The organism is Mesorhizobium sp. M00.F.Ca.ET.216.01.1.1, from assembly GCF_004010325.2.
In the GTDB taxonomy this organism is placed as follows: Bacteria; Pseudomonadota; Alphaproteobacteria; order Rhizobiales; family Rhizobiaceae; genus Mesorhizobium.
In genome coordinates this window covers 1-54,015 of the sequence record NZ_SADR02000035.1, presented here as the reverse complement: position 1 = coordinate 54,015, position 54,015 = coordinate 1, and the positions used below count along the sequence as shown (strand labels likewise).

50 protein-coding genes and 5 pseudogenes are annotated in these 54,015 nt (G+C 63.3%); 27 read left to right on the top strand and 28 right to left on the bottom strand.

What is annotated here, in order from left to right; all coding sequences use genetic code 11:
- The first annotated feature begins 181 nt into the window (after nucleotides 1–181).
- Together dapE and EN859_RS31475 are read left to right on the top strand one after the other, a co-directional pair.
- Nucleotides 182–1,381, top strand: coding sequence for a succinyl-diaminopimelate desuccinylase (gene dapE / locus EN859_RS31480; RefSeq protein ID WP_127856499.1), 1,200 nt, complete (start codon nucleotides 182–184; stop codon nucleotides 1,379–1,381).
- A gap of 2 nt (nucleotides 1,382–1,383) precedes the next feature.
- Entirely contained in the window at nucleotides 1,384–1,989 is a 606-nt protein-coding gene (locus EN859_RS31475; RefSeq protein WP_127856498.1) for a transporter, read from the top strand.
- On the opposite strand, the gene truA is transcribed toward EN859_RS31475, so the two are convergent.
- The 6 genes from truA to def form a co-directional block, all read right to left on the bottom strand.
- On the bottom strand, nucleotides 1,986–2,741 hold the full coding sequence (gene truA / locus EN859_RS31470) for a tRNA pseudouridine(38-40) synthase TruA (RefSeq protein ID WP_127856497.1): 756 nt from the start codon (nucleotides 2,739–2,741) through the stop codon (nucleotides 1,986–1,988). The two genes, EN859_RS31475 and truA, sit on opposite strands and share 4 nt — an antisense overlap.
- Nucleotides 2,742–2,764: 23 nt before the next feature.
- A complete protein-coding gene (locus EN859_RS31465) occupies nucleotides 2,765–3,274 on the bottom strand; it encodes an N-acetyltransferase (protein WP_127856496.1) in 510 nt (169 codons plus the stop codon).
- Nucleotides 3,271–4,206, bottom strand: a complete 936-nt coding sequence (fmt, locus tag EN859_RS31460; protein WP_127856495.1) for a methionyl-tRNA formyltransferase — start codon at nucleotides 4,204–4,206, stop codon at nucleotides 3,271–3,273. Before fmt ends, EN859_RS31465 begins: the two co-directional genes overlap by 4 nt.
- A 36-nt stretch (nucleotides 4,207–4,242) precedes the next feature.
- Nucleotides 4,243–4,665 (bottom strand): type II toxin-antitoxin system VapC family toxin, encoded by a 423-nt coding sequence (locus EN859_RS31455; RefSeq protein ID WP_127856494.1) that lies wholly within the window; start codon nucleotides 4,663–4,665, stop codon nucleotides 4,243–4,245.
- An 8-nt stretch (nucleotides 4,666–4,673) separates the two neighbouring features.
- The gene (locus EN859_RS31450; RefSeq protein ID WP_127856493.1) at nucleotides 4,674–4,934 is read right to left on the bottom strand and encodes a plasmid stabilization protein; all 261 of its coding nucleotides are present in this window, start codon (nucleotides 4,932–4,934) and stop codon (nucleotides 4,674–4,676) included.
- A 181-nt stretch (nucleotides 4,935–5,115) separates the two neighbouring features.
- Complete coding sequence (gene def / locus EN859_RS31445) at nucleotides 5,116–5,646, bottom strand: peptide deformylase (RefSeq protein WP_127856492.1); 531 nt, start codon at nucleotides 5,644–5,646, stop codon at nucleotides 5,116–5,118.
- Nucleotides 5,647–5,749: 103 nt separating this feature from the next.
- On the opposite strand from def, the gene EN859_RS31440 reads away from it, so the two are divergent.
- Nucleotides 5,750–7,015, top strand: a complete 1,266-nt coding sequence (locus EN859_RS31440) for a DNA recombination protein RmuC (protein WP_127856491.1) — start codon at nucleotides 5,750–5,752, stop codon at nucleotides 7,013–7,015.
- Between the two features lie 122 nt (nucleotides 7,016–7,137).
- On the opposite strand, the gene EN859_RS31435 is transcribed toward EN859_RS31440, so the two are convergent.
- From EN859_RS31435 to EN859_RS31425, 3 genes are all read right to left on the bottom strand, one after another.
- Nucleotides 7,138–7,542: a GFA family protein gene (locus tag EN859_RS31435; protein WP_127856490.1), complete on the bottom strand. Its 405-nt coding sequence runs from the start codon at nucleotides 7,540–7,542 to the stop codon at nucleotides 7,138–7,140.
- A gap of 61 nt (nucleotides 7,543–7,603) precedes the next feature.
- Nucleotides 7,604–8,569 carry a cation diffusion facilitator family transporter gene (locus tag EN859_RS31430; RefSeq protein WP_127856489.1) on the bottom strand — a complete coding sequence of 322 codons (966 nt, stop codon included), beginning with the start codon at nucleotides 8,567–8,569 and terminating at the stop codon, nucleotides 7,604–7,606.
- 109 nt (nucleotides 8,570–8,678) lie between these two features.
- Nucleotides 8,679–9,488, bottom strand: a complete 810-nt coding sequence (locus tag EN859_RS31425) for a transglutaminase family protein (protein ID WP_127856488.1) — start codon at nucleotides 9,486–9,488, stop codon at nucleotides 8,679–8,681.
- A 208-nt stretch (nucleotides 9,489–9,696) separates the two neighbouring features.
- On the opposite strand from EN859_RS31425, the gene EN859_RS40325 reads away from it, so the two are divergent.
- Both EN859_RS40325 and sugE read left to right on the top strand, forming a co-directional pair.
- Nucleotides 9,697–9,822, top strand: a complete 126-nt coding sequence (locus tag EN859_RS40325) for a hypothetical protein (RefSeq protein ID WP_013528464.1) — start codon at nucleotides 9,697–9,699, stop codon at nucleotides 9,820–9,822.
- A 287-nt stretch (nucleotides 9,823–10,109) separates the two neighbouring features.
- A complete protein-coding gene (gene sugE, locus EN859_RS31415) occupies nucleotides 10,110–10,424 on the top strand; it encodes a quaternary ammonium compound efflux SMR transporter SugE (RefSeq protein ID WP_127856487.1) in 315 nt (104 codons plus the stop codon).
- Between the two features lie 79 nt (nucleotides 10,425–10,503).
- Here the strand turns inward: sugE and EN859_RS31410 are convergent, their stop codons facing one another.
- On the bottom strand, nucleotides 10,504–10,932 hold the full coding sequence (locus EN859_RS31410; protein ID WP_097571857.1) for a DUF6481 family protein: 429 nt from the start codon (nucleotides 10,930–10,932) through the stop codon (nucleotides 10,504–10,506).
- Nucleotides 10,933–11,150: 218 nt separating this feature from the next.
- Here EN859_RS31410 and EN859_RS31405 point away from each other — a divergent pair, with 218 nt between their 5' ends.
- From EN859_RS31405 to EN859_RS31395, 3 genes are all read left to right on the top strand, one after another.
- The gene (locus tag EN859_RS31405) at nucleotides 11,151–12,212 is read left to right on the top strand and encodes an LLM class flavin-dependent oxidoreductase (RefSeq protein ID WP_127856486.1); all 1,062 of its coding nucleotides are present in this window, start codon (nucleotides 11,151–11,153) and stop codon (nucleotides 12,210–12,212) included.
- Nucleotides 12,213–12,418: 206 nt separating this feature from the next.
- Nucleotides 12,419–13,588, top strand: a complete 1,170-nt coding sequence (locus EN859_RS31400) for an AI-2E family transporter (RefSeq protein ID WP_127856485.1) — start codon at nucleotides 12,419–12,421, stop codon at nucleotides 13,586–13,588.
- Between the two features lie 129 nt (nucleotides 13,589–13,717).
- The gene (locus EN859_RS31395) at nucleotides 13,718–14,719 is read left to right on the top strand and encodes an LLM class flavin-dependent oxidoreductase (protein WP_127856484.1); all 1,002 of its coding nucleotides are present in this window, start codon (nucleotides 13,718–13,720) and stop codon (nucleotides 14,717–14,719) included.
- Nucleotides 14,720–14,791: 72 nt separating this feature from the next.
- Here the strand turns inward: EN859_RS31395 and EN859_RS31390 are convergent, their stop codons facing one another.
- Nucleotides 14,792–15,415 carry a L,D-transpeptidase gene (locus EN859_RS31390; RefSeq protein ID WP_127856483.1) on the bottom strand — a complete coding sequence of 208 codons (624 nt, stop codon included), beginning with the start codon at nucleotides 15,413–15,415 and terminating at the stop codon, nucleotides 14,792–14,794.
- A 406-nt stretch (nucleotides 15,416–15,821) separates the two neighbouring features.
- On the opposite strand from EN859_RS31390, the gene EN859_RS31385 reads away from it, so the two are divergent.
- Nucleotides 15,822–16,199, top strand: coding sequence for a hypothetical protein (locus EN859_RS31385; RefSeq protein ID WP_127856482.1), 378 nt, complete (start codon nucleotides 15,822–15,824; stop codon nucleotides 16,197–16,199).
- 64 nt (nucleotides 16,200–16,263) lie between these two features.
- Nucleotides 16,264–17,151, top strand: coding sequence for a DMT family transporter (locus tag EN859_RS31380; RefSeq protein WP_127856481.1), 888 nt, complete (start codon nucleotides 16,264–16,266; stop codon nucleotides 17,149–17,151).
- Nucleotides 17,152–17,195: 44 nt separating this feature from the next.
- Here the strand turns inward: EN859_RS31380 and EN859_RS31375 are convergent, their stop codons facing one another.
- Nucleotides 17,196–18,638, bottom strand: a complete 1,443-nt coding sequence (locus EN859_RS31375) for a LuxR C-terminal-related transcriptional regulator (protein WP_127856480.1) — start codon at nucleotides 18,636–18,638, stop codon at nucleotides 17,196–17,198.
- A gap of 152 nt (nucleotides 18,639–18,790) precedes the next feature.
- A pseudogene (locus tag EN859_RS31370) lies at nucleotides 18,791–19,369 on the bottom strand (substrate-binding domain-containing protein); the annotation flags it as partial.
- Nucleotides 19,370–19,374: 5 nt separating this feature from the next.
- On the opposite strand from EN859_RS31370, the pseudogene EN859_RS31365 reads away from it, so the two are divergent.
- The 7 genes and pseudogenes from EN859_RS31365 to EN859_RS31335 all read left to right on the top strand — a co-directional run.
- Nucleotides 19,375–19,572: pseudogene (locus EN859_RS31365) on the top strand (sugar ABC transporter substrate-binding protein); the annotation flags it as partial.
- Nucleotides 19,573–19,945: 373 nt separating this feature from the next.
- Nucleotides 19,946–21,862: a molecular chaperone DnaK gene (gene dnaK / locus EN859_RS31360; protein WP_127856479.1), complete on the top strand. Its 1,917-nt coding sequence runs from the start codon at nucleotides 19,946–19,948 to the stop codon at nucleotides 21,860–21,862.
- Between the two features lie 211 nt (nucleotides 21,863–22,073).
- A complete protein-coding gene (gene dnaJ / locus EN859_RS31355) occupies nucleotides 22,074–23,204 on the top strand; it encodes a molecular chaperone DnaJ (RefSeq protein ID WP_127856478.1) in 1,131 nt (376 codons plus the stop codon).
- Between the two features lie 119 nt (nucleotides 23,205–23,323).
- Entirely contained in the window at nucleotides 23,324–23,929 is a 606-nt protein-coding gene (pmtA, locus tag EN859_RS31350; RefSeq protein ID WP_127856477.1) for a phospholipid N-methyltransferase PmtA, read from the top strand.
- A gap of 61 nt (nucleotides 23,930–23,990) precedes the next feature.
- Complete coding sequence (locus EN859_RS31345; RefSeq protein WP_127856476.1) at nucleotides 23,991–24,587, top strand: NADPH-dependent FMN reductase; 597 nt, start codon at nucleotides 23,991–23,993, stop codon at nucleotides 24,585–24,587.
- A complete protein-coding gene (pyrF, locus tag EN859_RS31340) occupies nucleotides 24,584–25,288 on the top strand; it encodes an orotidine-5'-phosphate decarboxylase (protein WP_127856475.1) in 705 nt (234 codons plus the stop codon). Before EN859_RS31345 ends, pyrF begins: the two co-directional genes overlap by 4 nt.
- Before the next feature lie 24 nt (nucleotides 25,289–25,312).
- The gene (locus EN859_RS31335; RefSeq protein WP_127856474.1) at nucleotides 25,313–25,603 is read left to right on the top strand and encodes a DUF1330 domain-containing protein; all 291 of its coding nucleotides are present in this window, start codon (nucleotides 25,313–25,315) and stop codon (nucleotides 25,601–25,603) included.
- Nucleotides 25,604–25,703: 100 nt separating this feature from the next.
- On the opposite strand, the gene EN859_RS31330 is transcribed toward EN859_RS31335, so the two are convergent.
- From EN859_RS31330 to EN859_RS31300, 7 genes are all read right to left on the bottom strand, one after another.
- Nucleotides 25,704–26,756 carry a D-alanine:D-lactate ligase-like protein gene (locus EN859_RS31330; RefSeq protein WP_127856473.1) on the bottom strand — a complete coding sequence of 351 codons (1,053 nt, stop codon included), beginning with the start codon at nucleotides 26,754–26,756 and terminating at the stop codon, nucleotides 25,704–25,706.
- Between the two features lie 100 nt (nucleotides 26,757–26,856).
- Complete coding sequence (locus EN859_RS31325) at nucleotides 26,857–27,735, bottom strand: SMP-30/gluconolactonase/LRE family protein (protein WP_127856472.1); 879 nt, start codon at nucleotides 27,733–27,735, stop codon at nucleotides 26,857–26,859.
- Nucleotides 27,735–28,373, bottom strand: coding sequence for a 2-dehydro-3-deoxy-6-phosphogalactonate aldolase (locus EN859_RS31320; RefSeq protein ID WP_127856471.1), 639 nt, complete (start codon nucleotides 28,371–28,373; stop codon nucleotides 27,735–27,737). The genes EN859_RS31325 and EN859_RS31320 overlap by 1 nt, the downstream gene beginning before the upstream one ends.
- Nucleotides 28,370–29,314, bottom strand: a complete 945-nt coding sequence (locus EN859_RS31315; RefSeq protein ID WP_127856470.1) for a 2-dehydro-3-deoxygalactonokinase — start codon at nucleotides 29,312–29,314, stop codon at nucleotides 28,370–28,372. The genes EN859_RS31320 and EN859_RS31315 overlap by 4 nt, the downstream gene beginning before the upstream one ends.
- Nucleotides 29,311–30,078: an SDR family oxidoreductase gene (locus tag EN859_RS31310; protein WP_127856469.1), complete on the bottom strand. Its 768-nt coding sequence runs from the start codon at nucleotides 30,076–30,078 to the stop codon at nucleotides 29,311–29,313. Before EN859_RS31310 ends, EN859_RS31315 begins: the two co-directional genes overlap by 4 nt.
- A gap of 258 nt (nucleotides 30,079–30,336) precedes the next feature.
- Entirely contained in the window at nucleotides 30,337–31,686 is a 1,350-nt protein-coding gene (locus EN859_RS31305) for an EAL domain-containing protein (protein ID WP_127856468.1), read from the bottom strand.
- Nucleotides 31,687–31,786: 100 nt separating this feature from the next.
- Nucleotides 31,787–33,586 carry a GtrA family protein gene (locus tag EN859_RS31300; protein ID WP_127856467.1) on the bottom strand — a complete coding sequence of 600 codons (1,800 nt, stop codon included), beginning with the start codon at nucleotides 33,584–33,586 and terminating at the stop codon, nucleotides 31,787–31,789.
- Between the two features lie 131 nt (nucleotides 33,587–33,717).
- Between EN859_RS31300 and EN859_RS31295 the strand changes: the two genes are divergently transcribed.
- The 8 genes and pseudogenes from EN859_RS31295 to EN859_RS31260 all read left to right on the top strand — a co-directional run.
- Nucleotides 33,718–34,728 (top strand): glycosyltransferase, encoded by a 1,011-nt coding sequence (locus EN859_RS31295; protein WP_127856466.1) that lies wholly within the window; start codon nucleotides 33,718–33,720, stop codon nucleotides 34,726–34,728.
- Between the two features lie 8 nt (nucleotides 34,729–34,736).
- Complete coding sequence (locus EN859_RS31290; protein ID WP_127856465.1) at nucleotides 34,737–35,111, top strand: GtrA family protein; 375 nt, start codon at nucleotides 34,737–34,739, stop codon at nucleotides 35,109–35,111.
- A gap of 103 nt (nucleotides 35,112–35,214) precedes the next feature.
- Complete coding sequence (gshB, locus tag EN859_RS31285; protein ID WP_127856464.1) at nucleotides 35,215–36,156, top strand: glutathione synthase; 942 nt, start codon at nucleotides 35,215–35,217, stop codon at nucleotides 36,154–36,156.
- A 156-nt stretch (nucleotides 36,157–36,312) separates the two neighbouring features.
- Nucleotides 36,313–36,951 (top strand): annotated as a pseudogene (locus tag EN859_RS31280) (magnesium chelatase domain-containing protein); the annotation flags it as partial.
- Between the two features lie 342 nt (nucleotides 36,952–37,293).
- Complete coding sequence (locus EN859_RS31275) at nucleotides 37,294–39,048, top strand: adenylate/guanylate cyclase domain-containing protein (RefSeq protein WP_127856463.1); 1,755 nt, start codon at nucleotides 37,294–37,296, stop codon at nucleotides 39,046–39,048.
- Nucleotides 39,049–39,416: 368 nt separating this feature from the next.
- Nucleotides 39,417–41,168, top strand: coding sequence for an adenylate/guanylate cyclase domain-containing protein (locus EN859_RS31270; protein WP_127856462.1), 1,752 nt, complete (start codon nucleotides 39,417–39,419; stop codon nucleotides 41,166–41,168).
- Between the two features lie 49 nt (nucleotides 41,169–41,217).
- Nucleotides 41,218–41,745 (top strand): cytochrome c, encoded by a 528-nt coding sequence (locus tag EN859_RS31265; RefSeq protein ID WP_127856461.1) that lies wholly within the window; start codon nucleotides 41,218–41,220, stop codon nucleotides 41,743–41,745.
- Between the two features lie 268 nt (nucleotides 41,746–42,013).
- A pseudogene (locus EN859_RS31260) lies at nucleotides 42,014–42,663 on the top strand (ATP-binding protein); the annotation flags it as partial.
- A 234-nt stretch (nucleotides 42,664–42,897) separates the two neighbouring features.
- On the opposite strand, the gene EN859_RS31255 reads toward EN859_RS31260, so the two are convergent.
- The 8 genes from EN859_RS31255 to lepA form a co-directional block, all read right to left on the bottom strand.
- Nucleotides 42,898–45,072 (bottom strand): malate synthase G, encoded by a 2,175-nt coding sequence (locus tag EN859_RS31255; RefSeq protein WP_127856460.1) that lies wholly within the window; start codon nucleotides 45,070–45,072, stop codon nucleotides 42,898–42,900.
- 365 nt (nucleotides 45,073–45,437) lie between these two features.
- On the bottom strand, nucleotides 45,438–47,480 hold the full coding sequence (locus EN859_RS31250) for a hydantoinase/oxoprolinase family protein (RefSeq protein ID WP_127856459.1): 2,043 nt from the start codon (nucleotides 47,478–47,480) through the stop codon (nucleotides 45,438–45,440).
- 85 nt (nucleotides 47,481–47,565) lie between these two features.
- Nucleotides 47,566–47,868, bottom strand: a complete 303-nt coding sequence (locus EN859_RS31245) for a cupredoxin family copper-binding protein (RefSeq protein WP_127856458.1) — start codon at nucleotides 47,866–47,868, stop codon at nucleotides 47,566–47,568.
- A gap of 147 nt (nucleotides 47,869–48,015) precedes the next feature.
- Nucleotides 48,016–48,642: a CDGSH iron-sulfur domain-containing protein gene (locus EN859_RS31240; RefSeq protein ID WP_127856457.1), complete on the bottom strand. Its 627-nt coding sequence runs from the start codon at nucleotides 48,640–48,642 to the stop codon at nucleotides 48,016–48,018.
- 113 nt (nucleotides 48,643–48,755) lie between these two features.
- Nucleotides 48,756–49,127 (bottom strand): hypothetical protein, encoded by a 372-nt coding sequence (locus EN859_RS31235; protein WP_127856456.1) that lies wholly within the window; start codon nucleotides 49,125–49,127, stop codon nucleotides 48,756–48,758.
- A gap of 247 nt (nucleotides 49,128–49,374) precedes the next feature.
- The gene (locus EN859_RS31230) at nucleotides 49,375–49,722 is read right to left on the bottom strand and encodes a hypothetical protein (RefSeq protein WP_127856455.1); all 348 of its coding nucleotides are present in this window, start codon (nucleotides 49,720–49,722) and stop codon (nucleotides 49,375–49,377) included.
- Between the two features lie 31 nt (nucleotides 49,723–49,753).
- Nucleotides 49,754–50,263: a hypothetical protein gene (locus EN859_RS31225; protein ID WP_127856454.1), complete on the bottom strand. Its 510-nt coding sequence runs from the start codon at nucleotides 50,261–50,263 to the stop codon at nucleotides 49,754–49,756.
- Between the two features lie 281 nt (nucleotides 50,264–50,544).
- Complete coding sequence (lepA, locus tag EN859_RS31220) at nucleotides 50,545–52,350, bottom strand: translation elongation factor 4 (RefSeq protein ID WP_127856453.1); 1,806 nt, start codon at nucleotides 52,348–52,350, stop codon at nucleotides 50,545–50,547.
- A gap of 324 nt (nucleotides 52,351–52,674) precedes the next feature.
- Between lepA and EN859_RS31215 the strand changes: the two genes are divergently transcribed.
- Both EN859_RS31215 and EN859_RS39785 read left to right on the top strand, forming a co-directional pair.
- Nucleotides 52,675–53,736, top strand: coding sequence for a TadE/TadG family type IV pilus assembly protein (locus tag EN859_RS31215; RefSeq protein WP_127856452.1), 1,062 nt, complete (start codon nucleotides 52,675–52,677; stop codon nucleotides 53,734–53,736).
- Between the two features lie 152 nt (nucleotides 53,737–53,888).
- Nucleotides 53,889–54,015, top strand: a pseudogene (locus tag EN859_RS39785) (IS630 family transposase); the annotation flags it as partial.

The window sequence follows — 54,015 nt, the reverse complement described above, 5'->3', positions numbered from 1 at the left end:
TTCAGGCGTGGCTTCTCAAATCCTTCGAGGGCGGCAATGGTCATGACAGGGCTCCGAATCATGGAAGCCCCATGGAATCAGATCAACCGCAATCCCTAAAGCGCGTTAACCCGAGTTCGAAGCCCTGGGGTCTTCATGTCTGGCCGTGACAGGTCTCCTGCTTTCGACTATCGCTTTGCCCATGAGTCTGCCGACCGACCCCGCCAGAAACCTCGCCGCCCTGATCCGCTGCGCCTCCGTAACGCCCGCAGAAGGCGGTGCGCTTAGCGCGCTGGAGAAGATGCTGAGGCCGCTAGGCTTTTCTGTCGAGCGGCCGGTGTTTTCGGAAGACGGCACGCCGGATATCGAAAATCTCTACGCGCGGCGCTCCGGCAACGGTCCGCATCTGATGTTCGCCGGTCATACCGATGTGGTGCCGGTCGGCGACCAAGTGTCCTGGACGCACCCGCCCTTTGCCGCCGAGATCGCCAATGGCGAGATGTTCGGCCGCGGCGCCGTCGACATGAAGGGCGGCATCGCCTGTTTTATCGCGGCTGTGGCGCGTCATGTCGGGCAAAAGGGCGGCCCGAAGGGTTCGATCTCGCTGCTGATCACCGGCGACGAAGAGGGGCCGGCCATCAACGGCACGACAAAGCTGCTCGAATGGGCGGCTGCCAAGGGCGAGAAATGGGACGCCTCGATCGTCGGCGAACCGACCAACCCGGACGCGCTCGGCGACATGATCAAGATCGGCCGGCGCGGCTCGTTGTCCGGTGACGTGATCGTCAACGGCCGCCAGGGCCACGCCGCCTATCCACAGCTCGCCGACAATCCGGTACGCGGATTGATGACGCTGGTCGACGCCTTGCTGCATCCGGTCTTCGACAGGGGGACAAAGGATTTCCAGCCGACCAATCTGGAGGTGACGTCGATCGATGTCGGCAATCCGGCCACCAATGTCATTCCGGCGAAGGCGACAGCCACCTTCAACATCCGCTTCAACGACACATGGACCGCCGAGACCATCCAGGCGGAAATCCACAACCGCCTCGACCAGGCGGCCAAGCGCAGGAAATACCGGACCGGCAAGAAGACGCCGGTCGACTACGAGCTCGTCTGGCGCGACCGGCCGAGCCACGTCTTCCTCACCCGCGACGACCGGCTGGTCGACACGCTGAGCGGTTCGGTCAAGGCGGTGATCGGCAGGAAACCGGAGCTCTCCACCTCCGGCGGCACCTCCGACGCCCGCTTCATCAAGGACTACTGTCCGGTGGTCGAGTTCGGACTGGTCGGCAAGACCATGCACATGGTCGATGAGCGCGTAGCGGTTGCCGACCTCGAGACGCTGACGCAGATATACCAGCGCTTCATCGATGACTGGTTCGGGCAAGGCGTATCGTAATCATGCTTTCGGCAGACGAAACCTATGCTTCGCTGGCTGGCGCCTGGCGGCTGATGCTCGGCAAGGCCGACGGGTTGCGCCTGCTCGACCTCTCGGCGGACGGTTTCTGGAATTCCTTCTTCGCCATCGTCGTCGCGGCGCCGGCCCTGATCGTCGGCTGGGTCGGCATCGCCAACGAGATTGGCGACCCGAGCGCATTCGCGGGACGTTTCAGCATGCTGCTCCGACTGGCTGCCGTCGACATCGGCTCCTGGGTGTTGCCGCTTGTCGGCCTCGCCCTGGTCGCGCCGCGCGCCGGCATCGGCGGCCGCTTCGTCCACTATGTCGTCGCCAGCAACTGGGCGTCGGCGATCGTCGCCTGGATGATGCTGCCGTCTGCGCTGATCAGGCTCTTTCTGCCGTCCACCAACGAGTTCGCCAACGTGGTGTCGCTTGTCCTTTTTGCCCTGTCGATGGTGCTGACCTGGCGGATGACCAACGCCGTCATCGGTAGGGGTGCAGCGGTCGGCACCGCTGTCTTCGCCGGTATGTTCGTGGCATCGCTGGCTGTCCTGTTCAGCCTACAGGCACTGCTCGGCATCAGCGTGCCGGGCGACGTCGGGACTTAGAACTCTTCTGGATAGTCGACACCTACCAGAAAAAGCCCATCGGGCGGCGCCACCTGGCCACAGGCGGCGCGGTCGCGCGCGGCGAGCGCAGCCCTCAGGTCAGCAACGGTCCAGCCGCCCTCGCCGACACGCTTCAGCGAACCGACCATCGAGCGTACCTGATTGTGCAGGAACGAGCGTGCCGAGGCTCTCACCTCGATCACGTCGCCGACCCGGCTGACATCCAGCCGATCGAGTGTCCGGACCGGATTATCGGCCTGGCACTGGGTCGAGCGGAAGGTGGTGAAATCATGCCGCCCAAGCAGCACTTTTGCGGCCTCGTGCATGGCAGAGGCGTCAAGGCGCTTCGGCACCCACCAGATCTTGCCCTTGTCGAGCGCCGCAGGGGCTCGCCGGTTGACGATACGGTAGAGATAGTGGCGGCCGGTCGCCGAGAAACGCGCGTCGAACCCGTCCGGAACGACGGTCGCCCCCAGGATGGCGATGCGCGCCTTGGCCGCTTGCAGATGGGCGTTGACGGCGTCGCGCACCTTGTCATCAGGCCACGCCTTGATGAGATCGACATGTGCCACCTGGCCAGTCGCGTGGACGCCGGCATCGGTGCGGCCGGCGCCGCGCAGCGAAACCCGTTCGCCGCAAAATTTCTCGATCGCCTCTTCGATGGCCTGCTGCACCGAAGGCTGGTTGGCCTGGCGCTGCCAGCCGGCATAGAGGCTGCCGTCATATTCGATGTCGAGGCGAAAACGCGGCATCTCCGGTGATTGCTTGACCTCGCCTAAGCGGCGAGCGCGGAGCCGAAAGCCGAAGCGTAGACCAGCTTGCCGGTCTCGGGCGCCTCGCCCCAGGCCAGTGCCTGCAACGCTTCGCCCTGGTATTCGCTTTCGAATTTTTCGGCGCGCGCGCGGCTGTAGCCGAAACGGCCATAATAGGCGGGGTCGCCAAGCACCACGGCCAGCACCTCGCCGGCCTCCTTCAGGCGGATATGCGCCTCGCGGATCAGCGCGCCGCCAATGCCTGTGCCATGGAAAGACGGCTCGACCGCCAGAGGGGCCAGCGCCACCGCGGGGAAGCTCTTGCCGCCGTTTTGCACGAAGAGCCGCGAAAACAGGATGTGGCCGACCACCTGCCCGTCCTCGTCGGCCACCAGTTCGACGACGGCATCGCCGCCGGTGACCAGCGCGTCGACCAGTCCGGCCTCCGTCTGCTGGCCGAATGCGTGCTCCTCGACGAGGCGGATCGCCTCGCGATCCCGCGGCGTCGCCGCACGTATCGACATCATGCTCATGAGAGTTTCATTCCTTTTTCGAGCTTGGCTCCACGCAAAAACTCCTGCGCGGCGGCGGGCATTCCGCCCGCCCGTTGAACTTCGACCAGCCTGATCGCACCTGACCCGCAGGCGACCGTCAGCCGGTCATCGAGAATTCCTCCCGGAACGCCGGCGCCATCAGAAAGCGTCGAGCGAAGCAGTTTCAGCCGTTCCGTGCGGCCGCCAATTTCGGGCTCGCACCAGGCGCCGGGAAACGGCGACAGGCCGCGAATATGATTGTGGACTTCGACAGCTGGCCGCGTCCAGTCCACGCGCGTCTCCGATTTATCGATCTTTTTGGCGTAGGTCACCCCCGACGCCGCCTGGGTGGTAAATGTCAGGGTGTTTCTCTCCAGCCGCGCCAGCGCCTCAATCATCAGCGTCGCGCAGACTTCCATCAGACGATCGCGCAGCTCGCCGGCCGTCATATCGGGTCCAATGGCGCATTTTTCAACCATTGCCACCGGACCGGTGTCCAGGCCTTCCTCCATGCGCATCACCACCATACCTGTCTCGGTGTCGCCCGCAATGATGGCGCGCTGGATGGGTGCGGCGCCGCGCCAGCGCGGCAACAGCGATGCATGGCCGTTCAGGCAGCCGAGCCTTGTCGCCTCCAGAATAGGCTTGGGCAGAAGCAATCCATAGGCGACGACGACGGCGACATCGGCCCGCAAGGTGCGAAAGGCTTCCTGCTCGGCCTCGCTTCTCAGCGACACCGGCGTCCGCGCCTCGATGCCCAACCGCTCCGCCTCGCGCTGCACCGGCGAGGGCGTCAGTTCCAGCCCGCGCCGGCCAGCGGCGCGCGGCGGCTGCGTGTAGACGGCGGCCAGTTCATGCCCGGCCTCGGCGATCGCCCGCAACGTCGGCACGGAGAATTCCGGCGTACCCATGAAGATGACGCGAAGCGGCATTTTTCTTCCGCGATCCTGTTCTCAGCCTGAGTCAGATCAGGCACCCGCTTCAAACGGGTTTACCAGCTTCAGGTCAAGCCCGTCGAAGTCGCGAACATTGCGGGTTGCAAGCGTGGCGTCGTGGGCCAGGCAAATCGCGGCAATCATGGCGTCTTTGGTTTCGATAGGTTTGCCAGCTAGCCGCCTCGTAGCAGTAATGCGGCCGTACTGTTCCGCAGGGACATCGCCAAAAACCAGGATTCGACCAGAAAATTCGCCCCTGATCCTAAAAATGCTTTGGAGGAGACCGTCTCGGCGCGCGGCCTCCTGGACAAGGTATGCCCCGAAATAAAGCTCCGCAAAAACAATAGTGGAAAGAAAAAGAGTCGCCGGCTCTTGTGCGTTCAACCAGTTGAGAACTTTTTGGCTTCGTTGCCGCGAAAAAACGTCTGATATGACATTGGTGTCCAATACTATCATTCAGAGCATCACCGGAAATCAGGTGGCCTACGATCAGGCTCTTTTCGTGATCTCGCGATTTCCTGGATTTCGTCGTCAGTGAAATTACTATTTCCGACAAGCGAGTAAAGGCGATCCCCCGCCTTTTCAGTGCTAGCGTGTTGAATTGAAAACCCTTTTTGTATCAAAACGACCGCCTCCTCGGAAAGGCTGCGCTTGTTCAGCCGCGCGCTTTCCTCAAGACGTCGTTTCAATTCCGAATCGATCCCGCGAATCAGCATGTCGCCCATAAGTGGATACCTCCTTTTGATATCAATGATATCACGCCAGAATCCCCATTCAACATGAGATTCGCCATCCCAAATTGCTGAAGCTTTATCGTTCTTTTGGCGTTTTCGCCTGAGTCCCGAGCATTCGCCTTGGAATTAGGCGCAAAAGGCATCGAACTCGGTCGAGAATCGAATGACGCCCCTATCCCACCGTCTTGCCCGGCGCTTTGTCCCTGGCGAGCTTCTTGAACTTCTTCACCACCATGTCGCGCTTCAGCTTGGAGATGTGGTCGATGAACAACACCCCATTGAGGTGGTCGATCTCGTGCTGCAAACAGGTGGCCATCAGGCCTTCGGCTTCGATCTCTTGCAGCTTGCCGTCGCGATCGAGATACTTCACCCGCACGGCCGCCGGGCGCTCGACTTCGGCATAGTAATCCGGGATCGACAGGCAGCCTTCCTCATAGACCGAGCGCTGATCGGCGCTATCGAGTATCTCCGGATTGATGAAGACATGCGGCGCCGGCGCCTCGTCTTCCTTGGCAAGGTCGATCACCAGCATGCGCAGCGGCTCGCCGACCTGGATCGCCGCCAGGCCGATGCCCGGCGCGTCATACATGGTTGCCAGCATGTCGTCCGCCAGTTTGCGCAAGTCAGCGTCGACGCGCTCGACCGGCCTTGAAAGCTGGCGGAGGACGGGATCGGGAAGGATGATGAGCGGCTTGATCGACATCAGTCTCACCTAAGACCTCGCACGAAAAGCGTCAACCTGGGCGCTTGAAGACTGTTCCCGTTTTGATCTGTGCCGGCGGCCCGAATCATCTATGCTGGCCGGCATGAATGAGCTGACCTCGATCCTTTCCGAACCGGTCGCCCGGCTCGGCGCCACCACGATGACGCTCGGCCACGCCCTGGCTTTCGGCTCGATGCTGTTTCTTGGCCTGTTCGTGGCGCTCATCGTCGCGCTGTGGCGGTCAGCCAGGGCGCGCACGATTGCAGCTGCTGAAGCGGCCGACCATGCCCGCGACGCCGAGGCGCGGATGGCCGGCATCCTGCAAAGCCAGGCCGAAATGCAGGGCCGCATGGGCGCCATCGCCGAAGTGTTCGGCGCCCGGCAGGCCGAACTCACGCAGTCGATCGGCCAGCGCCTCGACGCGATGACCGGCCGCCTCGGCCAGACCATGACCGAGCAGACGAAATCGACACATGAGAGCCTTGCCAAACTGCAGGAGCGGCTTGCGGTCATCGACACGGCGCAAGGCAACATCCAGTCGCTCGCCGGCCAGGTCGTGCAACTGCAGGCCATCCTCTCCAACAAGCAGACGCGCGGCGCCTTCGGCCAATCGCGCATGGAGGCGATCGTTGCCGACGGCCTGCCGCACGGCACCTACGAATTCCAGGCGACCCTGTCGAATGGCAGCCGGCCCGACTGCCTGGTGAAGATGCCGAACGGCGCGCCCTCGCTTGCTATCGACGCAAAGTTTCCGCTGGAGGCCTGGAATGCCATTCGTGCCGCCGACGGCGCCGAATTGCAGAAGGCAGCCGCGCAGGCGTTTCGCCGCGACATCGAGATGCATGTCCGCGATATCGCCGAAAAATACCTGATCCAGGGCGAGACCCAGGACACCGCCTTCATGTTCGTGCCGTCGGAATCGGTGTTTGCCGAGATCCATGAGAATTTCGAGGCGATCGTCCACAAGGCGCACCGCGCCCGCATCGTCATCGTCTCACCGTCGCTGCTGATGCTGTCGATCCAGGTCATCCAGGCGATCCTCAAGGACGCCCGCATGCGCGAGCAGGCGCATCTGATCCAGGGCGAGGTCGTCCGGCTGACGGAGGATGTCTCGCGCCTCGACGAGCGGGTGCGCAAGCTGCAGACGCATTTCGGCCAGTCCGCCAAGGACATCGACGATATCCTGGTGTCGACGTCGAAGGTGACCAAACGCGGCCAGAAGATCGAGGCGCTGGAGTTTGGCGTGCAGCCTGGCGAAAGTGACGCCGATACTTCACACGGTGCCGTCGCAAAAGTCGAAACGGGCGCACGTGTCGCCGATTCGAAAACCGGGCAGCTGCGGCTGAGGGTCGTAGAAGGCGACGACTGAGCGCCACGCCGGATCCGGCGATAGAGCGGCAGGCTCTCAAGCCGAATCGTGGCGCCGCTCAATCTTTTTGTTTTGAGCCTCGGATCTTCCCAAAATCGGTTCCCACTTTTGGGTCCGAAGCTCTATTGCTCCTCCACAATCGTCGTACCTTCGAATTCCGGCAGCCAGTGCAGCGCCGAGCGGTGCCATATCTGCTTTCTCGGAACCAACTCTTCGCGCTGTCGCGCCGTGCCAACCCTGATGCCGTAGATTTTCGGCCCCTCGCCGACCGACGTGGCATAGAGATGAGACCCGCAATTGTCACAGAAGGCCTGGGCACGCTTGGCGCCGCTCGATCCGGTCTTGATGTAGATCTTGGGCGTACCCTTGGTGATCCGGTAGTGGTCCTCAGACGCCGGCACTGTCACCCGAAACGCTGTTCCGGTGAGTTTTTGGCAATCCGTGCAGTGGCAGATCGAGGTCTTTTCCGGATCGACCTCCGCTTCGTAAGTGATGGCGCCGCAATGGCACCCGCCGTCGATTTTCATCTTTGCTCCTCCAAGAGGTTTTCCGCGTGATGATATCTGGCTGCCGATTGCACATCCATCCTCAAACCGGTTCTTCTCCGGCTGCCGCTGCCATGGCCTTGCTTCGCCGTTCCCAGGTTCCCTCCGTCTGCGGTTTGATGAACAGCCGTGTGATCTCGGGCATCTCCTCCTTCAGCCGCGCCTCGATACGCTCGACGCAGGCCTCGATCTCCGGCGCCGATAGATGATCTTCGAACTCGATGCTCAAGGCGGCGACAATCTCGTGCGGACCCATATGCAGCGTCAATGCGCCGTTCACCCGCTGCACCGCCTGGTCCTGCTGGGCAATAGTCAGCACTTTCTTCTGCACCTCGGGCGAGGCTGGTTCGCCCAAAAGCAAGCTCTTGCTTTCGCGCGCCAGGAAGATCGCGGTCGCGCCCAGGATGAGCCCGATGCCGATAGAGGCGGCGCCGTCAAGCTCCGGAACACCCAGCAGTTCCGCCGCCAATATGCCGGCGAAGGCCACCATCAGGCCGAGAAGCGCTGCGCTGTCCTCGAACAGCACGGTGTAGACGCTCGGATCCTTGCTGAGCCGCACCGCCTCGATCCAGCCGAGGCTGCCTTTTTCGAAATGGAATTCCCTGAGCGCCACCAACCACGAACTGCCTTCGAACAGGAAGGAAAGCCCAAGCACGACGTAATTCACCCTGACATTGGCGATCGGCTCAGGCGCCATGATATGCACAACGCCTTCGTAGAAGGATATGCCGGCCCCTAGGGCAAAGACGAGAAGCGCGACGATAAAGCTCCAGAAATACAACTCGCGGCCGTGGCCGAGCGGATGCGTACGGTCAGGCGGGCGGGTGGCGCGGTGCATGCCGTAGAGCAACAAGCCGCCATTGCCGGTGTCGACCAGCGAGTGCACACCCTCGGACAGCATCGCCGAACTGCCGGTGAAGAAAGCGGCAGCGAACTTTGTCAGCGCGATCGCGAGATTGCCGGCGAGCGCCGCGTAAATGACCTTTTTCGACCTGCCATGCGCCGCCATGGTGTGCTGACCTGTCCGATGCCGGGAGCTTACCGGCCAACCTGCCGAAGCTCCACAAGCATTCACAACGTGTGAGCTGTCCGGTCGTTCAAGCGTGCGAGGCAGGAACTTACTCGATGACCTCGTCCGTCCACACCCTGAACCCGGCCAGCACGCCCGGTCCGAAAATATGGGTCAGCGGTACGTCGGCAGCATCGCGGCCGGAGGCTATCAGGATCCGGCCGATACGCGGGGCGTTGTTGCGCGGGTCGAAGGCGTGCCAGCGGCCACCGAGATAGACCTCCATCCAGGCGGCGAAATCCATGTCTGCCCACGGTTTCGGCAGGCCAATGTCGCTGATGTAGCCGGTGCAGTAGCGGGTCGGGATGTTCAACGCGCGGCAGAAGGCAACGGCAAGATGCGCAAAATCGCGGCAGACACCGCTTTGCTCGCGATAAGCCTCGGCCGCTGTGCGCGTCGGTCGCGCATTGCCGTAGTTGAAGACGATGTGGTTGTGAACGAAATCGCAGACCGCCTGCACTCGTGGAATGCCAGGCGCAGTGTTGCCAAACAATCGCCATGCCTCGTTCGCCAGCACGTCGCTCTCGCAATAGCGGCTGGGCAGCAGGAACAGCAGCGTATCCGAAGGCAGGTCGCGCACCTCGTGCTGCCAGGCCATGAGGTCGGCCATCTCGAAGCTGCCGGGGTCGCGGATCACCGCATCCGTGCCGAAGGTGAAGCGTCCAGGTGGGGCGACCAAGCGGTTGCACCAATTGCCGAAGCTGTCGCGATAGCTTTCGACCGGCACCGGTGGGTTGGAGGTCAGGAAATCCGGCCGCTCGAGATCGGAGGCGCGGGAATAGTGGACGTTGAGCATCGCGATCAGCGGCGTCTCCTGCGGAAAGTCGAAGCTCATCTCGCAGCCGATGTGGATTCGCATTGTCGTCCTGACCGGCCTGCTTGGCCCCCCGGCGAAAGCACGGGCTGATGTTGCAGTGCGAAGAGACCATCGCACGGACCGAAGCGGTTTACGAGCGAATTAGAAACCGGCTGACAGTTGCAGGCTAGCGCGAACGGCAGGAAACGCCCTCTTGCGGTCGGGCGTTTCTCTTGGTTCACTTCGCTGCCAGCAATCGGAGGAACGAATCATGGCTAAAGGTGCGATGAAGGCGGGCAAGGAAGCTCGCAAGCCGAAGAAGGATGCGAAGAAACCCGCGCCGGCCCCGGCCCTGAAGGCGCCGCCGGTCAAGGCGATGAAGCTCAAGGACAAGTAGGTCTCGGGTACAAGTAAGCCTCGAGCCAACCCGTTTCGGGGCAAGGGTCGCCGGCGGCGGCATCGGCGCATGACCTGAAACCGCAACCGGTTTCGGAAAGGATCATGCGCCGATTCAAAGTGTTGGAGCGTCCGTTGCGTGTCCAATTGGACGCGCAGCGCTTTAGATCCCGCGGAGCGGTTCTGTTGATCGACGCGAGGGAATTTCTATATCCGTCCGGCGAAGACGACTTCGCGCTTTCCCCAAAATCGGCCGGGACGACCCGCCATCCAGATGGAGCGTTCCCGATGTCGTGGACTTTTCTCTTCCTTGCCGGCCTGTTCGAGATCGGCTGGGCCATCGGCCTCAAATATACGGACGGATTCTCGAAGCCGCTGCCGACCGTTCTGACCGTTGCCTCGATGATCGTCAGTCTTGCCTTGCTCGGCCTGGCGCTGAAGGCACTGCCTGTCGGCACGGCCTATGCGGTATGGACCGGTATCGGCACCGTCGGCACTGCACTGCTTGGTATCTGGCTGCTCGGCGAACCCGCGACCGCGATCAGGCTGGCCTGCATCGCGCTGATCGTCTGCGGCATCATGGGCCTGAAGCTCGCGGCCTAGTTGTCATGCAGACAAACGCCTTCAGGGCCGCTGCAAGGCGGCCCTGAGTTTTTGATTCCATCGATCCGCGCTGTGGAAGCTAGCGAGCGGAGAAGCCCGGAGGCGTCCTGCCGGTGCGCTGCTTGCGCGCCGCATAACGCGCGTCGCGCTTTGCCTTGCGCTCTGCCTCGTCGGCAAGCAGACGAGCGATACGCTCGTTTTCTTCGGCTTCGCGGATCTTCGCTTCCGCTTGCGCCGCTTCTTCTGCGGCGATCCGCGCTGCTTCCGCTGCCGCCTCGCGTTCGGCCTTTTCGGCCGCTTCGCGCGCCAGCTTTTCCTGCTTCAGCCTGGCCTTTTCGGCCTCGCGTATCGCACGAGCTTCGAGGATCGCCTTGCGTTCGGCCTGTCGTGCCAGCACCGCAGGATCGTCTGCCGCCGGCTTTGACTTGAAGCGCTCCAGAAGCGCCTTTTTTGCCTCGTTTGCGGCATTGCGCCGCTCGAAAATGTCTTTTTCCCTGTAGATAGCCAAGTCCACTTCCCTGAAGTCAATTCGCGACGCTTACATACGCGCGAAAACCGAGAGTTCAAGCGCCAAAACGGTATGTCAGCCATGAAATTCTGTCTGTTGCAGCCGGGAGACGCCTTTTCGGCCGAAACCGGCATGCACTGTTCACCATCCGCCCCTCTGGCGGCGCGACAGATGGATCGCTACCTCTGCGTGACAACAAACCGTCAGGATGCATGCTCATGGAACTTGGTCTCTACACCTTCGCCGACGTCAGCCCGGAGCCAGGTCCTGGCGCCATCGGCCCACATGAGCGGCTGCGCAACCTGATCGAGGAGATCGAGCTGGCCGACCAGGTCGGCCTCGACGTGTTCGGGCTGGGCGAGCATCACCGTCCGGACTATGCCGCCTCCGCACCGGTGGTGGCGCTGGCCGCCGCGGCCGAGCGTAGTAAGCGCATTAAGCTGACAAGTGCGGTTACCGTGCTTTCTTCCGACGATCCGGTGCGCGTCTTCCAGCAGTTTGCAACGCTCGACCTCTTGTCCGGCGGCCGGGCCGAGATCATGGCCGGTCGCGGTTCGTTCATCGAATCCTTCCCGCTGTTTGGCTACAATCTCGACGACTACGACGAGCTCTTTGCCGAAAAGCTCGACCTGCTGCTCGCCATCCGCGACAGCGTCAAGGTGACGTGGTCGGGCAGGCTGCGCGCGCCGATCAATGATCGCAGCGTCTACCCGCGCCCCTTCCAGGACAAATTGTCGATCTGGATCGCGATCGGCGGCACGCCGCAGTCCGCCGCCCGCGCCGGCGCGCTCGGCCTGCCGCTGGCGCTGGCCATCATCGGCGGCGAGCCGGCGCGGTTCGCGCCGCTGTTCGATATCTATCGGGAAGCGGCGCGGCGGGCCGGCAATGATCCGGCTGATCTCGCCACCAGCCTCAACGTGCACGGCTTCATCGCCGAAACCACCGAACAGGCGGCTGACGACTTCTACCGGCCGCAGGCCGAGGTGATGAACCGCATCGGACGCGAGCGCGGCTGGGGTCCGACGTCGAGGGCGCATTTCGACCAGTCGCGTGGCCCGAGGGGTGCGCTGTTCGTCGGCAATCCCGAACAGGTGGCCGAGAAGATCGTCGCCCAGCACAGGATATTCGGCAACGACCGTTTCCTGCTGCAGATGGCGATCGGCATCATGCCGCACGCCAAGGTCATGAAGGCGATCGAGCTCTACGGCACCAGGGTGGCGCCGATCGTACGCAAGGAGACCGCGAATGCCGCTCCCGCCGCGGTCGTGCCGGTCGCCTAACCGCGAACAGAGTTCGACACCAAAGCCTGTTCAGCCTGTTCAATCCATTCCGACAGAATCGGGACGGGCCCCATCCTGTTGTTTGACCATGATCTTATCCGATCTCGTCAAGGATCCTGCGTCGTTGCCGGCTAACGGAACCTTGCCGCCGCAAGGGCGTTTCCGCCCAGGAGCCGCAGCAGGTGTGGCGTGCCCGAGGGGAAGCGATGAAAGCCGATCCGACCGCTTCGGGCGCCGGCGCAGTCGAGAGCCAGGATTCGCGCGCCGAGGCGCGCGCGGATACGCATCTGATACGTTTGCTGCTCGTCGGCATCTTCATTCTGCTGGCCGTCTATGCGCTCTATTTCGGCCGCTCCTTCTTTATGCCGGTGATCCTCGCCTTCCTGCTGGCGCTGACGCTGACGCCGATCGTGCGCTTCCTGCGCAAGCACGGCGTGCCCGACGCGCTGTCGGCGACGTTTCTGGTGCTGCTGTCGGTTATTTTCGTCGCCAGCGCCGGCTATCTGCTCAGCGGCCCGGTCATCGACCTCATCAACAACACCTCGTCGATCGGCTTGCAGCTCACCGAACGGCTGGCGCAGCTGAAGCAGCCGTTCGAGAGGATCATGCAGATTTCGCATCAGCTGGAGGCGCTGACCGAGACGTCGCAGGAGCCGGGCGTGCAGAGGGTCGCGGTAGCGCAGTCCGGCATCCTGTCTTCGGCCGCAAGCAACATCCTGTCGGCAGGCACCAGCATCACCATCGTCTTCGTCCTGTCGCTGTTCCTGCTCGCCTCGGGCACGATGTTCTATGAGAAGATCGTCCAGTCCTTCTCCAGCCTCACCGAGAAGAAGCGGGCGCTGCGCGTCGTCTACGACGTCGAGCGCGAGATCTCGCACTATCTGCTTACTGTCGCTGCCATCAATACAGGTCTCGGGACGGTGACCGGCCTCGGCCTGTGGGGACTTGGCATGCCCAATCCGCTGGTCTGGGGCGCCGCCGCCGCCCTGCTCAACTTCCTGCCCTATGTCGGCGCGCTGACAACCATATTGCTGGTCACTGTCATCGCGCTGATCAGCTTCGACACTGTCCCCTACGCGCTGCTGGCGCCGGCCTTCGTCCTGCTGTGCGACATCGTCGAGGGCCAATTCGTGACGCCGATGGTTGTCGGCCGGCGGCTCGAGATCAACGCGGTGGCGATCTTCATCGCCATCGCCTTCTGGTCGTGGCTGTGGGGCTTCGTCGGCGCGCTGATGGCGGTACCGCTGCTGGTCGTCATCAAGGTGTTCTGCGACCATTTCGACGGTCTCAGGCATGTCGGCAATTTTCTGGCCGCCCAGCACACGGGGGTGGTTGAGGACGAGGAGATTTCCGATACGGAAAAGGCTGCGGGCTAGCACATGACCCGGGAAGCGGTCTCTGGAGCGCGTCCTGCTCGATCTGGATGCGCGGCGCTCCGATCAATTTTTTGAATTTGCGGCCTCGGCGGGCGCTTCCTACATCCGGTCGTCCACAGGATTCCGGCCATGACCGCTCTTTCCGTTCTCGACCTGTCGCCGATCGTCGAAGGCAGCAGCGCTTCGCAGTCGCTGGCCAATTCGCTCCACCTTGCCCGCCATGCCGAGCGGCTGGGCTACAAGCGCTACTGGCTGGCCGAGCACCACAACATGCCGGGCATCGCCAGCGCCGCCACATCGGTCGTCATTGCCCATGTCGCGGGCGGTACCAAGACGATCCGCGTCGGCGCTGGCGGCATCATGCTGCCCAACCATTCGCCGCTAGTCATCGCCGAACAGTTCGGCACGCTGGCGGCTCTTTATCCGGGCCGCATCGACCTTGGCCTCGGCCGCGCGCCGGGCACCGACATGGCTACGGCGCGGGCGCTGCGCCGCAACCTCGAGGCCGGCGCCGACTCGTTTCCGCAGGATGTCGTCGAGCTGATGGGCTATTTCCGGCCGGCCGAGGACGGCCAGCGCATCCGCGCCGTGCCGGGCGAAGGCGAGCAGGTGCCGGTCTGGATCCTGGGCTCCAGCCTCTATGGCGCGCAGCTCGCCGCCATGCTTGGCCTGCCCTATGCGTTTGCCTCGCATTTCGCGCCGGCCGAACTCGACCATGCGCTGGAGATCTATCGCTCCCGCTTCCAGCCATCGGAACAGCTCGACAGGCCCTATGCCATGCTCGGCCTCAACGTCTTTGCGGCGCCCTCCGACGCAGAGGCGCGGCTGTTGTTCACGTCGCAGCAGCAGGCCTTCGTCAATCTGCGCACCGGCCGGCCCGGCCGATTGCCGCCGCCAGTCGAGGGATATGAGCGTGACCTCGAACCGATGGCCAGGACCATGCTTGATCAGGCGCTGTCCTGCGCCGTCGTCGGCTCTCCGGAAACAGTCAAGCAAGGCATCGACGCCTTCGTGCGCCGCACCGGCGCCGACGAATTGATGGTCACGGCGCAGATTTTCGACCATGCGACGCGGATGCGGTCGTTCGAGATCCTGGCCGAGGCCCACAAATCGCTGTCGCAAGCAGCCTGAGAGTTGGTTCGCCGCTTGGCACTGTTGAGGGGCAAGGCCGGCCGAGGCCGCGGTTAGACGGAGACGCGGCGTCTAAATGACGATCACCTTGGTGCCGATTGTGGAGCGGTCATAGAGATCGATGATGTCCTGGTTCATGAGGCGAATGCAGCCCGCCGACACGGCTTTGCCGATGGACCACCATTCAGGGCTACCATGCAGGCGATATCCGGTGTCACCCTTCTCGTTGAAAAGATAGAGCGCCCGCGCCCCGAGCGGGTTCATGAGTCCGCCCTCCAAATGGGCCGGTATGACGCGGCCTTGCTTCCACTCGCGCACGATCATCGCGGACGGCGCGCTCCAATCCGGCCATTCGCGCTTCCTGGCAACGTGAGCAGTGCCATGCCACTCGAAGCCCGCCTTGCCGACGCCGATGCCGTAGCGCAGCGCCTGACCGTCTCCCAACACGTAGTAGAGGAACTTCGCTCCTGTATCGACAATGATGGTGCCAGGCGCCTCGTCAGTCGCATAAGGCACTGTCTGCCGACGGAGCTTTTGGTCAACCTTGTAGATCGGAACCGGCGGAATGCGGAAACCGGCGTCGGTGAGGCCGCCATAGGCCGAGGGAAAAGTCTGTAATGCGCCGCCGGTGTTGCAGCCGGAGAATGCGACCATCCCAGCAAGTACCAGCCCGATTAGGATCGATTTCATGCGCATGACTCAAGCCGGCGCTCGTGTCGGCGATCGGCCGCATCCCGTCATATTCCTAATCCGGCATGTTTCGATTGCCAAGATCTCCTTCTTGTCGGTGGGCTGATTGTTGGCCATTTGGCTCGGTCGGCGCCGCGTCCTTAAACTAGGGGCAGCAAATCGCCCTCTCCCGCACCTCGGATGGCGATCGCGAGGTGGAGCTGTTCATTCGCGCCGCCATTGCCGCCGGCGGAAACGCTATCTTCCCGAGAAAGCACCCGCTTTGTTGGGAAGCATTCAAGCTCTGATTACTGCCGTTGCAAAAGAATACTGCAAATGCGGGAGGGTGAATACCGCATCTGCCCGATCCCGCCGCAGGCGCACTCGGTCCAAACTCCCTTGCTGCAACAGACTGCAATCAGGGGAGGTTTCCATGCGTCCTGTTTCCATAGTGCTGGCATGCACGATCCTGGGTTTTTCCGCCGTCCAATCGCCGTCACTCGCAAGCGGGTGCAGGCAACTGCTGGAATCGGACGTGAAAATCGCCAGCATGCGCGTGTATGCCGACGTCCTGACCAGTGCCGCCGCCAAGGGGTGGAACTACACGCCCGAATCGATCGTCAGCGGCTCAAAGCGGCACTTTGAGGAGATGAAGCTTCAGTTGATTGCCGCCGGCTTTGAGATCGTTCCCGTCGGCGCGCACCCACATTGCACCCATGCGAACAGCTTGACCGACAGTCAGAGCACGATGTCCGAGCCGACGCCCGAAGTATTTCGCCCAAACCATCATCCGCGGCATGAGCCAAGCTGATCTCTTCATGCGCTAGCAACCACCGACCTGCCCTTCGCGGCGCAAGCTTTGTCGAGACATCGATATGTCGAAGGCGCGGGCCAACTGTCTGCTTCTGCCTGCCGCTGCCTTCCGGGGCTTCGGCAATGTTGCGCAGAAGACCGTGCTCGATCATCTCGATCCGCTCAGCGCGGTGGGCATGCGTTGCCTTATCGCGGGGCTCCTGGTCGTGCTGCTGACCATGCTCGAACGGGGACGGAGGTTCGGATCCGGCTATAGGATGAGCCTCGTCAGGGTGAGCGCCCTGTTTTCGATTTCCATCGTTATCCAGCAGACCGCCTATCTCGGCACCTCGGTCACCAATGCGAGCTTCCTGGTGAACACGGCTACGGTGATGACAGCCCTCGCGGCCTGGTTCCTGGCCGGCGAGCGCCCGACCGCAATCGTCTGGCTTGTGGCTGGGATCACGCTGGTCGGTGCGCTGCTTTTGTCCGGTGGCCTGGCCGCCAGCTTCAGCCAGAGCGATCTCGCGGCGATCTTTTCGGCCGGATGCTACGCGCTCTGGATGGTAAAGCTCGGCCGCCATATGCGCGCCCACGGCGCGCCGGTCACAGCCGCTGCCGCTCAATATCTCGGCGCGACCATCATCACTTTGCCGTTCGGCGCCCTGCAGGGCAATTTATCGCTGGCCACCATCGGCGATGCTGGTCCAGAACTGGCGGCGCTCGGCATCTTCTCGACCGCGGCCGCCTTCGGCATCCAGACGATCGCTCAACGCTTCACTTCCGCCAGCCATGCCGCCGTGGTCGTCAGCGCGGAGAGCGTCTTCGGAGCAATTGGTGCCGCCATCTTTCTCGGCGAGCGGCTGTCGCCGGTCGGGGCTGTCGGTGCCGTGTTCGTCTTTGCGGCGATCACCTTGCTGTCGCTGTCAGCCGACAGATCCGAAATCAGCCTGCCGGCGGCGGCGGACTGAAAACCATCGGTGGCGAGCAGACCGGGTCGCGGCCCGTCCGGCTTTCAGCCGAGCTTCGCCAGTTCGGCGGCGTGGCGGATGGCGACCAACGCGTCCGGGTTCGTCACGGGATGGCCTGCGATGAAGCCTTCGACCGAAAAGCTCGGAAATTCCGCTTTCAAGCGGGCTGCGATCCTCGCGGCCTCACCGGCCTCGCCCACGGCTGCATGCGCGAGCGCCAGGAACATCAGCACGTTCGGCGACTCCGGCGCGCTTCTGCGCAGCGCCGCAATGGCCTCCCGATGCCTGCTGGCGACGAACAGGATGCTGCCCTGTATGCCAAAATACCAGGGCGGAGCCAGCGGGTTGAGGCGCATGGCGCGCTCGATAAGCGGCATCGCCTCCAACGGATCGCCGCCGACAAGAGCCTTGCTGCCGGCCAACAGCGTCAGTATGCCGGCATGGTTGAAGCCGTATTCGAGAGCGCGCCGGTGCGCGCGCTCCGCTCCTTCGAGGTCGCCAAGGCATGCCCTGAGATCGCCAAGGCAAGCGTGGGCGCAGCTGTCCGTCGGGTCGAGCCGCAGCGCGTTCTCGACCGCCGTCCGCCAGTTTTCGATCGATGCCGGCAGATTATCGCCGAAACCGTTGCAGGCTTGAACGGAATAGGCATAAGCGAGCTCGGCCCAGGCGTTGGCGAAGGTAGGGTCAAGCTCCAGCGCACGTGAAAATAGGCGGATTGCCTCGGCATTGCCGGCGCGGCTGGACGTGGTGTGCTGTTCGACGGCAAGCAGATAACAGTCATAGGCCCGCAAGCTGGCCGGCGGCTTGCGGCGAACCGCATTGCGGCCGATCGTGGCCAGCGTTCCGAAACTGCCGGCCAGCACGTTGATGATGCTTTCGGTCAGGCTGTCCTGCAGCGCAAAAATATCCTCGACCGGGCGGTCGTAGCGCTCCCTCCACAGGCTGACTCCATTGCGGGCGTCTGCAAGCTCAATCGTCAAGCGAACCCTCTGGTCGTCGGCGCGCAACTGGCCCGACACGATATAGGTGACGCCGAGCGCCTTGCTGTCCGCCGCGAAATCAGCGGGCTTGCTGCCCAGTGATTTCATGGTGTGGAAGGCGATGACAGGCAGCCCCGCATATCGTGCCAGATCGATGGTGATGTCCGACGACAAACCGTCGGCAAAGCGGCGCCAGCGCTCTTCGGAATTCAGGCATTCGATCGGGAATATGGCGAGCACCGGCGAGGCGTCAGGCAAAGGTAAAAGCGCGGCCGGCTGCGCTCCGGAGGTGCCGGTAAAGTACGCAGCGAGCCCAATCTTGTTACGCACCCCGAGTTTTTCATAGATGGTCGCAAGGTGGGTGCGGACGGTCGAGGGGGCGATGAACAGCGCCTCGCCGATCTCGCGATAGGTAAGGCCGGACGCGAATTTTTCCGCCACCACGCGCTCGCGGTCGGACAAGACCGACGAGGACGGGGCCGGTAAAGAGATCGCAATGCGGTTCATGGCAATTTTCTAGCCATTGGGCAGGCATGGTTTCAACCAGGCGAGGCAAAAACACTACAGCCGACGCAAAGCACTACAAATGCGGGACCTCGAACACCACATCTGGCCGACGGCGCCACCGCCCGCTGAAGCCCATGCTCCTCCGACAGGCATCAGGCGCTGACGCTCTGCGCGATCGCCCCCACTGGCCGGCATGAATTGCGGATCATCAGGCGCCCCTTGAGCGTCAGCTTGCGCGGCGGCGCCTCCCGGTTTCCGGCGAGCCGGTCGAGCAGCAGATTAGCGGCCTGCTCGCCGATCGCCTGCACTGGCTGTGCGACCGTGGTCAATTGCGGCATGAACACATCCGACCACGGAAAATCGTCGAAGCAGGCAACCGAAATATCCTCAGGGCAGGACAGCCCGATGTCGCGGATCGCCTTCATGGTGCCGATCACCATCGGGTTATTGCCCGAGAAGATCGCGCTCGGGCGGTCGTGCAACGAAAGCAGTTGCATCGTCGCGTTGTAACCGTCGACTTCGTGGAAATTGCCGAAGCGGATCAGCTCGCTCTCGGTCGGCAGCCCAGCTGCCTGGAGCGCCTCCCGGTACCCCGTCATGCGGTCGTGCATGGGCGAGATGTCGAACGATCCGGAGATGTAGCCGATTCGCCGGTGGCCGAGATTGACCAGGTAGGAGATGGCGTCGAACACCGCGCGCTGGTTGTCGAGAACCACGGTATCGGTATCGACGCGGCCTGCCCAACGAAGGCGTGACGCTGGTCAACAACGGCGAACTGACGGCGACCTTCACCTATGTGACCCCGGGCGCCGAAGGGCTGCGCCAGGCGATCAAGTTCCTGAACGGCGAGAAGGTCGAAAAGACCATTACCCTGCCGACGGAGAAGATCACCAAGGAAAATGCCGCCCAGATCCTGAAGGACAACGGCCTCTGAGCCTAAGACCCTGCCGGGCGAAGCTCGCCCGGCAGGGCGATTATCCGTCCCCAGAGCCCAGCCTTGTGCCGACTGCATTGGCCGCGTCGTTGACGCCACCCCACCCGACCAAGCCGTGAAACACGTTCGAACGCTCGGGTTCAATGGACGGTCGATTTGGTGTGGCGATAACCAGGCCATTCCCTGGCGACTCACAAGGATGGTGGACGCCTTGCGCAGAATGCTTGCGCCCTGAGCAGCCTGTTCTTATATACGCGCCAAGCCGTTCGGTGCCGGAATGCCGGTTGCCGGAAGGGAATTTCTTATGAACAGGGGCTTTCGTCGGAACGCCTGTACGGGTCCTGAGAGCCTGCTTAGCGGAGAGACTAGAAAAATGGCAAAAGTAATCGGTATCGATCTGGGAACCACCAACTCCTGCGTCGCCATCATGGACGGCAAGGAGTCGAAGGTTATCGAGAATGCGGAAGGCGCGCGCACGACCCCTTCCATCGTCGCCATTAGCGGCGACGGCGAGCGCCTCGTCGGCCAGCCGGCCAAGCGCCAGGCGGTCACCAATCCTGAAAACACCATCTTCGCGGTCAAGCGCCTGATCGGCCGCCGCTATGACGACCCGGTGACGGAGAAGGACAAGAAGCTTGTCCCCTACAAGATCGTCAAGGGCGACAATGGCGACGCCTGGGTCGAGGCCGGCGGCAAGAAGCAGTCGCCCAGCCAGATCTCGGCGATGATCCTGCAGAAGATGAAGGAAACGGCGGAAGCCTATCTTGGCGAAAAAGTCGAGAAGGCGGTCATCACCGTTCCGGCCTATTTCAACGACGCCCAGCGCCAGGCCACCAAGGACGCCGGCAAGATCGCCGGTCTCGAGGTGCTGCGCATCATCAACGAACCGACCGCGGCAGCGCTCGCCTACGGCCTCGACAAGAAGGAGGGCAAGACTATCGCGGTCTATGACCTTGGCGGCGGCACCTTCGACATTTCGGTGCTCGAAATCGGCGACGGCGTCTTCGAGGTGAAGTCGACCAACGGCGACACTTTCCTCGGCGGCGAGGATTTCGACATGCGCCTGGTCGAATATCTGGCGGCTGAGTTCAAGAAGGAACAGGGCATCGACCTGAGGAGCGACAAGCTTGCGCTGCAGCGCCTCAAGGAGGCGGCTGAAAAGGCCAAGATCGAGCTGTCGTCCACCACCCAGACCGAGATCAACCTGCCTTTCATCACCGCCGATGCGACGGGTCCGAAGCACCTGACGCTGAAGCTGACGCGGGCGAAGTTCGAGAGCCTGGTCGAGGATCTCGTCCAGCGCACGATCGACCCCTGCAAGGCGGCGCTCAAGGATGCCGGCCTGAAAGCCGGCGAGATCGACGAAGTGGTTCTGGTCGGCGGCATGACTCGCATGCCCAAGATCCAGGAGATCGTGAAGCAGTTCTTCGGCAAGGAGCCGCACAAGGGCGTCAACCCGGATGAGGTCGTCGCACTTGGCGCCGCCATCCAGGCCGGCGTGCTGCAGGGTGACGTCAAGGACGTGCTGCTGCTCGACGTGACGCCGCTGTCGCTCGGCATCGAGACGCTGGGCGGCGTGTTCACACGCCTGATCGAACGCAACACGACGATCCCGACCAAGAAGAGCCAGGTGTTCTCGACGGCCGAGGACAGCCAGTCGGCGGTGACCATCCGCGTCTTCCAGGGCGAGCGTGAAATGGCCGCCGACAACAAGGCGCTTGGCCAGTTCGACCTGGTTGGCATCCCGCCGGCACCGCGTGGCGTGCCGCAGATCGAGGTCACCTTCGACATCGACGCCAACGGCATCGTCAACGTCTCCGCCAAGGACAAGGGCACCGGTAAGGAGCACCAGATCCGCATCCAGGCGTCGGGCGGTCTTTCGGACGCCGACATCGAGAAGATGGTGAAGGACGCCGAAGCCAATGCCGAGGCCGACAAGAAGCGGCGCGCACTGGTCGAGGCCCGCAACCAGGCCGAGGCGCTGGTTCATTCTTCGGAGAAGTCGCTGAAGGAATATGGCGACAAGGTCTCGGAGGCCGACCGCACGGCGATTTCCGATGCGATCGCGGCGCTGAAGACGGCTGCCGAAGGCGACGATACGGCCGAGATCGAGGCCAAATCGCAGACGCTTGCGCAAGTCTCGATGAAGCTCGGCCAGGCCATGTACGAGGCTTCGCAGAAGGAAGCCGCAGAAGCCGACGCCAAGGCGGACGCCGCCAAGGACAGCGATGTGGTCGATGCCGATTTCGAGGAAATCGACGAGGACGACGAGAAAAAGAAGTCGGCCTGAACCGGCCTGATGGCAGGCAAGGAGAAGAGCCCGGCGCAAAGCCGGGCTTTTTTGCAACCCTTTCTGAAAAAGTGCGGGCCGCGCCGAAAAAATGCGGGCAAACCCGCGTCGACACTGGCATCCCGGCTCCATCGCACCTAAATCGGAACTGCGTGCCGGCAAACGACGCAACAATGCTTCAAGACGTTGAGTATCCGGACTGCGGGAAAAGATGAAAGCTGATTTCTACGAAACTCTGGGCGTGCATAAGGGCGCCGACGAGAAGGAGCTCAAGAGCGCTTTCCGCAAGCTTGCCATGCAGTTCCACCCCGATCGCAACCCCGGCGATCACGCCTGCGAGCACAAGTTCAAGGAAATCAACGAAGCCTACGAGACGCTGAAGGATCCGCAGAAGCGAGCGGCCTACGATCGCTTCGGCCACGCCGCCTTCGAGCAAGGCGGCATGAACGGCGGCGCACACGGCTTCGGCGCCGGCGGCTTCGCCGACATCTTCGAAGATATTTTCGGCGACATGATGGGCGGGCGCCAGCGCCGCTCGTCGGGCGGCCGCGAGCGCGGCGCCGATCTGCGCTACAATATGGAAATCTCGCTGGAAGAGGCGTTTACCGGCAAGACCGCGCAGATTCGCGTGCCAGCCTCGATCTCTTGTACAGAATGCTCGGGCAGCGGCGCCAAGCCGGGCACCCAGCCGGTGACCTGCTCGATGTGCAACGGCCACGGCAAGGTGCGAGCGACGCAAGGGTTCTTCTCGATCGAGCGCACCTGTCCGCAATGCCAGGGCCGCGGCCAGACGATCAAGGAGCCATGCCCGAAATGCGCCGGCCAGGGCCGCGTCACCGAGGAGCGCTCGCTGTCGGTCAACATCCCGGCCGGCATCGAGGACGGCACCCGCATCCGGCTTGCCAATGAAGGCGAGGCCGGCCTGCGCGGCGGCCCGTCGGGCGATCTCTATATTTTCCTTGCGGTCAAGCCGCACGAATTCTTCCAGCGCGACGGCGCCGATCTCTACTGCAAGGTGCCGATCTCGATGACGACGGCCGCGCTTGGCGGCTCGTTCGAAGTGACGACGCTGGACGGTACGCAGACGAAAGTGAAGGTGCCGGAGGGCACGCAGAACGGCCGTCAGTTCCGGCTCAAGGTCAAGGGTATGCCGGTGCTGCGCCAGCCTACTGTCGGCGATCTCTATATCCAGACCGCGGTCGAGACGCCGCAGAACCTTTCACGCCGCCAACGTGAGCTGCTGGAAGAGTTCGAGCAGCTTTCCTCGCAAGACAATTCGCCTCAGTCGAACGGCTTCTTCACCCGCATGAAGGACTTTTTCGACTCCTTCGGCGAGCACTGATCGCTTTGGACCGCTGCCGCTTCCCAAGCGTCATCAACACCTTATGCCGACTTGAGCCTTGCCTTGAACCCGGTAGCTGCTAAGTAGCGTTCCGGGGGGAGCCGTTGAGGAGAGCTCGCATGGCACATGGTCCCGGATTGCGCAAGGCGCTGGCGGAAAAGTTCGACGACGAGCTGAAGTTCTTCAAGGGCTGGATCGACAAGCCGAAGGCGGTCGGTTCCATCGTTCCCACCAGCTCCATCACGGCCCGCAAGATGGCCTCGATCGTCAATCCGAAGTCGGGCCTGCCGGTGCTCGAGGTTGGCCCCGGCACCGGCGTCATCACCCGAGCCATCCTCGCCCAGGGCATAAGGCCTGAAAATCTCTACGCGGTCGAATATTCCACCGATTTCGTGCGCCATCTGCGCCGGCTCTATCCGGGCGTCAACGTTATCGAAGGCGACGCCTTCAACCTTAACGCCACGCTCGGCGACAAGCGGGACCTGGTCTTCGATTCGGTCGTCTCCGGTGTGCCGTTGCTCAACTTTCCGGTCGCCCAGCGCATCGCTTATATCGAGAGCCTGCTCGACCGCATCCCGGCAGGCAGGCCGATCGTGCAACTGACCTACGGCCCGCTGTCGCCGATCCCTCCCGGCCGCGGTGATTATACGGTCAAGCATTTCGATTTCATCATCCGCAACATCCCGCCGACGCAGCTCTGGATCTACCGGCGCGAGGCGCACTGATTGATCAACACTTGGGATTTGAGCGATGCCTGGCTATACCGCTCGTAGAGAGGGTGGGCCAATGGCGGTAATCCCGAAAATTCTCGTCTTTGCTGGTTCGCTCCGCACCGGCGCCTATAGCGGCAGGACCGCCGATGTGGCGCAGAAGGAGCTTGCCCTGCAGGGAGCCGAGGTGACCCGCATCTCGCTCGCCGACTATCCGCTGCCGATCCTGGACGAGGATCTGGAAAAGGAAGACGGCGTTCCCGAAAACGCCATCAAGCTCGGCCGGCTGATCGCCGCCCATGACGGGCTGCTGATCGCGACGCCCGAATATAACGGCTCGCTTCCTCCGCTGCTCAAGAACACCATCGACTGGGTGAGCCTGACGCGCAAGGATGGCAGCAGGACCTTCAGGCCGCTTGTCGGCAAAGTTGCCGGCCTCTGTTCGTCTTCCATGGGACACTTCGCCGGCGTACGCTGCATCAACCATCTGCGCGCGGTGCTGGTGCGTTGCCGGATGGAGGTGGTGACGCCAGAATGCTCGGTACCGGAGGGCGGCAACGCCTTCGACGAGGATGGGAATTTCAGGGACGAAAGACTGCACAAATCGATGGAGCATCTATGCCGCACGCTGATCGAAACCTCGCGTATGCTGTCGACCCGGATCGGGGCATGACCCACTCGGACGATAGCATGCAGGAAAGGCTGATCGTCGGCCTCGACGTGCCGACGGTGAGGGAAGCCGAGAAGGCAGTGCGCGAGCTCGACGGCGTCGTCTCCTTCTACAAGATCGGCTATCAGCTCGCCTTCGCCGGCGGGCTGGACTTCGCGCGCGAGCTTGCCAGCGGTGGGACAAAGATCTTCCTCGACATGAAACTGCTCGACATCGACAACACGGTGGCCAAAGGCGTCGAGAACATCGTCAAAATGGGCATGAGCATGCTGACGCTGCATGCCTATCCGAAGACGATGAAGGCGGCGGTCGAGGCCGCCAAGGGCAGTGATCTTTGCCTGCTCGGGGTTACCGTGCTGACCTCGATGGACGAGCAGGACGTGATCGACGCCGGCTATGAGTACGACCCACACACGCTGGTGCTGAGGCGCTCCGAACAGGCGCTGCATGCCGGCATGGGCGGCATCGTCTGCTCGGCCGAGGAAGCGGAAGCGGTGCGTCGCATCGTCGGACCCGATATGGCTGTCGTCACGCCGGGAATACGGCCCCAAGGTAGTGACCACGGCGACCAGAAACGCGTGGTGACGCCTGCGCAAGCAATCCGCAACGGCTCAAGCCACCTCGTTGTTGGCCGGCCGATCGTCGGCGCGGCCGACAGGCGAGCGGTTGCGGAAGCCATTCTTGATGAAATGCGCTCGGCATAACGGCCCAGCTTCGGAGAAAAAAGCATGCCCAAGGGATACTGGATCGCCCGCGTTGATGTGCGCGATGCGGAAGGCTACAAGGACTATGTCGCCGCCGCCAAATTGGCCTTCGACCGTTTCGACGTAAAATTCCTGGCACGCGGCGGCGCGCATGAAAAAGTCGAAGGCCCCGGTCGCGATCGCAACGTCATTATCGAGTTTCCGTCGCTCGCCGCGGCACGTGACTGCTACCACTCGCCGGAATATCAGCGCGCCGTCGCGATCCGCCAGAAGGTGGCCGACGGCGAGATCGTGCTGGTCGAAGGGCTTGACTAATGCATGTCGCCCAAAAGTGCGCAGCGGTGTTGGGACAACGACATGCACAAAAACAAAGATCTAAAGCGCGTCGCATGAATCTCTTTAAACGCGACGCGCTTTAGGAAAAGAACCGGCTCGCGGCGGTTTCAGCCATTGCGTCGGCCAAGTCCATGCCCCATTGCGAGTGGCAATAGGCACGAAAATCGAAGCAGGGCAGGCCAGGGCAGACTTCGAACTCGATGAGGTGAACGTTGTCGTTTGGCTCCACCCGGAGATCGATGGAGAACACATCGCGCAAACCGAGCCCGGCCATCAGCCTCGCGGCGATGCGGCGGATTGTTGCGGCGGCTCCCGGCTGACTCGCGGCAACCGGCAGCAGCGCGGGCTCGGCGTATTGTCCCGCCTCCTTCGCGGCCTCACCGGTGTCGCCGTAGAGCGCCAGACTGTCTGCCATGGTTTGGAAGTCGCCGCCTGAATCGACAAAGGCGATGCCGAGCGCCTCGACGCCGGTGTCCGGCTTCAGGGCCAAGAAACTGGCGCGCACATTGCGGCCGGCGACATAAGGCTGGACGACGACATCGTCGCGATAAGCGGAGAACACACGCCGGCTAAGCTCCAGCGCGTGGCTGAGGTCGCTGCTGCGCGAATCCGGCCAGATGCCGATCTTGGCACCCAGCCGGTTCGGCTTGACGAACCAGCCGGCTGGCGAAGCCGGCGGCTCGACCAGCCAGTGGCCGTCGCGGGCGAGGCCCGCCTGCGGCGCCGGCAGGCCCAGCGCACCAAGCACGGCGCCGGAACGGAACTTGTCCTGGCAGAGCGCGAACAGGGAATCGTCGGCACCGATTGTTTTCAGGCCGTTCAGCCTTGCCAGGGCCGGTGCTGCGCCGCCGCGGAAATAGGCGATGCCGTCGGTCAGCGTCCACACCAGCGTGGTGTCCGCGTGCTCGTCGGCCAGCCCGCCGGCGGCATCATCGAGCGCCAGCGGCGCGAAGCACAGGCCGCGCTTTTGGCAGGCAGCGGCAAGCGCATCGAACTCGGGCGCGAGATCGGTCGACTGCGCCAGATAGGAGGCGATTTCGGCAGCGCGCTCCGGCGCGTGGCCGTCAGCAACCAGCCGGTCGAGGCAGGCCTTTTCCGGCTCATAGACCAGCACAAGCTTGGGACGCGGCATAGCGACGAAATTCCTGTGAATGTCGGCGCACCATCGCACCGCCTGTCGGCCCTGCTTTTCCAAAATCCGACATGGGCTAGACGTCGGCACGACAGAAATATCAGATCACGACGCGCGCCTCGAAGCGGCCATTGACGGGAATGTCGAGCAGAAAAGTCATGCCGGCCTGCGGATCGAGCTGGCGCTGTTTGTCGTCCTTGCCCGACCACGCGGAGGTCACCGCCAGCCGGTCGGCATTCTTGCCGACAAAAGCCGGGCAGGAAGGCTGCGTCACCGGCATTTCGACCGAACGGACCAGCTTGCCGTCAGGTCCATAGGCTTTGACGACTTTGCCGCCCCAGCAGGCGTTCCACAGGATGCCGTCGCGGTCGAGCACGGAACCGTCGACATAGCCCTTGGCCGAGCTGTGATCGACGAAGATCTTCGGCTCGCCGGCGGGCAGTCCGGTCACCGGATCGCAGGCGACGCGCATTAACAGGCCGGTGCTGGTATCGGTGTAGTAGGCGACCGTTCCATCCTCGGAAAAGCAGATCGAGTTCGATACGGTGATGTCGGCAAACAGCCGGCGCAATTCGCCCTTGAAGAACCAGTAGATCGAGCCGGCGGCCCTTTCCTCCTTCTTGCCCATGGTGCCGACCCAGAAGGCACCGCAAGGATGAACGCGCGAATCGTTCGAGCGCGTGACTGGATTGTCGGCCTCGATCGGCGTGTGCAGCGTCATCTTGCCGGTGGCCACGTCACGGACATGCAGGCCGGTCTCGGTGGCGATCAGCTGGCGTTGGCCGTCGATGATGGCGATGGCGCTCGCCATCTGGCCCAGCTCGTGGATTTTCAACACGCCGCCGGCAAAGCTCTTTTCCAGAAGCCGGCAATTGACGATGTCGAACCAGAAGAGCGTATCGGTGCCGGGATCATAGCTCGGCCCCTCGCCAAGCTGGCAGATGTGGTCGGAAAAAACCGAAACGATCTCTTCGCTCATCATGCGCCTCCGAAAGCCATGTCCCAGGCCGCCACGGCGGCGCCCGCACGCGCCGCAACCTCGTCGACGCTCATGCCCGGCTTGAACAGGCTGGAGCCGAGGCCGAAGACGGTAACGCCCGCCGCCTTATAGCCGGCAAAGTCCTTTTCCGAAACGCCGCCGACAGCGCCGACCAGCGTCTCGGCCGGAAGCACCGCGCGCATTGCCGAAATGCCGCCGGCGCCAAGCACGCTCGCCGGGAAGAATTTCAGCGCCGAAGCGCCGAGCCGGATGGCTTGGAAGGCCTCCGTGGGCGTGAACACGCCCGACATCGTCACCATGCCGTACTTCATCGCGCGGCCCATGACCTCGGCATCGATGTTGGGGCTGACCAGCAAGCGCCCGCCGGCTTTGTGCAGGCCGTCGACATCGGCTGATGTCAGCACAGTTCCAGCGCCGACCAGCGCCGTGCGCGGAAGCGCTTCGACGATCCTGGCGATCGACACAAACGGCTCCGGCGAATTGAGCGGCACTTCGATGGCTTCGATGCCAGCCTCGAAGATCGCCTGGCCAATGGCTACCGCCTCCTCCGGCTTGAGGCCGCGCAGAATGGCGACCAGGCCGCGCTTGAGCTTCGGAAAGGGTGCGGTCTGGGTCACGCGGCAACTCCACTCTTGGCGATCATGCCATTCTCACGCGCCGCCTCGACCAGGCCGGCACGCACCGCCTCGTCGGCGTCGACAGTCCTGACCGCAAGGCCGGCAAGGGCGAGCGCCTGGCCATAGAGCGCGCCTAGCGCGCCCGAGGCGACCAGCACGACCGGCGCAGCACTTGCTCCATAGCGGCGGCTTGCCGAGGCGATCTCGCCGCCGATCAGCAGGCCGGACAGGCAAGCCGCCGCATCGTCGGGCTTGAGGTCCTGCAGCAAGCCGGCGGCGCGGATCGAAAACAGTTTTGATGTGACATCGCCGCCCTCGGCCAGCGCTCTGCGACACCAGTCCTGGAAAAACGGATTATGCGATGTGACCGGCTTGGGCTGCTCACCCAGCGAATGGCGCAGGATCGAGTGCATGGCCAGCACCGAAAACAGCTCGCCGGTCGGCCAGGTGCCGAAACCGGCAACGGCGCCGTCCTCGACCAGAACCCATTTCGAATGGGTGCCGGGCATGCAGACGAGATGGCGGCCCTTTGCCGGCAAACCAGCGCCGGCGAGCTGGGTTTCCTCGCCGCGCATCACATCCGGCGCATCGGCCTGGCGCTGGGCAAGGCCCGGCACGATGCGGATGTCGCGGCGTTGGCCCTGGATGCGAGCGGCGCCGGCAAGGATGGCGCCGATCGGCGCCGGCACCGTGACATAGGGCGCCTCCAGCCAGCCCTGGCGGGAGCCCGCCATGCCGCAGATGATGACCGGCAGTGCCTCCGGCGCGCCCATTGCCGCCAGATGCCCTTCGAGGATGGTCGAAAACCCGATGGCCTGGGCGGTGATCAGCCCGTCGTCGCCACGACGTTCGGCAACAACCCCGCCCGTCTCGTCGAGCAGCCAGACCCGCATACGGGTGGTGCCCCAGTCGACGGCGGCGACAGAAGGCGCCTTGCTCACAGGAACCCTCCGTCGACAATGATCAACTGTGCCGTCAGCATGCGTGAAGCGTCGGACGCCAGGAACAGCACCGTTCCGACGATATCCTCCGGCTGCATCACCTCCTTGATGCACTGCTTGGCGACGTGCGCGGCGAGCGCCTGCTCGGTCACCCAGAGCTGCTTCTGCCGCTCGGTGATAACCCAGCCGGGCGCGATCGCGTTGACGCGAATGCCGTCGACGCCCAGCCTGCCGGCGAGGCCCTTGGTCAAGCCGACAATCCCGGCCTTGGCGGCGGTGTAGGCCGGCATATCGGGGTGGTTCATGAGATAGGACGTGGAGGTGAAGTTGATGATCGAGCCACCGCCGGCCCGCTTCATGCCCGGCGCCACCGCTTGCGCGGTAAAGAAATGCGGGCGCAGATTGACGGCATGGTTGTTGTCCCAGAACTCCACCGTGACATCTTCCACCGCATGGCGATCGTCCAGCGCGGCATTGTTGATCAGCACTGTGACGTCGCCATGCAGCTCGGCGGCCCTGGCGGCCGAAGCACGCAGCGCTTCAATGTCACGAATGTCGGTCTTGAGGTAGAGCGGCCGCCGGCCGAGCTCTTTTTCCAGGCGATCGGCAAGCGCCAGGCTGACGCGATCGGCGATGTCGATGAAGGCGACCTTCGCCCCCTGGCGGGCAAACCCCTCGGTCAACGCCGCGCCGATACCGGACCCGCCGCCGGTGATCAGCACCGAAGCTCCTTCAAGGTCGGCAAAGCGCGCCGATGGCATCATGATTTTTTCTCCGCAGAGCGGCGGACGTTCAACTTGAACCGCGACGCCGCTCTATCTTTTTGTTTGAGCATCGGATTTTCCCAAAACCGGTTCCCACTTTTGGGTTCGATGCTCTAGCCTGGTCGGCGCGCATCCTATCCAGCCAAGTCGGAGGAGCAAGGCCGAAAAGCAGATTCTCGGGGCTTATGTCAGACAAAAACGGCGCCGGCCCGGCGGACGTGCAGACAGGCTTCAATCGGGAGATTGCAAAGCAGCCGCTTAAAGCGCCTTGGCGTGCACGGCGCCGCGGTGTGAATCGCGGAGGTAGCCGAGCGTGGCGTCGGCATCGACCGGCTTGCCGAACAGATAGCCCTGCCCGCCGGCGCAGCCGAACTGGACGAGGCGGTCGGCTTGTGCCTCCTCCTCGATGCCTTCGGCGACTACTTCCATGCCGAGCCCTTCGCACATGGCGAGAATGGCCCGGATGATGTGCTCGGACGGACGGTCGTCGAGGATGGAGGAGACGAAGGCGCGATCGATCTTGAGCTTGTCGAAGTGGAATTCGCGCAAGCGCCCGAGCGACGACTGGCCGGTGCCGAAGTCGTCGAGCGAGACACGGATGCCGACGCGGCGCAAATCCTCGACGATCTGCGCTGCCGAGGCCGGATCGTTCATTAGGCCGGTTTCGGTAATTTCGATCTCCAGCCGGCGCGGATCGAAACCGGTGCGGTCGAGGATCGCCAAAATGTGCAGGCCGGTGTTCTGGTCGACGAGCTGCGACGGCGACAGGTTGAAGGACAGGAACAGATCCTTCGGCCAGCTTCTGGCAGCCTCGGTGGCCTTGCGCAAAACCAGCTGCGACAGCGGGCCAATGATGCCGCGCTCTTCGGCGATGGGGATGAAGACCGTTGGCGGGACCGAGCCGAGGTCGCGATCGGTCCATCGCGCCAGCGTCTCGAAGCCGATGGTGCGGCGCGTGTTGAGATCGACGATGGGCTGGAAATGCGGCTCCACCTCGCCGGCCGAGACGGCGCGGCGCAGCGCCTGTTCGATGCGGGTGACGCGCTTGGCCGCTTCCTCCATTTCGCGGGTATAGACGACCACCCGGCCGCGGCCCGAACGCTTGGCATGGTAGAGTGCCGTCTCTGCCTTGTTGAGCAGGATCTCGGTGGTCTCATCGCCCGAATAGAACAGCGAGCAGCCGACCGAGGCCGAAAGCCTGGCGGTGCGTTCGCCGACATCGTAGGGCGCCGAAAGGATCTCGATCAGCATGCGCGACTTCTCGGCCGCGGCCTCCTCACTGAACACCATGGGATAGAGAAAGGCGAACTCGTCGGCGCCGATGCGGCAGACGATGGAATAACTGTCCATCGACGCCCGCAGCCGCATCGCCACCTGGATCAGGATATCGTCGCCGGCCTTATGCCCGAACAGGTCGTTGATCGGCTTGAAGCCGTCGAGGTCGAGGATGCCGACGGTGAACGGCGCCGGATCCTCGGAACGATCGCTGATCAGGCGGTCGACCTTGTCGAAGAAGCGGCGGTGGTTGCCAAGTCCGGTCAACGGATCCGTGAAGGCCAGATCCGTCCTTTCCCTGCCTGCCTGCCCGGTGCCAAACGTCGTTTGCATCGGTGTCCCTGTTCTGATGTCGGAATTTATCCTGAGACTGGCAGCAAACCCTTTAGGAAAAGTATTCGCAAAGCCGATTTTTCACAGGCGAGCAATCAATTCAGCCATCAAACCGGACGCGATACAGTTCGACGGGATTCTCCCGAGTTTCGGCGATCGGTTCGAGCCATTCCGGCACATCACCGCGCGTCAACCCGGCAAGAAAGCCTTGCGGCGCCTTGGCGACGAGAAGCTTGCTTTCGGCGCTGCCGCGGCACAGCGCCACCAAGCCGGCATGATGCGTTGCAAGGATTGCCTTGGCATCGGCGGCCGATCCGAGGAAGGCATCGAGCGCAAGCAGGTCGCCCGCCGTGTTGCGATGATAAGGTCCGGCAAAGACGCGATGTCCGGAATACGCCAGGATCGGCGATCCGAGGTTGGAAATCGCCAGCACGGTGGTGTCCGGCAGCTGGGCAAGCTGGGCAAAGGAGGCCTTGCGCTGACAGGATGTATCGGCATCGCTGTCGTTGGGCGCCACCTTGTTGGCTTCGAAGACCGTCGAAGTCGCTGCCGCGGCGCCGGTCCAGACGACGTTCACCGACACCAGCCAGACCGCGGCCATGCGCAATGACACGCTGCGTGAGGGACTGGCCTGGGCCCGCTCACGCCATTTTGCAATCCAGGCTGAAAGCGGAATCACCGCCAAGGCGATCGAGAATGTCGAGCCGCGCACCTGCCAGGCGCTGACGATGAATGCCACCATGAGCAGCATGCCGACAAGGCTGTCCTGCCGGCGCCAGGGTCCGCGCCGAAGACGAAGCGCCATCAGGATGATTGCCACCAGCGGCGTGACATAGCGTGCCACCACCGAGGCCGGATCTTCCGCGATGAGCTGCAGCAACGACTGCGCCTCGTCGATGTGATCGAGCCACAGTTCCTTCAGACGAGGGTCAAGGTTCGCGTAAGGGGACGCCAGGCATTGCGGGAACAGCAACATCACGACAGCACCCAGCGCCAGGGCAAGGACAGCAAGCGACACCAGGCGCCGAAGCTGTGTGCGGCCGGCTGCCTCGACCGAGGCTATTGCCGCAAGGCCGATGCCGGCGAGCGCCGCCACGACGAACTGCACGGTCGAAAATGTGTCACACTGCGCCTGGCCCCACGCCGATATCGGGATGGTGGTGACGAAGGCAGCTGCCGAAACACCGGCAAAGCCGAGGCCGAAATTCCTGGCGATCAGCCTTTCGCCGCTGGTATCGACGACAAACAGCAACGCGACGCAGGCACCGATGGCGGCGACATAGGGGGCGGTCTCCATGCCGACGGCCAGCGTCAGCGCGGCGCACAAGCCTGCAAACAATGCCGCCGGACGGCGTAGGGGCGCTTCGAGCAGCAAGCTCAGGCTGGCCATCGTCAACGCGATCTGGACGTTGTGATGATCGAGCGCGCCGGGCGAAAAGATGCCGATGAAATGCAGCGCCGTCGCACTGACGACGACAGCAGGCAGCACGGCGCCCTCACCGGCGAAGCTGCGCGCCGCGCGGACGGTGAAGAACACGGTCAGGCAGAAGAACAGCGCCGGCCAGAGCACTTGCGCGACGCTCTCGGCAACGGCCATGCTGCCGGTCAGGGCCGACACGACGAGGATGATGGCGGCGATCGGCGCATCGACCAGCCGCGACCAGTGCATGACGAAGCCGCCTTCCGGCCCCATCCTGTACTGGTGCAGATCGAACCAGCCCTGGCCGGCCAGCATGTCGCGAACCTCGACCAGGCGCAGCAGGCTGTCATTGTCGCCGCCGGCATTGGTCAACCCCGGAAAGCCGGCGCAGACATTGATGGCAAACGCCGCCAGCGTGGCGAGCAGCGCCAGCACGACATCGAACCTCCAGGTTGAAGCGCCATCCTTGGCTGTGCTCATCTTCATGACCTTTGGAGGAATGCGAGGCGGCTTAAACCTAGCCTTAACAGCTTCAATAAATAGTAAAGCCGCCTGAGCGAGCTTGCGTGCAGCGCGGCCATGTGGCCAGGCCAGGGCATCCGGAGACGAAAATGCCGCAAGAAGTTCGCTACGAGCCTGTCATTGCCGTGCTCCTGCCCTGCTACAATGAGGAGCCGACGATCGCCGAGGTGGTGCGGCGTTTCCGCGAGACGCTGCCTTCGGCCACGATCTATGTCTACGACAACAATTCCAGGGACCTGACCGCGCTGAAGGCGCGCGCCGCCGGCGCTACTGTCATCCGCGAGACACGCCAGGGCAAAGGAAATGTGGTGCGCCGCATGTTTGCCGACATCGAAGCCGACATCTACCTGATGGCCGACGGCGACGGCACCTATGCGCCGGAGGATGCACCGCAGCTGATCAATACGCTGCTGACGGAACGCTCCGACATGGTGGTCGGAACCAGGCGCGGCGTCACCGACGATGCCGGCAGGTCAGGCCATGCCTTCGGCAACCGTGTCTTCAACAGCCTCTACAAGCGGTTGTTCGGTTCCGACTTCACCGACATCTTCTCCGGTTACCGCGCATTCACCCGGCGCTTCGTCAAAAGCTTTCCCGCCGTTTCAGGCGGGTTCGAGATCGAGACCGAAATGTCGGTGCACGCCTCGCAGCTCAAATTGCCGGTCAGCGAGATCGGGCTCGACTATGGCCGCCGGCCGGAAGGCTCGTCGTCGAAGCTGTCGACCTATCGCGACGGCGCCAAGATCCTGTGGATGTTCGCCATGCTGATGAAGGAGACGCAGCCGCTGCGCTTCTTCGGCGCCTTTTCGGCATTCTTCCTGGCATCGAGCCTGTTTCTGATGACGCCGGTTCTGATCGAATTTGCCGAAACCGGGCTTGTTCCGCGCATCCCGACCTGGGTGCTGTCGGTCGGCCTGCTGTTGCTGTCGATGCTGGCGGCGGTGACGGGGCTGATCCTCGATTCCGTATCGCGCGGCCGGGCCGAGCAGAAGCGCATCTTCTATCTGTCGATGCCTTCGGGCCGCATCGAACGGCGCGAGCGCGCAAGCGGGCACGGCGCCTTGAAGCCCGAACCAGGCAAGACCCCACGGGCGGCCTAGGCTCTGTTGTGAAGCGCCTCGTCCGCTTCATCTTTGCCGGCGGCGTCGGTTTCGTCGCCGACGCAGTGGTGCTTTGGCTGCTGCTGGCCATCACCCCGCTTGGACCCTTCGCCGCCCGCACGATCTCGATCGGCTTTGCGCTGTCCGTCACCTGGTTGATCAACCGTCATCTGACCTTCTCGCCGTCGAGCCGCGGCATCGCACAGGAAGGCGTGCGCTACGGCGGCGTCGGCATCGCCACCAGCATCGTCAACTACCTCGTCTACTGCGCCATCCTCCTTGCCCTGCCGACGATGCCACCGCTCGCGGCGCTAGCCGTCGCCTCGTTGGTCGCCATGGCGCTTTCCTTCCTCGGTTATTCGCGGCTGGTCTTCGACCGCTAAAGCGCTGCATCAAGCGAAGCGTAGCCCTGCAGCGAACTCTACCGATTGGCAGAAGGCGCCGAGTTCCATATATCGCTGTGGTCGATCGCGCCGGAGAGCCGCCATGAAATTGAAAATCGCCGTCCAGATGGACCACATTTCCGCCGTCTCGATCGCCGGCGACACGTCTTTCGCGTTGTCGCTGGAAGCACAGCGGCGCGGCCACCAACTGTTCCACTACACGCCCGACCGGCTGTCGATGCGCGGCGGCAAGGTGTTTGCCCGCATCGAGGAGATGCAGGTCCGCGATGTGAAGGGCAATCATTATTCGCTGGGCGAGGAGGTGCGCACCGATCTGTCGGAAATGGATGTCATCTTGCTCAGGCAGGATCCGCCCTTCGATATGAACTACATCACCTCCACGCATATCCTCGAACGCATCCATCCGAAGACGCTGGTGGTCAACGACCCGGCCTGGGTGCGCAACAGCCCGGAAAAGATCTTCGTCACCGAATTTCCCGACCTGATGCCGGAAACGCTGATCACCAAGGACCCGCTCGAGATTGCCGCCTTCCGCAAGGAGTTCGGCGACATCATCGTCAAGCCGCTCTACGGCAACGGCGGCGCCGGCATCTTCCACCTGCACGAGGCCGACCGCAACCTTGCCTCATTGCTCGAGATGTTCGGGCAGTTGTTCCGCGAGCCGTACATCGTGCAGCGCTATCTCAAGGAGGTGCGTGCTGGCGACAAGCGCATCATCCTGATCGACGGTGAGCCGGCCGGTGCCATCAACCGGGTGCCGGCTGAGCATGATTCGCGCTCCAACATGCATGTCGGCGGCCGCGCCGAAAAAACCGAGCTGAGCGCGCGCGAGCGCGAAATCTGCGCCCGCATCGGCCCGTCGCTGAAAGAGCGTGGGTTTATCCTGGTCGGCATCGACGTTATCGGCGACTACATGACCGAGATCAACGTCACCTCGCCGACCGGCATTCGCGAGGTGCAGCGGTTCGGCGGCGCCGACATCGCCAGCCTGTTCTGGGACGCCGTCGAAGACAAGAGGAAGTAGCCCTTCGCTTTCGGGGGCCGTTGCCGAAGGAACATTGCTGCGCGTAAATGTTCCTGTAATGTTCTTGCCTGAGCTGAAAATCTGTGGTTGTCTTGCCTGACGGCGCTCACGGCCTGAAGCAGGGGCTTTTGGCGAACCGGTATCGGGGGCAGCAAAATGGTAGCGCGGGTTCGCACGGTCGCTTTCCAGGGCATCGAGGCCGTACCGGTCGACGTGCAGGTGATGATCGCGCCGGGCAAGGTCAACATGCTATCGTCGGCCTGGCCGACAAGGCGGTGGCCGAAAGCCGCGAGCGGGTGCAGGCGGCACTGCATGCCTCCGGCCTGTCGATGCCGTCGAAGAAGGTGACGGTCAACCTCGCGCCTGCCGACCTGCCTAAGGAAGGCAGCCATTACGATTTGCCGATCGCGCTCGGCCTGATGGCGGCACTTGGCGCCATTCCGGGCGACATGCTGGCGAGCTACGTGGCTGGGCGAACTGTCGCTCGACGGCACCATCGCCGCGGTCGCTGGCGCGCTGCCGGCCGCGATCGGCGCCAATGCCGAAGGCAAGGGCCTGATCTGCCCCTTCGCCTGCGGGCCGGGGGCGGCCTGGGCCGGCAAGGATTTCGACATTCTGGCGCCGCGCAGCCTGATCGCCATCGCCAACCATTTCCGTGGCACGCAGGTGCTGGCACGGCCGGAAGCCGGCATCCATGCCTCGGCGCGCGACTTGCCCGACCTTGCCGACATCAAGGGCCAGGAGACCGCCAAGCGGGCGCTGGAAGTGGCGGCGGCCGGCGGCCACAATCTGCTGACGTTGTGCTACATTAATCCATGCAGGACATCGGCGCGTTTGCCCATCCATTGAACGGGCGAGCTTCTGGCCGGAACGGCAACTCTCGACCCTAAGCGGAAGCTCGTTCGGCCTCGGTCGAATTCACGCCGATGACCCTTTCGAGACCTTCCGAGGCCGATTTTCCTTCCCGGAACCAGACGTTAAGCGCAACCAGTACTGATGACCCTTCCGACATTCGGGCTCTCATGCAGCAAGGTACACAGACCCGAAAAGCCGTCTTTCAGGGGCGGCGGCAATGGCATCAACCTGCGACCTGCTGTAAGCTTGGAAAGCGGGTAACAATCCGCGAAGGATTGGCAGATGGAACGTCACCTCGCGGCCGTCCTGATTGCCGATGTCGTCGGCTATGGCCGTTTGAGCCAGACGGACAAGGAGGGTACGCGTGCGCTTTTCCGAACCGACCTGAATGAAGTATTCGAGCCAAGGATCGCCGCGCACCATGGTCGGCTCGTGAAAACCATGGGAGATGGGATACTGGTCGAGTTCCACAGTGTGGTCGACGCCCTACGCTGCGCGGTCGAAATCCAGCAACAGAAGGCGGAGGTGAACGTTCTCACGCAGCCAGAACGGCGGCTTGATTTCCGCATCGGCATCAATCTGGGCGATGTCATCGTTGAGGGTGACGACATCCACGGCGATGCGGTGAACATCGCCGATCGGCTGCAAGTGCTGGCGGAACCTGGAGGAATCGCGATTTCCGCCACCGCCTGCGACCATGTGAAGGGAAAGTTGCCGATCGGCTTTGCCTCACTCGGCGAGCAGAAAATGAAAAGTATCGCCGAACCGGTTCGCGTGTACCGTGTCTTGATCGACCCCGCTACTGCGAAGATCGTCGGTGCCAAACCGGGCCTTTCTGCCGGCGATGACAGCAAGCCGCCGGTAATTGCGGTTCTGCCGTTCGAAAACCTGAGCGCCGACGACGGCTGGACGCGACTGGTAGACGGCCTGTCGGCCGACATGATCGGCGATCTGGCGCGCTATCCCGACCTTGCGGTCATTTCGCGCCAGACCATGCAGTCCTATCGGGGACGGGCGAGCGACTCACGCTCGGTTGGACTGGAACAGAACGCCGATTATCTGCTGGAAGGTACCCTCCAGGCGATCGGCCAGCGTGTCCGCGTCGCGGTGCAGCTGGTCGACGCCCTGACCGGAGCCAACCTCTGGTCCGCGCGGTTCGAGGAGTCGATCGACGATTTTTTTGTCATGCAGGACAGCGTCACACAGAACGTCATCAATGCCCTGGCAGGCACTTTCGGCAAGCTCGCCAATCTCGGGCGTGAGGTGGCTCGGCGGAAGCCTCCCTCGAGCCTGGGTGCTTATGACTGCTATCTACTCGGGGCGGAACTGCACGACAGATTCACGACCGATGCGAGGGCAGAAGCCATACGCATGCTGTCCCGCGCCGTGGAACTCGACCCCGGCTTCGCGCGGGCCTGGATGACGTTGGGATTGGCACATACGGTCGATGCCTTCAATGCCTTCACGCCAGATTCAGCCGCTTCGGTCGGGCGCTGGCGAGAATGCGTGGAAAAGGCTCTGGCGCTCGACCCTACCGATCCGATGACGCGCCTTTACATGGGCGCTCTTCGCGCCTTTGACGGTGATATCAGCGGGGCCGCAGAGGAATACGACCGGGCGCTGGCCCTGGCACCCAATGACGCCGATGTGCTGTCGATGCTTGCCTCAAGCCGGGCTCTCGTGTGTGGAAATCCGGAAGAAGGCTGTGCTCTTGCCGAACGGGCGCTTCGCCTCAATCCGCAGGCTCCGAGTTGGTACTACGCGCAGCTCGCCCGGGCCCGTTTCGTGGCCGGTCGATATGCCGACAGTCTATCGTCGCTGCGCAAGAGTCCGCCGGACAGTCCCGTCACTCTGATGTTCCGCGTCCTGTGCAACGCGCTGCTCGAAGAGCCGGCGCAGGCGCAGTCGATCGCCAGGCGGATTGCCGTCGAGTTTCCAAGGTTCACCGTCGAGAACTTCATTCGAACCTATCCCGTCTCCAATCCGCCGGCCCTCGTTGCGATCAAGGAAGGCGCTCGTCGCGCGGGTATGGTGTAGAGCCGAAAACTGCGGCTAGCTTGGTCAAAATCTGAGGAGGATCCGGAAAACGCTCCTTGGGTATCAATGCCGCTTGGTAAGCCGGGACGCCCGCTTCGGGCGCAGGCTGAAGCCCTGCTTCGTGACGCTAACCGGGCGTTGGCGTGACCTCTGCTAAGCTTCCGCTCCTGGCGCAATCGAGGCAACCGCGCGCATCAGCCGTTCAGTATGCCGAGGAGCGTCAAAGGAGCGGATCGGGTGGGATTCGAACCTTCGGCTGCAATGCGCCGACGGGCGCATTGTGCGACATTCGGAAATTCCAGGCCCAACACCGTCATGGATTGTTGGGCAGGAATCCTCTACTCTCTCTGACGGGAGGAAATCGGGGCATGGAACGCCGCCTCGCCGCCATTATGGACGCTGACGTGGTCGGCTATTCGCGTCTGATTCGGTCCGATGAGGATGGCACGCTCGCGGCGCTCAAATCTGTGCTTACTGACCTCATTGGGCCGAAAATCGCGGAACATCATGGGCGCGTCGTCAAATTCATGGGTGATGGGGTGTTGGCAGAGTTCGCGAGCGTCGTGGAGGCGGTGCGGGCCGCCGCCGAGATGCAGCAGGCGCTAGCTGAACGCAATGAAGTCTTACCGAAAGGGCAACGTATCGCGTTCCGCGTCGGCGTCAATTTGGGCGACGTGGTCATCGATGGCGACGACATCCACGGAGACGGTGTCAACGTGGCGGCCCGGCTGGAGGGATTGGCCGAACCGGGCGGAGTTTGCGTATCGGCGGCAGTCTATGACCAGGTGCGCGATCGCATCGAGTTGCCGTTCGAGGACTTGGGGGAACAGCGGGTCAAGAATATCGACCGCCCGGTGCGCGTCTGGCGCTGGGTTCGTGACACCGTTGCGTCGTTGCCCAAGGTTGATCAGACGAATATGCCGCTCCCGGAAAGACCATCGATCGTGGTCCTTCCCTTCAACAACATGAGCCGCGATGCCGAGCAGGAGTACTTCAGTGACGGCATCACTGAGGATGTCATCACGGACCTCAGCAAGGCATCTGGTCTGTTCGTCATCGCGCGCAACTCGGCTTTCGTCTACAAGGACAAGACATTCAGTGTCCCCCACGTGTGCCGCGAACTCGGCGTCAAGTTCGCTCTCGAAGGCAGTATTCGAAAGGTCGGAAACCGGGTTCGCGTCACCGCCCAGCTGATCGACGGCTCGAGCGGCGGACATCTCTGGGCCGAGCGCTACGACCGCGAGCTCACCGACATTTTCGCGGTGCAGGACGATATCACGCAACAGATTGTCACCGCTTTGAAGGTGACGCTGAGCGAAGCGGAAAAATCGCGCATCGTAGATGGCGGCACGAACGACGTGAACGCCCATGATCTCTTCTTGAGAGGGCGCGAACTGATCCGCGGGGTTAAAAAAGATCGCGAGATGTTCGATCAGGCAACCGCATGCTTCCGGCGGGCGATCGAGCTCGATCCGAACTATGCCGCGCCATATGCGGGCTTGGGCATGGCGTATGTCCTGGATCACCAGAACCGCTGGAGCGAGACGCCCGAGACATCCCTCGACCAAGCCGAGCGCTTCTCTAGCTGGGCGATCGCCAGGGACGACCAGGACCCTTACGCCCATCTCGTGGCTTCCCTCGTTGCTATGTTCAGGATGGATTATCAGCGCTGGGCCGATGAGGCCGATCGGGCCTTATCGCTTAACCCGAACTTCGCTCCCGCCCTCAACGCCCGCGGCGTGGTGCACATCTATACGGGGCAGCCGGAAATGGCGGTCCCCTACATTGAACGGGCCATGCGCCTCGATCCTGCCGTGCAGCAGCAGTACGTGCATTTCCTGGGCACGGCGTATTTCGTAGCTGGCGATTACGAGACCGCGGTAGCTCTGTTCAGGGATCGGATCGCGATCAATCCGACCACGGATTTGTCACGCGCATTCCTCGCCTCAGCGTTGGGCCATCTGGGCAAATTGGACGAGGCCGGCGAAGTTTGGCGCGAACTCAAGGAAATCAATCCGAGGTACTCGCCTGTCGAACATATTGGCCGTTTGCCGTTCAGGGATTCCTCGGATGCCGAGAAGTTCACCGTTGGCCTTCGCAAAGCGGGTCTGGTGCAGTGATCACGCCACAAAGCCTGCCCGCGTTCCGATAATGAAAAGGGAGGAGTCGATGTTTCGGACACAAGTTCGTCTTGCATTCTTGACCGCGTCGGTCGTTGCGTTCGCATCGGTCTCGGCCAAGGCCGACGGCGCACAGATTAAGCGCGGCGAATACCTCGTCACGATCGGCGGGTGCAATGACTGCCACACGCCGGGTTATTTCTTCGGCAAGCCCGACATGTCGCGCTTTCTTGGTGGCTCGGATGTTGGCTTCGAGATTCCGGGTCTCGGTGTCTTTGTCGGCCGCAACATCACGCCGGACAAGAAGACCGGCATCGGTAGCTGGACCCCGGAGCAGATCGTCACCACGATTCAGACCGGCGAGCGGCCGGACGGCCGTATCCTTGCGCCGATCATGCCTTGGCACGCCTTTGCGCATCTCACCGCAGACGACGCCATGGCGATCGCGGCATTCCTTCAAAGTGTGAAGTCGGTCGATAACGAGGTTCCCGAGCCGTTCAAACCCGGGGAAAAAGTGTCGAGCTTCATGTTCCGGATCATGCCGCCGGGCGAAACCGCAGCCGCCGCGCCGAAATAGGCAGGTCCGACCAGGACGAGATTGAGCACCGCGATTATTCTTCCGGGAAGCGGCGGCAATGTCAGCAAACGGCGCACGTGGTCGGTTGGCGCGTTGAGTTTGACCGGATCAAACGAACTTCCGCTTCGGGTCCGCATCAGGTCGTAGCGCGAACGACCGCAATGGAGAAGCGCCATGAATGTCAGCAAATGGCGCGACGGCGCTGTTCCGGGAGACGGGAGCGAAGGGTAAAGTTCCACCCATTGAAGCCCTTTAGAATTCTCTAATGTCCGGCGGGCTGTACTCGCTGATGGTCGGGCCGCCAGGGTCCGGAAAGAGTCGATGCTGGCGCAGCGGCTGCCGTCGATCCTGCCGCCGCTGGCGCCCAAGGAATTGCTGGAAGTCTCGATGATCGCTTCCGTGGCCGGCGAGCTCGGCGAAGGCAAGCTGACCGACCGGCGGCCGTTCCGCGCCCCGCACCATTCGGCGTCGATGGCGGCAATGGTCGGTGGCGGCATGCGGGCGCGGCCGGGCGAAGTGTCGCTCGCCCATCACGGCGTGCTGTTCCTCGATGAATTCCCGGAATTCACACCGCAGACGCTCGATGCGCTGCGCCAGCCGCTGGAGACCGGCGACTGCATGATTGCGCGTGCCAACCATCGCGTCACCTATCCGGCACGCATCCAGCTGATTGCGGCGATGAACCCGTGCCGCTGCGGCATGGCCGGGGAGCCGGGCTATCGCTGCCTGCGCGGAGAACGCTGCCGCACCGACTACCAGGCGCGCATTTCCGGTCCGCTGCTCGACCGTATCGACCTCAGGATCGAGGTGCCGGCGGTCTCGGCCGGCGACCTGATCCGGCCGGACCGGTCGGAGAAGAGTGCGGCCGTGGCGCTGCGCGTGGCGCGGGCGCGGACGATCCAGCGCGAGCGTTTCGAACGGCTCGGCGTCACCAGCGCCACCACCAACGCGCATTGGCCGCATCCATCTGGCCGAAGCGATTTCCTATCGCATGAGCTCGGAGCGGGTGGCGCAGGCGGCGTAGAGGCTCTGGCCCGCGCCAGGCAGACGTGAAGAGGGACAGTGGGTCAAAGTTACCGATCTCCCCCCTTGTTGTTGGGAGATCGAACTCCCCTGCGGGCGCCCGCCTGTGGTCGACCAGTGCGCCGACGCTTATCCCGCCCGTTCCCGCGCCTTCAGTTCCAGCCGCCGCGCGTGCAGCACCGGCTCGGTGTAGCCATTGGGCTGATTGCTGCCCTTGAACACTAGATCGCAGGCGGCGAGGAAGGCTATGGAGTTGTCGAAGTCGGGCGCCATCGGCCGGTAGAGCGGATCGCCTTCGTTCTGGCGGTCGACGACGCCGGCCATGCGCTTCATCGTGTCCATCACCTGCTCGCGGGTGCAGACCCCATGATGCAGCCAGTTGGCGATATGCTGCGAGGAGATGCGCAGCGTGGCGCGGTCCTCCATCAGCGCGACATCGTTGATGTCTGGCACCTTCGAGCAGCCGACGCCCTGGTCGATCCAGCGCACCACATAGCCCAGGATGCCTTGCGCGTTGTTGTCGAGTTCCTTCTGGATATCGGCCTGCGACCAGTTCGGCCGCCTTGCGACCGGTACCGACAGGATGTCGTCGAGCTTCGCCTTGGGCCGGCTCTTCAGCGCCCGCTGCACGGCTTGCACATCGACCTTGTGGTAATGCGTGGCGTGCAGAGTCGCCGCCGTCGGCGACGGCACCCAGGCGGTGTTGGCGCCGGCTTTGGGATGGGCGATCTTCTCGTCGAGCATCGCTGCCATCAGGTCGGGCATCGCCCACATGCCCTTGCCGATCTGGGCGTGGCCGGCCAGCCCGCATTCCAGCCCGGTGTCGACGTTCCAGGCTTCGTAGGCGGAGATCCAGGCGGCCTGCTTCATGTCGCCCTTGCGGATCATCGGGCCGGCTTCCATCGAGGTGTGGATCTCGTCGCCGGTGCGGTCGAGGAAACCGGTGTTGATGAAGACGACGCGCTCTTTCGCAGCGCGGATCGCCTCCTTGAGGTTGACGGTGGTGCGCCGCTCCTCGTCCATGATGCCCATCTTGATGGTGTTTTTCGCCATGCCGAGCAGCGCTTCGACACGGCCGAAGATCTCGACAGCGAAGGCGACTTCCTCCGGCCCGTGCATCTTGGGCTTGACCACATAGACCGAACCGGCGCGGGAGTTCATCCGGCGGCCGTTCGGCCCGACATCGTGCAGCGCGATCAGCGCCGTCATCGCCGCATCCATGATGCCTTCCGGCACCTCGTTGCCGTCGCGGTCTGTTATCGCCGGATTGGTCATCAGGTGGCCGACATTCCTGACCAGCATCAGCGAGCGGCCGGGCAGCGTCAGCGTGCCGCCGCCGCGAGACGTGTAGCTGCGATCCGGATTGAGCTTGCGGGTAAAGGTCTTGCCGCCCTTGGTGATCTCCTCGGCAAGGTCGCCTTTCATCAGGCCGAGCCAGTTGCGGTAGACGACGACCTTGTCCTCGGCATCGACCGCCGCAACCGAATCCTCGCAGTCCTGGATGGTGGTCAGCGCCGATTCCAGTATGACGTCGGCGATGCCGGCGGGATCGGTGCTGCCGATCGGGTTGTTGTGGTCGATTGATATCTCGATGTGCAGCCCGTTCTTCACCAGCAGCACCGCTTCGGGATCGGCGGCGTCGCCGCGATAGCCGGCAAACTGTTTGGGATCGGCGAGCGTGGTGGCGCCGCCGCCCTCGCCCAGCCGCAGCATGCCGTTTGCAAACGAAAACCCGTTCACCCCCGCCCATTTGCCTGTCGTCAGCGGCACCGACTCGTCGAGAAAGTTCTTGGCCCAGGCAATCACCCTGGCGCCGCGCACGGGGTTGTATCCTCCGCCCCTTTCGGCGCCGCCGGTCTCCGGAATGGCATCGGTGCCGTAGAGCGCATCGTAGAGCGAACCCCAGCGCGCATTGGCGGCGTTCAGCGCGTAGCGCGCATTCATCACCGGCACCACCAGCTGCGGCCCGGCCACCACCGAAATCTCCGGGTCGACATTTTCCGTGGTCACGCTGAAGGCAGGCCCTTCCGGGACGAGATAGCCGATCTCCTTGAGGAAATTCTTGTAGGCATCCATGTCGACGGGCGCGCCATTGTCGCGATACCAGCGGTCGAGCTTCTCTTGCATGGCGCCGCGCTTTTCGAGCAGCGCCAGGTTCTTCGGCGCCAATTCGTCGACGATGGCCGAAAGACGGTCCCAAAATGCATCTGCCGCAACGCCGGTGCCCGGCAGCGCCTCATCAGCGATGAAATCATGAAGCTCGCGGGCAATCTGCAATCCGGCGATCTCGACGCGATCGGTCATCAGGGTATCTCCAGATGAAGGGCTTTCGGCCGGGCTTGCCGACACGGGCCTTTGGCATGCCAGGGTCGCAGGGTCAATTCAGCTTAAGATCTAGGTAGGGCAAATCGCTTCAGGTTTTAGGCTTGCGCAGAACTTCGGAGATTTGCGCCGCCCGGCCAAGCTGCCGATCTCCCCCTTGTGGGGGAGATGCCCGGAAGGGCAGAGGGGGGCGTGAAGGATCGCCAACCTCACTTTACCTGCGGCCAGGCGGGACCCAAGCCTGAGGGCGCGATTGCGACCTATCGAGAGATCGGCGGGACAGCGCCCCTCTGGCCTGCCGGCCATCTCCCCCACAAGGGGGGAGATCGCTCTCATAGTCGCCGTGCTCATACCGCAATCCGCGGCCTGCCGGACGCCACCGCCACCACATGCGCCTCGATGAACATGCGCTGGCCCTCGACGGTCGAGACGCGGAATTCGCTGGCGATCTCGATCTCGGCGTTGTCGGTGCCGGCGTCTTTCGCCCTGCCGGCGGCAATCGCCCGCACATCCTCTTTCGCCGCCGCGATCGCCGCCGCCTCGTCGAGAAAATCGCGCACGCTTTCGCCTGACGAGACACGAAACAACCCTTCCTTGGGCTGGCTGACCCGCGCCTCGGCCGAAACCCTGACCTGGCCGACGACGGCGCCGAGCGCGTTGGCGACATCGGTATCCTCCGGCACCACGCAGCCATTGCCAACGAGCGGCGGCAGGCCGGCATAGTGCAGTGGCGCCGAAGCGCCGAGGCCGATCACCGGACGGTCGAGCGCCACACTCAGCCGTGCAATACCGGGATGCGCATCGACGGCGCGCTGGACCAGCGCATGGGCAACGGTCGCCGCGCCATCGAGCCCATCCTCGGCAAAGGCGGTCTCGAGGATATATTCGGCGGACCAGCGCGTCAGCGTCACAAGCACGCGTTCCGAGATCGCCTCTGGTGTCGCGGCGATCGCCTGGCCGCGACCGTCGCGCTTGCGGGCGAACAGCTCGGCGCCGAGACGGGCCGCGGCGGCGTCCCAGTTCGCTTGCTTGCCCAGCACATGGGCGGCGTCCGACGGCGTGAAACCAGCGACATGCACCAGCCCGCGCGACACCAGTCGGTTCAAGGTGGCGTTCTGGGCATTCGAGGTCAAAAGCCTGTCGAGGGCGAGCGGCGTCGCCCCGATCGTCTCATAAAGCCGCGCTTCGGCGCCGGTCAGGCCGGCGGCGAGCCGCTCCGGCACGCCGGTGCGGACCGCCAGGCGGCCATCCATGCGGCCGGGATTGGGCGCGCGCAGCTGGCGTTCGAGTTCTGACGTGACGGCTTCGCCATGCACCATGCCGGCCAGCGCCAGCGGCACCAGGCGGCGCGGTCCGAGCAGGATTTTCGGATTGAGAGCGCCGTCCTCCAGCGCCACTTCGGAATCGCCGCCGAGGCCGAAGGTGCGCATGGCGACGGCCTCGACCATGGTGCGGAAGCCGCCGACGGTGGCGCCTTCCGGGTCGAGCCGCGGCCGGCCATTGTCAAGCACGGCGACGTCGGTGGTAGTGCCGCCAATGTCGGAGACGACCGCATCGTCGAGGCCGGTCATGTGGCGGGCGCCGACAAGGCTGGCGGCCGGGCCGGACAGGATGGTCTCGATCGGCCGCTGGCGGGCGAAGGCGGCCGAAACAAGGGCGCCGTCGCCGCGCACCACCATTAGGGGTGCCACAATCTTGCGCGCCTGCAGAAAACCTTCGGTCGCCACCACCAGCCGGTCGATCATCGATATCAGCCTGGCGTTGAGCAGCGTGGTCAGCGCCCGGCGCGGGCCGCCGAGCCTGGCCGAAAGCTCGTGGCTGGCGGTGACCGGCAGGCCGGTCCTCTCGCGGATCAGGTCGCGGGCGGCGAGTTCGTGCGCTGGATTGCGGGTGGCGAAATAGGCGCAGACCGCAAAGCCGGACACCGAGGCGCCGAGTTCCGGCAGTGCGGCCTCCAGCCCGGACAGATCGAGCTTTGCCGCATTGCCGTGCACATCATGGCCGCCGGGGCAGAACACCACCGGATCGGTGCCGAGCGCTACCTTCAGCCCGTCGCGGGCGAGGTCGGCCGCGGAAAAGCCGATCATCACCAGCGCCACGCGGCCGCCCTGGCCCTCGACCAGCGCGTTGGTGGCGAGCGTCGTCGACATCGATACCAGCTTTATGTCAGCCGGGTCGGTGCCGGCCTTTTGCAGCACCGCATCGACCGCGCCCGATATGCCGACCGCGAGATCGTGGCGCGTGGTCAGCGCCTTGGCCTTGGCCAGCACCCTGCCCTTGTTGGGTCCCTCTTGCGGGCCGCCGGCCTCGGACCACAGCACGGCGTCGGTGTAGGTGCCGCCGGTGTCTATGCCGAGGAACAGCGGTAGTGATTTGGTCTTGGCGGTCATTTTCTGGCGGCGGTCCGGAGGCGAGGATTTTTTGCTTCCCCGCCCTTAGCCGATCAGCCGCCGAAAGGAAAACCGGCCAGCCGCGCTATTTCGCCGTGACAGTGCCCTTCATCGACGCGTGGATTGCGCATTTGAAGGCGTGAGCGCCAGCAGCTGATATCTTGACCTTGGCGCTCTTGCCCTTGGCGAGTTGGCCGGTGTCGAAGGAACCATCCAGCGCGGTGGCGGTGTGCGCCATGGGATCGGCATTGGTGAAGGTGACGGTGTCGCCGACGGCGACACGGATTTTCGCCGGGCTGAATTTCATGCCCTTGATCTGGACCGCATGGTTGGCGGCGAACGCGGGTATTGCGAAGACGAGCAAAGCAAGGGCAAGCATGGTGCGCATGATGGATTTCCTCCTGGGCGCGAGAACCCCTCATGCTACACCAACGCTGGCGCATCGTCATTCACGCCACGAGGCCCGCTTCGCTGGCGATATGTGACACCGGAAGTGCAGGAAGGCCCGTTTGCAGGTCAGCCGAATATCAACGCCTTAGCCGACGAACCCGACCTTCTTATGCGTGCCGTCGCAGAACGGCTTGTTGGCGGAATGGCCACAGCGGCAGAGGAAGGTGCGTTGCGTACGATCGACCGTGTGGCCGGTGCCGGTGACGATCTCGACATTGCCTTCGAGCTTGAGCGGGCCGTTCCTGGTCGGCGTGACATTGAGCGGACCATCCCGCGCCTCCAGCGCCGGCGTGTCCTTCAGCGGCGGCTCGCCGGTGGCGGTGAAGCCTGATTTGTTGTGGCTGCCGTCGCAGAACGGCTTGTTTTGCGAAGCGCCGCAGCGGCACAGCGTGGCGCGAAAAAACGTCTCGCTGTCGAGCACGATCTCGGCATGCAGCGCCAATGGGCCGTTTTCCCTGATGCGCACGGTGTTGACCACCGGCGGCTTTTCCTGCGGCCCGCCATCCTTTCTGACATAGGTGATGGCGCCCGAGGGGCAGCTTTCGGCGATCGCGACGATCTTTTCGACGCTGGCCGCCTCGGGGTGGATCCACTCGCCCTTGGCGTTGGGCACGAAGACATGCGGATCGCCGAGCACGCAGTTGCGCGAATGGATGCAGAGCCGGCCCGAAAAGCCGACGTCGATCTTGTCGCTTTCAACCATGCCTGCCATCGCTGTGCTCCTTCGCTGAAGGCGTCACGCTATGGCGGCGGCCCGGACGGCGTCAAGTTAGAAGGGCAGGCGCCTCCTCCTCCCTTTGTGGGAGAGGGCCCGGGCCGCCGGCGTTACGGAACCAGCTCAATCTCCTCGGTCTCGCCGCCGCTGCAGGTATAGCAGCAATCGTCGCATTTTTCCGTGTTGCCGGGGCCGACGCCCCAATAGGTTTCCTCGTCGCCATCGACCCAGGCGCCGTAGCAGATCGATTCGCCCTCGTCGCAGGAGAGCGGGATCTGCTTGGTCTCGCCGTCATCGAGGTAAAAATCCTTGCCGTCGCCCGGCCAGACATAGTCGCGATCCTGGCTGTAGAGCTCGAGGCGCATGGCGTTGGGATGACTATTCTTGACGGCGAAGGTGATATCGGCGGCGTGCGCCGCCGGCGCGAACAGCGCGGCAAGAGAAAGCGCAACGACGAAGCGGCGCGTGGAAGCGAAAGACATGAAAACCCCCTGGATAAGAATCAGCCCGCCCGGGCCGCGAGGATAGACATTTGCATGACAGGTGGAAGCGCGGAAGAGGGTTTGGGAAAATCTCCCGGCCTGATTTCGAAGCGCGCGGGGCGAGGCCCTCTGTGCTCTCCCTTGCGGGAAGATTGGCAGCCTGCGTTCCGCTCGCTCCTGAAACGTTCGAGATTGGCGAAGGCCGAGATGACGGCCAATCTCCCCCCTTGTGGGGGAGATTGGCCGCTCACTCCACCAGATCGATGGTCTCGGTGGTCTTCTCCACGCAGATGAAACAGCAGGTGTCGCAGGGCTGGTCATTGTCCGGCCCGACGCCGGCGGAGATCGCATCATTGCCGTTGACCCAGGCGCCGTAGCAGATGTTTTCGCCTTGATTGCAGGAGATCGGCACCGACTTCTGCGAGCCCGGCTCGATCAGGAAAACCTGGTCGCCGCCCGGCCAGACCGTCTCGCGATCATGGCTGAACAGCTCGACCGCCACCGCCTGCTGCCGCTGGTTCTTGACGAAGAACGCCATGTCGGCAGCGTGGGCTGACGTGGCGAGGAGAAGGCCGGCGAAAGCGAGGCGAATCATGGCGTCGATCCAAAATCGATGACTCGCATGATTAGCTGCCGACCGCCACATGCGGCGCGAACCGCCGGATCGCTGCAATCATGTCGGGGCCTGACGTGTCGAGCGAGGAGACCTCCATGTGGACGATGTTCTTGCCAAACGGCAGTATCAGGTTGAGCGTGTTGGCCGGCGCGTATCGGATGGCACCGGGCGGCGGCTTGGTCAGCTCGAAATTGAGCATCGCCGAGCCTTGGCCGGAAGTGAGGCGCACGCCGCGCACCTTCTCCCACGGCACCAGCACGTCGCCACCGCGCCGGTCGCGAAAGCCGCTGGCGTCGAGCACCACCTGGACGCTGGTGTCGAACGCGCCGCGGGCGAGAAACAGGCCAAGTCCCAGGCAGCCAAGCGCCAGCGCCGCCACAAGAAACAGCCGCCCGCCTGGAGCGCCACTGCCAAGACCCTTCAGCGCGAAGAAGCCGAAGATCACCGCGATCAGGAACGGCCCGATCGCCGGAAAGATTTTTCCGGTAGGGCTGTTGCGGATTTCGACGGGCGCGGGCATGCGCCGGAGTCAAGCGGAAAGGGAAGGAGGTGTCGAGAGGTGGTGGAAGTCGGCTACGACTCGGTTCGGTCAGGGAAGCTTCACCCGGCGCGCAGTTCGGAGCGTATCAAGGGCCTGCGGAATATGAGGTTGACTGCATAGTTGGGGGTATCGCTGAGCGTGACAGGGTCTCGCCGGTAGAGTCGATAAATCATGCCAGACGCCATTTCCCCCGGCTTTCGAAGCCTGCCATCGATTTACTGGATCGATGGCTTGGCGCGCTGCGCGCGCCAACCGGCTTCTCAGTCCCCCATCTTCAGCGCCTGGATGAACGCTTCCTGCGGGATATCCACCTTGCCGAACTGGCGCATGCGCTTCTTGCCCTCTTTCTGCTTGTCGAGCAGCTTGCGCTTGCGCGAGACGTCGCCGCCGTAGCACTTGGCGGTGACATCCTTGCGCAGCGCCGAGATCGTCTCGCGGGCGATGACCTTGCCGCCGATCGCCGCCTGGATCGGGATCTTGAACAGATGGTGCGGGATTAGCTCCTTCAGCTTCTCGCACATCTGCCGGCCGCGCTTTTCCGCCGCCGTGCGATGGACCAGCATCGACAGCGCGTCGACCGGCTCCTCGTTGACCAGGATCGACATCTTCACCAAATCGCCCTCGCGGTAGTCGGTGAGGTGATAGTCGAAGGAGGCGTAGCCCTTGGAGATCGACTTCAGCCGGTCGTAGAAGTCGAAGACGACCTCGTTGAGCGGCAGGTCGTAGATCAGCATGGCGCGCTTTCCTACGTAAGAAAGATCAGATTGGATGCCGCGCCGGTCCTGGCAGAGCTTTAGAATGCCGCCGAGATAGTCGTCGGGCGTCAGGATGGTGGCGCGGATCCACGGCTCTTCGATCGCGGCGATCTTGACCACGTCGGGCATGTCGGCGGGATTGTGCAGTTCCTTGACCGCGCCGTCGGTCAAAGCCAGGCGGTAGACGACTGAAGGTGCGGTGGCGATGAGGTCGAGGTTGAACTCGCGTTCCAGCCGCTCCTGGATGATTTCGAGATGCAGCAGGCCAAGGAAGCCGCAGCGATAGCCGAAGCCCAGCGCTGCGCTGGTCTCCATTTCATAGGAAAAGCTGGCGTCGTTGAGGCGCAACTTGCCGACCGCGGCGCGCAGATCCTCGAAATCGGCGGCGTCGACCGGGAACAGGCCGCAGAACACTACCGGCTGCGCCGGCTTGAAGCCGGGCAGTGCCTTTGCCGTCTGGCGGCGATCCTCAGTGATGGTGTCGCCGACGCGGGTATCGGCCACTTCCTTGATCGAGCCGGTGAAGAAGCCGAACTCGCCGGGGCCGAGCTCGTCGACATTGATGCGCGCCGGGGTGAAGACGCCGGTGCGCTCGACCAGATATTTTGCGCCGGTGCCCATCATGCGGATGGTCTGGCCCTTCTTCAAAACGCCGTCGATGATGCGGACCAGCACGATGACGCCGAGATAGGCGTCGTACCAGCTGTCGACCAGCATCGCCTTCAGCGGCGCCGAGGCATCGCCCTCGCGCGGCGGCGGCAGTTGATGGACGATTGCCTCCAGCACGTCGGGAATGCCAAGGCCGGTCTTGGCCGAGATCAGCACGGCGTTGGAGGCGTCGATGCCGATCACCTCCTCGACCTGCTCGCGGATGCGCTCGGGCTCGGCGGCCGGCAGGTCGACCTTGTTCAGCACCACGACGATCTCGTGGTTGTTGTCGATGGCCTGGTAGACATTGGCGAGCGTCTGCGCCTCGACGCCCTGCGAGGCATCGACGACCAGCAGCGAGCCCTCGCAGGCGGCGAGCGATCGCGACACTTCGTAGGCGAAGTCGACGTGGCCGGGGGTGTCGATCAGGTTGAGGATATAGTCCTCGCCATTGTTGGCGCGATACTTCAGCCGCACTGTCTGCGCCTTGATGGTGATGCCGCGCTCGCGCTCGATGTCCATCGAGTCCAGCACCTGCTCCTTCATGTCGCGCGCCTCCAGCCCGCCGGTCAGCTGGATCAGCCGGTCGGCAAGGGTGGATTTGCCATGGTCGATATGGGCGACGATGGAGAAATTGCGGATGTGGTCGAGCGGGGTGGCCATGATGGGGCGGCTTTAGCAGGGGCACGGTGCAGGGGCAAGCGTGGTGGGGAGGCGCGACCTTTCCTTCTCCCCTTGTGGTCGGATGAGGGGTGCTGGACAGAATGAGGCGTAGAGTTTCTTCCGACACCCCCCATCGCCTCGGCGCTGCGCGCCGATCCACCTTCTCACACAACAAGGGGAGAAGGGAAAGAGAGCTGGCCGCTGCCGGCACTGCCGCCGGCAGCGAACTTGCAAAGGTCCTTAAACATTAATCCATCGCTTTACGGCATAGTCCGGCCCCTGCGCGGCAGCCCAGCATGCTGCCGCGGTTTCGGGGGCTCCAAAATGTTCAGATCTGCAAGAAATTTTCTCCACTGCGAGAGCGGCTCGTTCGTGCCGATATTCGTCATTGCGATGATCCCGCTGATTGCCGCCGTCGGCTTTTCGGTCGACTACACGTCGGCCGTCAACACCAGGGGCAACATGCAGAACGCGCTGGACGCCGCGATCCTGTCGGTGACGACGCTGCCGACGGACACGGCATTTGCCGACCGCCAAACCAAGCTGCAGCAAACCTTCCTGGCTAATGGCGGGCAAGGCACGGCCAAGCTCGACGGCTTCGAAGTCGGCGCCGACGGCACCGCCCGCGTCACGGCGTCGGCAAGCTTTGCCATGCCGACCAACTTCATGCAGATCGCCAGGATCAATACGGTGCCGATCGGCGTCGCGTCGGCTGTGCGCAAGAGGCCGGCGCTCGTGCAGACCACGTTCAAGATCGACAAGGCGTCGGGATGGTGGGACGAGAAAATGACGCTCTACGGCACGGCGTTCGGCCAGACGACGCCGCAAAAGCTGATGGAAATCAGCTACGTCTACAACAATTATGGTGATCCGAAAGGCTACGGAACGACGACGGTTTCGACGATCAACGGGTCGACGGTCACCCAGGTCCAGCAGCAGGTATGCAAGACCGAAACCGTCAACAACTTCAACAATGTGGCCGCTGGGGCGATCACGCAGACCGGCGGCGGCAAGAAATACGTCACCACCTGCACCACCACACCGGCAAGCGCGGCCGGTGCGGTGGTCGATGTCAGCCTGATGGACACGCTCTATCTGCAGATGGATGTGCCCTCGGCCGCCACGGCCAAGCCGCCTCAGCCAACCCTGCTCAAGTCGAACGATCCGACTACATCTAACCGGCTCTATCTCGACGGTGTCGAGGTTGCGAACGGCAAAACGGTCGACATCTTCACCGCAGTGCCCTGCGGCCAGACGAGCATGCAGGCCTGGGAAGACGGCGGCTCGGCAACGCCGGCACCTGTCGCGAACGCCGACTTCTTCTACACCGTGACCGGCAAATGCAACTTCAGCCAGCGGGATTCGGAGATCGCGCTGTCGCGGTAGGGGGGCAGGCCAGAGGGGGGCGCTGTCCCGCGCCCTTGCCAAGATTTGGAAATCCCGCCGCATGCCTCCACCACTGTTGCTAGTGGATTGATCGGATCAAAAGAGTCCGATTTTGGGATTCCGTTTTGCGGTGTGGCGTGCGAGTTTGATGGATGCGCAATGGCATCTCCTTCACCATTTCGGCCAGCGACCGTCAGCGCTTGCAAGCGATCGTCGCGGCCCCTGGAAGCCCGCAGAAGCATGTCTGGCGGGCGCGTATTGTCCTTCTGAGCGGCGATG

Bases quoted from the DNA above. Each gene is read 5' to 3' on its own strand.
- dapE (WP_127856499.1), top strand. From the start codon at position 182: ATGAGTCTGCCGACCGACCCCGCCAGAAACCTCGCCGCCCTGATCCGC.
- EN859_RS31475 (WP_127856498.1), top strand. From the start codon at position 1,384: ATGCTTTCGGCAGACGAAACCTATGCTTCGCTGGCTGGCGCCTGGCGG.
- truA (WP_127856497.1), bottom strand. From the start codon at position 2,741: ATGCCGCGTTTTCGCCTCGACATCGAATATGACGGCAGCCTCTATGCC.
- EN859_RS31465 (WP_127856496.1), bottom strand. From the start codon at position 3,274: ATGAGCATGATGTCGATACGTGCGGCGACGCCGCGGGATCGCGAGGCG.
- fmt (WP_127856495.1), bottom strand. From the start codon at position 4,206: ATGCCGCTTCGCGTCATCTTCATGGGTACGCCGGAATTCTCCGTGCCG.
- EN859_RS31455 (WP_127856494.1), bottom strand. From the start codon at position 4,665: ATGATAGTATTGGACACCAATGTCATATCAGACGTTTTTTCGCGGCAA.
- EN859_RS31450 (WP_127856493.1), bottom strand. From the start codon at position 4,934: ATGGGCGACATGCTGATTCGCGGGATCGATTCGGAATTGAAACGACGT.
- def (WP_127856492.1), bottom strand. From the start codon at position 5,646: ATGTCGATCAAGCCGCTCATCATCCTTCCCGATCCCGTCCTCCGCCAG.
- EN859_RS31440 (WP_127856491.1), top strand. From the start codon at position 5,750: ATGAATGAGCTGACCTCGATCCTTTCCGAACCGGTCGCCCGGCTCGGC.
- EN859_RS31435 (WP_127856490.1), bottom strand. From the start codon at position 7,542: ATGAAAATCGACGGCGGGTGCCATTGCGGCGCCATCACTTACGAAGCG.
- EN859_RS31430 (WP_127856489.1), bottom strand. From the start codon at position 8,569: ATGGCGGCGCATGGCAGGTCGAAAAAGGTCATTTACGCGGCGCTCGCC.
- EN859_RS31425 (WP_127856488.1), bottom strand. From the start codon at position 9,488: ATGCGAATCCACATCGGCTGCGAGATGAGCTTCGACTTTCCGCAGGAG.
- EN859_RS40325 (WP_013528464.1), top strand. From the start codon at position 9,697: ATGGCTAAAGGTGCGATGAAGGCGGGCAAGGAAGCTCGCAAGCCGAAG.
- sugE (WP_127856487.1), top strand. From the start codon at position 10,110: ATGTCGTGGACTTTTCTCTTCCTTGCCGGCCTGTTCGAGATCGGCTGG.
- EN859_RS31405 (WP_127856486.1), top strand. From the start codon at position 11,151: ATGGAACTTGGTCTCTACACCTTCGCCGACGTCAGCCCGGAGCCAGGT.
- EN859_RS31400 (WP_127856485.1), top strand. From the start codon at position 12,419: ATGAAAGCCGATCCGACCGCTTCGGGCGCCGGCGCAGTCGAGAGCCAG.
- EN859_RS31395 (WP_127856484.1), top strand. From the start codon at position 13,718: ATGACCGCTCTTTCCGTTCTCGACCTGTCGCCGATCGTCGAAGGCAGC.
- EN859_RS31390 (WP_127856483.1), bottom strand. From the start codon at position 15,415: ATGCGCATGAAATCGATCCTAATCGGGCTGGTACTTGCTGGGATGGTC.
- EN859_RS31385 (WP_127856482.1), top strand. From the start codon at position 15,822: ATGCGTCCTGTTTCCATAGTGCTGGCATGCACGATCCTGGGTTTTTCC.
- EN859_RS31380 (WP_127856481.1), top strand. From the start codon at position 16,264: ATGTCGAAGGCGCGGGCCAACTGTCTGCTTCTGCCTGCCGCTGCCTTC.
- EN859_RS31375 (WP_127856480.1), bottom strand. From the start codon at position 18,638: ATGAACCGCATTGCGATCTCTTTACCGGCCCCGTCCTCGTCGGTCTTG.
- dnaK (WP_127856479.1), top strand. From the start codon at position 19,946: ATGGCAAAAGTAATCGGTATCGATCTGGGAACCACCAACTCCTGCGTC.
- dnaJ (WP_127856478.1), top strand. From the start codon at position 22,074: ATGAAAGCTGATTTCTACGAAACTCTGGGCGTGCATAAGGGCGCCGAC.
- pmtA (WP_127856477.1), top strand. From the start codon at position 23,324: ATGGCACATGGTCCCGGATTGCGCAAGGCGCTGGCGGAAAAGTTCGAC.
- EN859_RS31345 (WP_127856476.1), top strand. From the start codon at position 23,991: ATGGCGGTAATCCCGAAAATTCTCGTCTTTGCTGGTTCGCTCCGCACC.
- pyrF (WP_127856475.1), top strand. From the start codon at position 24,584: ATGACCCACTCGGACGATAGCATGCAGGAAAGGCTGATCGTCGGCCTC.
- EN859_RS31335 (WP_127856474.1), top strand. From the start codon at position 25,313: ATGCCCAAGGGATACTGGATCGCCCGCGTTGATGTGCGCGATGCGGAA.
- EN859_RS31330 (WP_127856473.1), bottom strand. From the start codon at position 26,756: ATGCCGCGTCCCAAGCTTGTGCTGGTCTATGAGCCGGAAAAGGCCTGC.
- EN859_RS31325 (WP_127856472.1), bottom strand. From the start codon at position 27,735: ATGAGCGAAGAGATCGTTTCGGTTTTTTCCGACCACATCTGCCAGCTT.
- EN859_RS31310 (WP_127856469.1), bottom strand. From the start codon at position 30,078: ATGATGCCATCGGCGCGCTTTGCCGACCTTGAAGGAGCTTCGGTGCTG.
- EN859_RS31305 (WP_127856468.1), bottom strand. From the start codon at position 31,686: ATGCAAACGACGTTTGGCACCGGGCAGGCAGGCAGGGAAAGGACGGAT.
- EN859_RS31300 (WP_127856467.1), bottom strand. From the start codon at position 33,586: ATGAGCACAGCCAAGGATGGCGCTTCAACCTGGAGGTTCGATGTCGTG.
- EN859_RS31295 (WP_127856466.1), top strand. From the start codon at position 33,718: ATGCCGCAAGAAGTTCGCTACGAGCCTGTCATTGCCGTGCTCCTGCCC.
- gshB (WP_127856464.1), top strand. From the start codon at position 35,215: ATGAAATTGAAAATCGCCGTCCAGATGGACCACATTTCCGCCGTCTCG.
- EN859_RS31275 (WP_127856463.1), top strand. From the start codon at position 37,294: ATGGAACGTCACCTCGCGGCCGTCCTGATTGCCGATGTCGTCGGCTAT.
- EN859_RS31270 (WP_127856462.1), top strand. From the start codon at position 39,417: ATGGAACGCCGCCTCGCCGCCATTATGGACGCTGACGTGGTCGGCTAT.
- EN859_RS31265 (WP_127856461.1), top strand. From the start codon at position 41,218: ATGTTTCGGACACAAGTTCGTCTTGCATTCTTGACCGCGTCGGTCGTT.
- EN859_RS31255 (WP_127856460.1), bottom strand. From the start codon at position 45,072: ATGACCGATCGCGTCGAGATCGCCGGATTGCAGATTGCCCGCGAGCTT.
- EN859_RS31250 (WP_127856459.1), bottom strand. From the start codon at position 47,480: ATGACCGCCAAGACCAAATCACTACCGCTGTTCCTCGGCATAGACACC.
- EN859_RS31245 (WP_127856458.1), bottom strand. From the start codon at position 47,868: ATGCGCACCATGCTTGCCCTTGCTTTGCTCGTCTTCGCAATACCCGCG.
- EN859_RS31240 (WP_127856457.1), bottom strand. From the start codon at position 48,642: ATGGCAGGCATGGTTGAAAGCGACAAGATCGACGTCGGCTTTTCGGGC.
- EN859_RS31235 (WP_127856456.1), bottom strand. From the start codon at position 49,127: ATGTCTTTCGCTTCCACGCGCCGCTTCGTCGTTGCGCTTTCTCTTGCC.
- EN859_RS31230 (WP_127856455.1), bottom strand. From the start codon at position 49,722: ATGATTCGCCTCGCTTTCGCCGGCCTTCTCCTCGCCACGTCAGCCCAC.
- EN859_RS31225 (WP_127856454.1), bottom strand. From the start codon at position 50,263: ATGCCCGCGCCCGTCGAAATCCGCAACAGCCCTACCGGAAAAATCTTT.
- lepA (WP_127856453.1), bottom strand. From the start codon at position 52,350: ATGGCCACCCCGCTCGACCACATCCGCAATTTCTCCATCGTCGCCCAT.
- EN859_RS31215 (WP_127856452.1), top strand. From the start codon at position 52,675: ATGTTCAGATCTGCAAGAAATTTTCTCCACTGCGAGAGCGGCTCGTTC.